Raw genomic sequence first — 57671 nt, 5'->3', positions numbered from 1 at the left:
CATCAGCACGATCGAACCGATCGCAATGAAGATATCCTCGCCGAAGAACAGGCCGATATTGTCGGTAGCGGCGGACATGCTGCGGATGCGGAAGCGAACCCTGTCGGGGAGGTTGCCCCCCGCCTGAACCTCGGCCGCACCCTCGGCCATGGGCGCAACCAGCGGCCGGACCATCTGCGGGTGGCCGCCCAGCGAGGTCAGACCCAGCGCCGAGGTAGCCTGACGCACGACAAGGTAGCTCAGCAACAGCCGACCGGCCGTGGCAGCCCTGACCTGCGCGATCAACGTCCGGGCCCGTTCCTGCAGGCCAGCCCGTTCCAGCAGACCGATCACCGGAAGGATCAGCCAGGTAATGTGGAAATAGCGGTTGTCGTTGAAGGCCTCGCCAAACGCCGCCAGGGTTGCCACGGCCGCCTGCACCAACTCCCGAACCTCGACGCCGGGTTCCAGGGCCGCGGTCACGCCGGTGACGATGGCGGCGACCAGTATGACCAGCAGCGGATTGATGCGGGCGACAAAGCCCACGACGACGACCGCAATTCCCAGAAGCACCAGCATCGGATTCTCCCCTTGTCGGGATGGTCGCGCCGAACGCCCGGTTCAGGAAGCCCCTTTAGCGCCGAAACCGCCGCCGCCGGGCGTTTCGATGACAAAGACGTCACCTGCCGCCATCGCGACCTCGGCCGTTGCCCCAAGGAATTCCACGGACCCATCGGTGCGCTCCACCTGGTTCACCCCGACCGCACCGTCTTCGCCGCCGGCTGCGCCGAAGGGAGCGGTACGCCGGTGATTGGACAGGATGGCGGCCGTCAGCGGTTCGAGAAACCGCACCCGCCTGACGGCCCCGTCACCGCCCCGGTTGGCCCCGTTGCCGCCCGAACCGCGGCGGATGGCAAAGCCCTCAAGCAGCACCGGGAAGCGGGTCTCCAGCACTTCCGGATCCGTCAGGCGGCTGTTGGTCATGTGGGTCTGCACAGCCGAGGCACCATCGAAGCCCGGCCCGGCGCCTGAGCCGCCGGCTATGGTTTCGTAATACTGGCGCGCGTCGTCGCCAAAGGTGAAATTGTTCATCGTGCCCTGGCTGGCCGCCAGAATGCCGAGGGCTCCGTAAAGGCAGTCGACCACCGCCTGACTCGTTTCGACATTCCCTGCCACCACGGCCGCTGGGTAGCGGGGGTTCAGCATCGACCCCTCCGGCACGATCATCCGGATTGGCTTCAGACACCCTTCGTTCAGCGGAATGGCGTCGTCGACAAGGGTCCGGAAGACATAGAGCGTCGCAGCTCGCGTGATGGACAGGGGCGCATTGAAATTGCTGGGACGCTGGCCGCTGGTCCCACGGAAGTCGACCACGGCGCTGCGGGCAACCGGATCGACGTCGATCCGCACCTGGATGACCGCGCCGTCGTCCATTTCAAGGGCGAAAGAACCCGGTTTCAGCGCGGCGATCGCCCGCCGGACGGCCTCCTCGGCATTGTCCTGAATATGGCCCATGTAGGCTGCGACGACCGGCCTCCCGAATTCGGAGACCATTCTGACCAGTTCGTCGGCCCCGCGCGCGCAGGAGGCAATCTGGGCCTTCAGGTCGGCCATGTTCTGCTCAACGTTCCGTGACGGATAGGCACCGGAGGCGAACAGGGTGCGGGTTGCGCTGTCGCGCAACTGACCGGCGTCTACCAGCAGGAAGTCGTCGATCAGGACGCCCTCTTCCTCGACGGACGTTGAAGATGGCGGCATGGATCCGGGCGTGATGCCTCCGACATCCGCATGGTGTCCGCGTGCCGCGACGAAGAAGGCGGGCCCTTCGTCTCCCTCAAGGAACACCGGCATGATGACGGTAATGTCCGGCAGATGGGTGCCGCCGTTGTATGGGGCGTTCAGCATATAGACGTCGCCCCGCTCCATGCCGCGCCCGTCTGCTCCCGAGCCGCGAGAAGCGATCACGGTGCGGATGCTTTCTCCCATTGACCCGAGATGCACGGGGATGTGCGGAGCGTTTGCGATCAGGGCTCCTGAGGCGTCGAAAATGGCGCAGGAGAAGTCCAGACGTTCCTTGATGTTGACCGAATAGGCTGTGGCCCGCAGTGCCTCACCCATCTGCTCGGCGCAGGCCGTGAAGCGGCTGTTGAAGATCTCCAGCATGATCGGATCGGCATCGGTGCCGATGGCGCTGCGCCGGGGCAGGGGAGTCGTCCGCTCAAGGATCAGGTTCAGGCCAGCGTCCGTTGTCGCCCGCCAACCGGGTTCGACCACCGTCGTGCCGGTGTCCTCAAGAATGATCGCAGGCCCGGAAACGGCCGCAGCAGGACCGAAATCGCTGCGGCGATAGACGGGGGTGTCGTGTTCCAATCCCGCCATCCAGACCGGCCCTCGACCAACGATGCCTGGAACCGTGCCGGCATCGATGCCGGCCGCCGAACCCTGAGCCGGCATCGAGGCTGCGACCGCTTCCGCCTCCAGCATTTCCACGACGAGCGCCTTGTCATCAGCAAAGAAGCCGAACCGCTGACGATGAAGGCTGCCGAATGCACGCCGCATCTGATCAGACGGACCAAACGGAATGGCGAGCGGAGCGTCGGAGCCAGCGAACTTGACCTCCGCGCGGATCAGGGTTCTGAGCGCTGCGTCCTGGAATCCTTGCGCCACCAGGTCGCCCCTTGCCCTGGCCTCCAGTGCGGCGGCCTGTTGTGCGAGGTCGGTGTCGCTGGAGGCATCCAGGGGTACCGCCACTGTCGCCTGACGGATGGCCCGCACCTCGGCCAATCCCATCCCATAGGCCGACAGCACCCCGGCGAAGGGGTGCAGCATGACTCGCGTCATGCCCAGTGCATCCGCGACCAGGCAGGCATGCTGCCCTCCGGCACCGCCGAAGCAGTTGAGCACGTACCGTGTGACGTCGTAGCCGCGCTGGATCGAGACGGATTTGATCGCTTCGGCCATATTCTGGACGGCGATCGTGACGAAGCCCTCGGCCAGCGTTTGCGGGTTCGTCGGGCGGCCTGTGGCGCGGGAAACCTCTTCGGCCATGGCTTCGAACGCGGCCGTCACAGCATCGGCGTCCAGTGGTCGATCGCCGTTCGGCCCGAAGACAGCAGGAAACTGGTCGGGGCGCAGCTTGCCCAGCAAGACATTGCAGTCCGTCACGGTCAGGGGGCCACCACGGCGGTAAGCGGCGGGCCCGGGCACTGCCCCCGCAGACTCCGGTCCGACCCGAAGACGTGAGCCGTCAAAGCGGCAGATCGAGCCGCCACCTGCCGCCACGGTATGGATGCCCAGCATCGGCGCCCGCAGCCTCACCCCTGCAACGACGGCGTCGGATGTCCGCTCATAGTCGCCCGCGAAATGCGAGACGTCGGTCGATGTACCGCCCATGTCGAAACCGATGACCCGGTCGAAGCCAGCGGCCCGTGCTGTCTCGGCCATCCCCACCACGCCACCCGCCGGGCCGGAAAGAATGGCGTCCTTGCCGCGGAAGGCTTCCGCCGCTGTCAGTCCGCCGCTCGACTGCATGAAAAGCAGCGGGGTCGAGGAGCCAAGGTCGGCTCCAACGTGGTCGACATAGGCTTTCAGGATCGGGGACAGGTAGGCGTCCGCGACCGTCGTGTCGCCGCGTCCGATCAGCTTGATGAGCGCCCCTACCTCGTGACCGATGGAGATCTGTTCAAAACCGACCTCCCGGGCGATGCCAGCCAGCCGCCGTTCATGATCAGGGAACCGCCACCCGTGCATCAGCACGATGGCCAGCGCCCGGAACCCGGCTTCCCGCGCCGCCGTCAGGTCGACCCTCACCTGCGCCTCGTTCAGCGGGCGATCCATGGCACCGTCGGCCCGGAGCCGCTCGTCGACCTCGATCACCCGGTCATACAGCTGGTCGTTCAGCAAGATATGACGCGCGAACAAGTCGGGCCGGCTTTGCCAGCCAATACGCAGCGCATCACCGAAACCGCGCGTGATTGCCAGCACGACGGGTTCACCCTTGCGCTCAAGAAGAGCATTGGTGGCCACAGTCGTGCCCATACGGATCTCGGCCAACAGACCGGCTGGCAGCGGCCCATGCCCAACCCGCAGGATGCGGCGTATGCCCTCAACAGCGGCATCGCGGTATTGTTCGGGATTGTCAGACAGCAGTTTTCGCGTCTGCAGCACACCGTCGGGCGCTCGCGCGACGATATCAGTGAAGGTCCCGCCCCGGTCGATCCAGAAGCGCCAGCCCTCTGGGGTTCCGGTTTGTGCTCTGCTCATGCCCGCTCCGACTCATCCGTACCGATGGCTTATCGCAAACTTCGCCGGCACTGTTCGGTTAGGCCTAGGACAGAGCGGCTGCCATGCAAACTGCCGACGCTTTTTCAATCAATGGCACCCAGTCGCAAGGCGTGGGCGATGAAGCACCGAAAGAGGAACTATTCCTCGGCCCGGCGGGCCGTGCTCCGAGATCGCTGTCAGGCCGGACGACAAACCTTCAAGACAGCTGCCATGTCTGGATTGCAGACATTGTGGAACATGCGTCTGAGACCGCGAAACGGGCTGGCAGCCTCTCTCCATTCGGCAGGTAAGAACCGACCTCTCGAGACATTTACGTGCTGAAGTCGTCAGTCCGCCTTCAGGGCAGCCAGCTCGTTTCCGCTCGGATCCCGAAAGTGAAAGCGTCGACCACCCGGAAAGGCGAAGATCGGTTGGGTGATGATCCCTCCCGCCTTGCCGACCGCTTCGAAGGTGGCCTCCAGATCATCGACAGCAATGACGACCAGGGGCGCGGAGGTGGCCTCGCTGGCGTCCGCCTGCAAGCCGAGATCCACGTTTCCTGTCATTGTGCATGAGTAGCTTGGACCGAAGTCGGCAAAGGCAAAGCCGAACGCATCGTCATAGAACGCCCGGGTTGTCGACAGGTTGGATGCCGGCAACTCAACGAAGCTGATACGAGACATCACTTGCCCTCCAGAGAGTTCTTGCGCGGCTTTCCAGTCTTCGGCTTCAGGCCGGCCGCACCCCGCGCGATCCATGATCGAAGGTTGTCCGGATCAGATAGGACCGCCTCAGGCAACAGCAGATAGCTCTTGCTGGGCGGATCCTGCGGTTCGTACCGAAGCGGCTTCACGTCCGGGACCGCGCTCAATGCTGTGTGATCCGCGCCCGTCATCTTGAGCGCAAGCCCGACATTCGACAGGGAAGCGAACGCCTTGCCGTCCGCATAGCCAAAGATGCCGCCGAACATCGGGCGGAACGCGAGTTCAAGGTCGGGCGGGCTCGCGGCCTCCATGATGGCCTGTAACGCCTTCGGATCGTGCTCCACGCCGCGCCTCATCCCTGTTCAATCGACCCTATGCATACACCCGCCCTCCTGCCAACATGGTGTCAGCATGACGCGCCGCGCCGACCGACTCCTTGCCCTGCTCGAACGGCTCAGGAGCCGTCCGGTCAGCACGGCCGCAAGCCTCGCTGCCTCGCTCGAAGTATCCATACGTACGGTGTACCGCGACATTGATGCCCTGGTCGCCACCGGGGTCCCGGTGCGCGGCGAAGCGGGCGTCGGCTATGTGCTGGAAGCCGGGTATCATCTGCCGCCACTGAATCTCACGGCCGAAGAAGCGGAAGCCCTTGCGCTCGGTGCGCGGGTGCTCGCCACCTGGAGCGACGGGGCCGTGGCCGGGCAGGCCTCTGCGGCGCTGGCGAAGATCCGCGCCGTCCTGCCTGCGTCGGGTCAGGCGGGGGTCGATCGGGATCTGTTCTGGGCACCACAATGGGTGGATCGCATCGCGCCCAGGGTCGACTTGCTTGAGCTGAAGCGGGCCGCGCAAGGTCGGCGCGTGCTGGAGATCGAATATGAGGCGCTGAGCGGGGCTCGCACCACCCGCACCGTGCGCCCGCTCTCGATCAATTTCTTCGGCCCGGTCTGGCTGTTGGCGGCCTGGTGCGAGCAGGCGGAAGATTTCCGGTGTTTCAGGCTCGATCGCATCCATTCCATGAGCGCAACCGGCAGCACGTTTCGTGATGAGGACGGCAAGCGACTTGCTGACTTCAAGCGGATCAAGAGTGAGACAGCGCTCAGCGGAGTTTGACACGATCGCGAATGACGCATCGGGTCGTGAACGGGGATGCAGGAGGGGGCGCAGTGGACAGGACCCAGTCACTTAAAAGTTGACGACGACCTTTTCCGCACAGGCCGCATCACCCCGACAGTGGCTGATCGACTGCAACGTTTGCTGACCGGAACTGTTTCACCCCCGCATCGCTTGAAGCCCGGATGAAGACAGCCATCGTCACCGGTTCCGCAGGCCTGATCGGCCGCGGCATTTGCCAGGCCCTCATTGCAAGCGGCTGGACCGTGGCCGCATTCGATCTGGAACCGAGTCCAGACGACAGTCGGTCGGTGATCTGCGATGTCGGCGATGAGGCTTCGGTCCAGGCCGCTTTCGAAGCGCTGGGGTGGGAGACCCTCGATCTTCTTGTCAACAATGCCGGTATCGCCGGGCCAGACAGAGGTCCGATGGCAGAACTGTCGCTCGCCGAGTGGCGCAAGGTAATCGACAGCCACCTGACCGGCACATTCCTGATGAGCCGCGCGTCCATTCCCCTGCTCAGCGAAGGTGGTGCCATTATCAATATGGTATCGACGCGGGCTTTCATGTCGGAGCCGAACACTGAGGCCTACTCAGCCGCCAAGGGTGCCCTGGTGGCGTTGACCCATTCGATGGCGATCAGCCTGGGGCCGAAGGTGAGGGTCAATGCGATTGCTCCAGGCTGGATCTCTGACGGAGAAGACCTTCGCCCGGTCGACCATGAGCAACACCCGGTTGGCCGCGTCGGCCGCGCTGACGATATCGCAAATGCTGTACTCTATCTGGCTGGAGCCGGGTTCATCACCGGCCAAGTGCTGACGTTGGATGGGGGTATGACCCGCAAGATGATCTACGCCGAATAGATTGGCTGGCCTCACGCCGCTTCTCTCTGCGATGGAACGAAGGCAGGGAGATGCGTTCGCTTATCGTGTGGCGGCAGGAACGGCAGTAGATACAGATTTGTCCCACCGATCACTGCCGTTTCCATGACCCCTGTCGATGCCCTGCCGCCTTCGCAGTTACCGATGTCGCGCCGCTCGATGGCGATCGCGGCATTCTCGACTGTCGTCGAATGGTACGATTTCACCCTGTATCTGTTTCTCGCAACCGTGCTCTCGCGCGTGTTCTACGGTGGCGGGGAAGGATCGCTGGTCGCGACCCTGGCCGGCTTTGCCGTCGCCTATCTGATGCGCCCGCTCGGCGCGGTCGTGTTCGGGCATTTCGGCGACCGGTTCGGACGGCGTCCGATGATGCTGATCTCGGTCGGGATGATGACCGCTGCCATGCTCGCGACCGCCCTGCTGCCGCCCCAGTCCGCGATCGGTCCCGCCGCAGGCTGGAGCCTTCTAGCCTTGCGTTGCATCATGGGGTTCGCGGTAGGCGGAGAATACACCGGTGTCGTCGCCTATCTGATGGAGGGCGCGCCGCCACGTCGTCGCGGGCTCGTGGCCTCGCTCGCCTCGGCGGCGAGCGAGGTCGGCGCGCTTCTCGCCGTCGCTGTTTCGGCTCTTACCGTTCATGCGCTGAGCCAGGCGGATATGGACGCGTGGGGCTGGCGGATCCCCTTCCTGTTCGGATCTGCCCTGGCCCTGGGAGTCTGGCTGGCGCGCTCGACGATGCAGGAGTCTCCGGACTTCGAGCGCCAGCGGGCCTTGGATACGATCCCCAGACAACCCCTGCGCTACGCTCTTGCTCACCATCGCACGGGCATCCTGCGCGGGTTCGCCATCTCGGCGCTCGGCTCCATCACCTATTACGTCGGCATCACCTACGTCCCCGCCTACCTCACCTCGGTCGGACGGATGGGTGAAGCCCTGGCGCTTTGGATGGCGACTGTCGCTGCCGTCGTCGTGATCGCGATCACGCCCCTCGTCGGGGCTCTGTCCGATCGGGTCGGGCGGCGGCCGGTGCTGGTAGGGCTTGCCTTGATGAGTGCAATACTGCCCGCGACCCTGTTTTCCGTGATGGCGAATGGGAGCCAGCTCCAGGCGTTGCTTGGCGCAGTGGCCCTGGCTGCTGTTGCCGCCGGCGTCAGCGCGGTTGGGGCAGTCTCGACCGCAGAACAGTTTCCCGGCGAAGGACGGCTGACCGGTCTGGCCCTGGGAGCCACGACCGCAACCGCATTTTTCGGGGGCCTGACACCCTATGTGGCGCAGATCGTGATCGAGCGAACGGGATGGGCCATGACGCCCGGGATCATGATCGCCATCGTCGGCCTTTGCGTCCTCCCTCTCCTGATATCGATGCCGGAGACGGCTCCAGCCAAATGCCCACTCCGAGAGCCGTACGCCGGTCGCGGCTGAAGACCGTCTGTGGATCGTTAGATCAAGCACGGGCGTCGATGTTGCCCAGCTAAACAGGGTCGGCGAGAGGCGCTCCGCTCTTCTGGAACCTGAAGGCGACCAATGTCGACACCGCAACGGATTGACGGTCGCCGCGGGGTGAACCCAGGCGGAGAGGGGCTTTTGAGCGGCATTGATAACCCTCACAGGGCCACCCTCTTGGGCTCAGCCCTTTACAGGAACGAGCCCTGACGTGGCGTCTCGGGAGCAGGGCCTGGCTGGCCATGGCGTCTCTGGATCTCCGTTAGGGCGCTGAATCGCAGGCTTTCGTCCCGATCCCTGACCAGGCTTTCCAGAGCTCTGTCGTCCAGCGCCGACCATGGCCTGCCGCGATCGGGTCCGGACGGCACGCGCGGCAACAGGCCCGGCTCCGAACTCCAGGCCAACAACTGGCTCATGGGTACGGCGTTCAGCATGTCTCGGAGGTGGTGGGCCGTTACATAGGCATCGGGCAATGCCCGATGGGCCGGCAGGCCGAGTTCATGCACCAGGCCTTCCGGCCGACGCTGATATCGCAGCATCTGGTTGGAGAAACGGGGGAGCTCCGGCCAGAGACGCATTGCGCACTTCCAGGTGCAGATCCATGCGGCTCCCCCTGTGAACCGTGGCGAGCAATAGCGCTGTTCGAAAGCTGCGCGATGGGCGGCCAGGGTCAGGACTTCATCGCCGGGTCGCAGGACCGACCCCGCAATGTTCCTCCAGTAGGGCGCATTGGCAACCCAGTCGTCCAGGATGTGGTGCACGGCCATGGTGTCTGCAGAGATCGGTCGGCCGGGATTGACGAAGAGGGCACCGCGTTGTTCGGCGATCTGCCACTGACCGTCCTCAGCCTGTTCGACATCCTGCCAGCCGATCTCGCAAACGTCCATCACGCCGGTTCCAGCCGTCTCGAGGTCGACGACACGGACACGCGATGGCGACTTCGAATCCTTTGTCACGACCTGGCCTTCGCACCCTTCTTGCCGAGAACGGATTGCGCCTTGGATGATTGCCCGGGGTTGGCCTTGCGCTTCCTGGCCGCCGTTGCATTGGCGCGCTTAGCGGCATGGATCCCATTGCCTTTCGTGTCCGACATCACCGATCCCTTCATGGACTTTCGGGAGCGCCCGCTCTTGCATGGGGTTCCCTGCATGCGTCCCGCCACCGCATCAGCAATCGCACGTGACCATCACATATGGCTCGCAGTCTGACACGTTCAGGCTCGACCTCGTCCTGCAAGGCCATGGCGCCAGACGTCGACGCTCGCGCGGTGCAGATTGGCATGGCGGTTCGCGAGGCGGTCGATGTCCTCATAGCCCCCGCCGATGACGCCCACGACCGGAGCGAACGGCAAGCAGGTCGCCAGCACGTAAGTATCCCGCGCGAGCAGTCCCTGATCGGTCAGGGCCAGTCGGCCCAGACTATCGGTCTCATGGGGATCGACACCCGCGTTGTAGAAGACGAGGTCCGGCCGAACGTGCTCCAGCAAGCCCGGAATTTGCGCTCGCAGCTCAGCCAGATAGGCTTCGTCACCGGTCCCGTCGGGAAGATCGATGTCCAGGTCGCTCGGACCCCGGCGGGTGGGGTAGTTCTTTGCCCCGTGCATGGAGAAGGTGAAGACCCTCGGCTCGTTCTCGAAGATGAACGCTGTGCCGTCGCCCTGGTGCACGTCGAGATCAATGACCAGAGCGCGTTGGATCTCGCCGGTGTCGATCATCAGCCGAGCGACCACGCCGACGTCGTTGAAGACGCAGAAGCCGGAACCGCCCTTTGGCCCGGCGTGGTGGCTGCCACCCGCGGTGTTGCAGGCGAGGCCATGACGCAAGGCCAGGCGCGCTGCGAGGAGAGTGCCGCCGACTTCTGCCTGTGAGCGGGTAACGATGTCCAGCGTGACCGGCAGGCCTATCACGCGTTCGACATGCGCTGGTACGGCGACATCCAGGACCTGTCGAACGTACATGGGGTCGTGGACAGCGGCGAGCATGTCAAAACTGGCGAGTTCGGGGATGTGTAGCCCCTCAGGACCAATCAGGCCCTCCTTTTCCAGCAGTTGCGCAAGCCGGGCGTACTTCTGCATCGGGAAGCGGTGACCCGGCGAAAGCGGGGCGCTGTAGGCCGGATGGTAGACAATCGGCGGAAGAGGAAAGGGGGTGGACATGATGACCGATCGGCTATGCGCTTCGCGGGCGATGTGCTGCACCCGCGCATAGGCCGCAACAATCACGCTGACTGTCGCAGGAGCGGGGCCGGGAAAGTGCCCTTTCGGTCCTGTGCGGGCGCGCTCCTTGCGGCCGGCGTCTGGGATTGGCTGGGCGCGGGGCTCTTCTCGACCGGCCAGCGTACCAATGACCGCGAAGATCAGAAGGGCCACCGTCGGGGTTTCCGCTAGAGGGGCCTATAGGCGACCGCGGTGTGTCGTCAGGATGAGTTTCGCAGTTTCCTATTCGGGACGCCCTCAAAGGCTCGGTTAAAAAACTTCAGTAAATCAACAGATTGTAGTCGTCTGTTGATCTTTCAGTACCATCAGCGGAGTTCGATCCACACGGGTGCATGATCGCTCGCACCGGGCTGACCGCGGACTTCACGATCGACGCCGGCATCCGTCAGACGCGTGGCTGCCGCGTCGTTCAGCAGCAGATGGTCGATCCTCAAGCCTGCATCCCGCTCCCACGCCTTTCTGAGATACGCCCAGAAGGTCCACTGCGGATCGTGGGGGTAGCGTTCTGCCAGGGCGTCGGTCCAGCCCTCGGCCAGCAGTTGGGCAAACGAAGCGCGCGGCTCCGGTTGGAGCAGGGCATTGGTTATCCAGGACCGGGGATCGTAGATGTCGGCATCGGTCGGCACGACGTTGAAATCTCCAGCCAGGACGACCGGAGCATCGAGTTTGAGCAGCCCCCTCGCGTGGGTCAACAGCCAGTCGAACCAGGCCAGTTTGTAGTCGAACTTCGGCCCGGGCCGGGGATTGCCGTTTGGCAGATAGAGACAGGCGATCAGCACACCCTCGACCGCCGCCTCGACATAGCGGCTCTGAGTATCTTTCGCGTCACCGGGAAGGCTTCGGCGCGTCACGACCGGCATGCCATGTCGCGACGCGATGGCAACGCCGTTCCACCTCGCTTCGCCGACCCAGACGCTGTGGTAACCGAGGTCACGCAGCGCGGTCTCCGGAAAGCTGCTGGTCGATGCCTTCAACTCCTGAAGGCAAATCACATCCGGACGCGTGTCTTCCAGCCAGACCTTCAGGTTCGACAGGCGGGTGTTGACGCCATTGATGTTGAAGGTCGCAATCCTCATTCCTTATTCCTCAGCACCCGCAAGGCCAGCGAACCAGTCGGCATAAATCGTGGTTCTCGCCATGTGCCTGTTCAGGTCCGGACTGCCGTCCTTCCACCAGACGGGACCCCGTTCTCCCAGAGCCACCTTGGCATCGTTTACCGCCTTGCGAGCCTGGCTCAAGGCTGCTGGATCACCTTCGCGCCGGGCCGAACCGACAAGGGCGCGAGCGCGCATCAGTTCCGACACCCGCTGGATCCGTTCGGCCTCGGGAAGTGCCGGATTGGATTTCCGCCACAAACGACCCCGCACGACAAAGTATCGGCCATCCGGTGTGTCAGGGTAGGTTGTGACGGTCACAGACCGTCTCCGGACCGGTCCAGCAAGGCCTTCCCAACGAAGGGCGCCAGCCGTTGGGCGATGACGCCGATCCCGGCAGCATTGGGATGGATACGGTCGCTCTGATTGAACCTTGGATCCAGCGCCACACCTTCCAGCAGAAAGGGGTAAAGGGCCACGCCGTGTCGTTGCGCCAAGGTCGGGAACACGGCATCGAAGGCTGGCGCATAGGTCGACAGCCACGCGGGTGCCCTCATCCCGCACAGCAAGACATCAATCCCGCGGGCCGCCAGCGCGCCGATGATCGCATGAAGATTCTGCGTGATCTGATGCGGTGGCAGGGCCTGCATCAGGTCGTTGGCACCCAGGGCGACGACGCAAAGGTCCGTGTCTGCAGGGACATCCCTGTGCAGTCGCGCCAGACCGCCACCCGTCGTGTCACCGTCAAGCCCTGCACCAATCACGCGAGCCGGGACCCCCAGATCGTCCAATGCGGTGCCTAACTGTGCTGGAAGAGCGTCTCTTTCTGAAAGGCCGTATCCAGCCGAAATGGAGTCGCCGAACAGGGTGACAACAGGGGCGGTGTTACGTCCGCCTGGGCTCACGCGTCTTCGCCGCCCATCTCCCTGAACACGTCTGTCACAACAGCGTCCAAGGCATCATCCTGCAGATCGACCGATACCTCGATCTGGCCATTCAGGGCCGCATCGGACCGCCCGGCTTCTGTTGCCGCAGCGTCGGGTTGATCCGAACCTGAAACCCGTTCACCGGCGGAGTTTGCACTGCCCTCGGGCGACACGAAGATGTCTGACCGTTCGAGGCCATGTTGCTGCACAAGGTGTTCAACGGCCAGTTCGGCATCCCGTCGGGTGGCAAAGGTGGTCTTGAGGGTCTTGCTCATCATTCTGTCCTTTGGGTGTACCGACCTAACGCGCACCTCTCGCTGCCGCTCCGACGTCCTTCGGGATATCGTTACGGATCGCGCGGAACCGGAAGGCCGGCGGTCGGGTTGGTTCAGGACAAGGAGTGACCCTGATGACTGATCCAACACCCACCTCACCAGACCATCCCACGCCGACGACCGTCCCCGACGATGCCGGGGCCGGTGTCAAGCGCCCGGATGAAGGGGGTACCCAGCAACCGGGCCAGGTCCGGACCCCGCCGGCCCCCGGGGGCGACGGTGCGGCCGGAGCGGGTGGGCCCGACGGTTTCGGGACCGGAACCTGATCAGGCTTTCGGCGAGACCAGAACGGCGACCCATGGGGTCGCCGTTCTTCGTTTCGGTGGCTATGGCAGGCTTCGTCAGCCGGGGGCGCTTAATCGGCCCTTCAGTTCGTCGATCCGTCTCGAGGCTTCAGCCTTGTCCAGACCAGGTTCAAAAGCATCAGGCAAATCCATCTCTTCCGACAGGGTTTTGAGATAGGATGCCTGGGCTCCGGTCATCGGATCGCCACCCGAAACCCAGTCGTCCGGGTCCTTCTCGGTGTTGCTTTTCGGATCGGGATCCAGTTTGGGATTCGTATCATCGGTCATCAGTGTTCTCCTGTGTTCCCGTAATGTTCCTGCCCGCTTCAGGTTCCGGTCTTCCACTCCCAAAGATTGATCTGCACATCGAGCCGCGACCATACTCCACGTCGATGGCTGAGCGGCACGAACCCTTCGGTCCATCGCGGTCTTGTCACCCAGAGTCGGACGCTCGAGCCTGAACGCCGAACGCTTTCCAGGAGGCTAGAATGACACGTCTACTCATCGTTGCTGCGGCCACCGTGACCCTGGCGAGTTGTGCGCCCGGCGGGATTTCGTCGCAGGATGGTACCGCGATCCCCGATACCGACCGGCAATGCTTCCTGTCCTCGACAATCACAAATTTTCGCTCTGAAGGCGACACGACGACCTACGTGCGGGCAGGTCGCAACGAAGTGTTCGAGCTGAACAGCGGATTTTGCCGAGGGCTGAGTTCAGCGCGTAGCCTGACACTAAGCGGCAATCAGGCTTGCACAGGCGAGACGGTCGACATTGCCATATCGGGGCCGTCCTTAACCAATGAAAACAACAGCATCTGCAGGGCCCAAGTCATTCGCCAGCTCACTCAGGATGACGTGGCCACTCTGCCAGCGCGTCTGCGTCCTTGAGCATCATGGCTTCGTCTTCGCCCGGCGCAAAAAGGCCGCCGACTTAGGGCATAGCCTGCCTAGAAGGGCGCGCTGGGCGGCTTGCGGGCTGCCTCGATCTCCGCGCCGGTTGGGGCGCGGAGCCGTACAAGTCTTTGGTCATCGAGGCTTACAAGCCCCAGCCGTTCGAACGCTGTCAGCCAGCCGGTCATGGGCCAAAAGCCCCAGAGACGATGGAACGTGCGGGCATTCGCCAGGATATCGTCGAAATGCTGAAGCGGGGGGTCAAGGACGCCGTGATGCTGATGAAACGCTCCGGCCCCACCCATGAAAAGCAAGGGCACACCAGCGTCACGGGCCCGGAAACCAAAGTCCGTGTCCTCGGCCCCGTAGCCGGTAAAACGCTCGTCGAATCCGCCCAGCGCCGCGAACGTCTTCCGCCGCAAGCCAAACGCCAGCGACCAGAAAAGTCCGGCGTTGGCCTCGGGTCGGAGCCCGGTCCTGGGAAAAGTGCGAACAGGATGCGGGCGACCGTTTCCCAGAAGGCCAGCCTCGGACCACCCGGGCCCGACATCGCCCGCCCCCAGATAGAGGACCTCGGCACAGATCAGAGCGTCTGACGCGCACAGGGCGACGTCCATCAGACAGGGCAGGGTGCGCATCGGGATGCAGTCGACATCCAGAAACAGCAGATGATCCCCACCGGCATGGGCAGCGGCCAGGTTGCGGGCCTGCGCCAGCGGCAGTCCATCGGTCTCCAGACGGACCACACGCGATGGAAAATCAGTTTCAGGGCCCTCGACCGGCCGGTCACTCATGTCGACGATGATCAGTTCATCCGGCGGCCTTGAGCTCCGCCTCAGCCCCTCGACCAGATTGGCCAGGTGGTCGTCGCGATTCTTGACCAGGGTCAGGACGCTGAGGCTCACGCCCGATCCCGGCCGCGCCAGAGGTCCAGCCGATAAGCCGACTCCCTGCGCGCCGAGACCGCCTCGACCTGATCGCCCAGAAGCGTGCGCAGTGCCTCCACCGCGCCATCCCCGGTTTGGGGATAGTCGGTCTCGCCGGTCCAGTGCACGAGCAGGATGTCTCCGCCCGGAGCCACAGCTTCGCCAATCCAGATCGCTGCCCGTTCCAGATCCGCATCGTCCCAGTAATAGGCGATCTCGGACAGGACGATCAGATCGATATCCACCAGGTCCGGCGTGTAACGCGGAAAGACCATGGGCTCGAACACGACCTGGGGCAGGTCCGCGCATTTCCGCTGGGCCCGATCCAGGGCCGTCACGCTGACATCGATGGCCAGAAGCGATGCACACAGGGGGGCGAGGCGTCGGGTCAGCGAGCCCCCGGCGCAACCGACCTCGAACGCGCGGGCATAGGTTCGACCGCCCAGTGCGGCGATAGTCGCATCAAATTTTTCGGCCTCGTAGGTCCGGCTTTCAAGTCCCCAGGGATCGGGATCGCCCTGGAACATGGCCTCGAAATAGGAGGGGGGCAGGCTGCTATCAGGGCGCATCGGATCCCTCCCACAGATAGAGAATGTCTCGTTCGGGCATGTCATGCCGCGACGGGTCGAGGCGGAACCCTGGTCCCAGAACATCCGTCAGCTGGCTCTGGTGCGCCTGCAGCGCCTGCATTCGAAGGTCGCTGGGAACCCCCTTCGTTCGCACAGCGCGGCGGGCTCCGGCGGGCGGCTGATCCGACCAGACCTGATATTCGAAAACCGCCAGCTGTGGCCCCGTCCACCCCACCACGGAGCGTGCGAGAAGGGCGGCCGCCGCATGGTCGCAGTGGGGCTCGTGGAGCGCTGTCACAGCCAAGGCTGTGACGCCATGTTCCACACAAAGATCCGCCAGGTGCATCGCGGTCGCCAGGGCGGCAACACTGCCTTGCGGATGGGGCAGGGCGTCGGGCCAGTCGAGGAAGACGATCTCGGGAGCCTCGCCGCCACACAGATGCTCCAGCGCGAGCCGGGCTTCCGCGCGACGGGTCTGGACCAGTCGTCGTCTCGATGCTTCATCCGGATGGGGATGTGAGCCGGCACCATCGGTCAGAAAAACTACGGCGGCGAGCCGGTCTGCGGCCGATGCGTCGGCGATCAGGGCGCCAGCGCCCAGGGTCTCGTCGTCCGGATGGGGTGCCAGCACCAGCCAGCGGGCCTCGGCCCAGTCGCTTTCAGAAAGGTCGATGACGTCTACCACAGCGCGTCGCCCTCGCCCCAGGCATCATGGTCCAGCCAGACGATGGCTGCCTGATCGCGCGCATAATCGGGGCCCGCCTGGCGGAGATAAAGGCTCAGGTCGCGCGTGATCTTGTCGATCCGCTGTCCGTCGAAAGCGCTGCGCGTGCCAATCAGTCTTGCCGACAGCTCCATAACGTCCAGCCCGGCGCGTTCGACCACGCCGCGCGTCAATCGAGCGAAGGCCGAGGCGTCCGGATCTTCGCTGGCCGCTCGCAGCGCCGCCTCGCGGACCCAGAGCCCTGCGGTACGGGCCGCCACCACCGCCTCTGCGAATTTCGCGCGCTGCAGGGGGTCGGCCCTGGCGGCGTCCGACAGGGCGGAACGGGTCTCCGCCAGCAATCCCTCGATCCCGCCCAGTTGCACGGCGGTAAAGCGCCAGGCCCCAGCGGTAAAGCGGGGTTCCCGATCGTAGTCACCCGGTTCGCCCAGGGTGTTCGCCATCGTGACGGAAATCCCCGAGACATCGTAGCGGCCACTGCCCGTGGCCCGCATGCCCCTGACCCGCCAGTCGGACAGGTCGGTGCGATCCGCGTGGTTTGCCGGGATGACCACGAGCCGTCGCGGGCCGTGCTGCGGACGGGCGGTCACGACCGCGAAGCCCAGTCCCCCCGCCCCGGTGGCAAAGGCCTTTTGTCCCTGAAGGTGCTCTGCTGGTCCTTCCTGCTCTATCGTCACTCCCGGCGCGGGTTCGGTCGCCCACACACCATAGAACAGGCCTTGGTCCAGTTGCTCGCCGAGAACCCTTTGCTGACCAGGCGTGCCGTACCAGTCGAACAGTTTCAGCGCATTGACATGACCCTCGAACAGCCGGCCCAGGCTCAGGTCTGCTCGCCCGACCCCGCGCAGGGCGTCGAGCATGTCCAGGTTCTCCTGGGCGACACTTGCAAAGGCCTGACCGCCCGAAGCCACCGGCGCATAGCGGCGATGGAGGCTGGACCGCGCGATCAGCGCCAGGCTGTCTGCCGGAAACCGGGGCACCGCATCGTAACGCTCGCCAAGGGATGCCAGCCGATCGTGCAAGGCCAGCACAGTTTCGCGAACGGAGGTCGCACCGGTGTCGTCGTGAGCAGTCTGGGCAATCATGAGATGACCTCATCCATCGGAGCTGTGGCAAGCAACGACCGATCGTGCGTTGCGGAATCCGCCAGGCCGATCAGGCGACGCGCCGCATTGCGAGGACCATCGGGATCGAACAGTCCCACGCGCTTCGACAGGGGCAGTTGCCGTGCCTGAGCCAGAAGGCCGGGCCACTGCGCCGGGGCCGGCCATGCTGGATGAACGACGGCGGCCCCGACGGCCTCGAGCCGCGCTGCGGTGGTGTACTGTTCATCAAAGGGTCGCGGTTCGGGCAGGCAGATAAAGGGCCGTCCGGCGGCCAACACCGCATTGACGAGGCCGTTGCCAGCGCCCCCGACCACCACAGACGCGGCCGCAATCTGTGCTGAGACATCCTCGCTCCAACCCAGCAAGGCGATGTTCGATGGCGCTTCTGGAATATCCGTCACCGGACCCGCGATCCGCCACCGGACGTCCGGATGGGCCCGCGCCGCTTCTGCGATCTTCACGCCGTCGCCAGCATCGCCGCCTTTGCCCACCACCACCAGCACGACATCACCCTGAACCGCACAGGTCGAGGGCTTGCCCGTCAGGCCGGGGACGTACAGGGTCTTGGAGCGGACCCAGGCCGGGGTTTCCGGCGCATCCAGCGCCTCGGCGAAAGGGCACAAAAGGGCGCAGGCGCCGCGAAAGGCATCGAGGTGAGCGGCGTCGTCACGCCGTCCGTTCAATCTCACATAGACAGTGGGCGTCGCCGAAAGTCGCGCCAGCATGGCGATCTCCACCGAGACGTCGACGACCATCAGGGCCGGCCGCGCGGTGGAGATCCAGCCTGTCACACGCGCGACCCGTTGGCGGACATTCTCGTGGTCGACCGGCGCATAGTGCAGGGCGTCTGGCCGGGAGTCCGACGCATCTTGACCATCGAAGGCCGTGACACCGTCTGGCCGATCGTCAGGCAAATCTACGACCTCGAGGCCCGCTGTCCGGCCCGCCAGTCCGGTGCCGAGCAAAACGAAGCGATCCGGAGCCTGACTGGCAATCTGGATGGCGCGCTGGCGGTGCCCGTCGCCGTGGTGATGCAAATAATAGCCGATGGGCCGGGTCATGCCGGCTCCATCGCCCGCGACAGAGCCATATTCCTGGCCATCGGCGGCAGACCTTTTTCGAGGATCGCCAACGACCCCGCGTCCGACCCTGCCTGTCGCTGGCTGCGTCGCCACGCCGAGCGTCGACGCCACTGATCGAACGAGGGGGCCATCAACGGCTCACCGGCCTTTAGCGTTCGGCTCATGTCCGCCATATGCGCTGCCATCCCGCCCTCAGCGCGGCCTTCCGTTCGGGCCGACACACGGGTCCAGACCGAGGGCGGATGCCGCAGCCGCGCCCCCAACGCCACTGCTGCAGCGACGAGGGCCCGGTCTTCCCCGCTCGGTACGGCCGGGACGCCACCCGCCGATCGCCAGGTCTCCACGCGCAGTGCCAGGCTGGCCCCGGTATGGTCGCCATGCCGGGGGGCCGGATCCCACGCCAAAGGATCAATCGCATCCTCGATCGCCCGGACGGTCGACCAGTAGTGATCCCAGAGCGCTCGTGCCTCGGCCATCCGGGGAGGCAGGCTATCCTGCTCGTCGATCTCCAGCCGTCCCCCGATCACCTCACCCCCATCCTGAAGGGCCGCGAGGTTGGCGCGGACCCATGATGGGGGCGGACGGCTGTCCGCATCGGTCGAGATCAGTACCGCGTCATTTCGCCCCCCCATGGCCTCGGCCCCCAGTGCCATTGCGTGACGTCGCGCAGAGCCGGCATGGGCCAGGGCCGGTGCAAAGGTTATCTCGTCGACCCGGATCAACAGCCGTTCACCCCACCGCAGACGTGCAGCCTCGATCACATCCACCGACCGATCGGTCGTGTTGTTCAGTCCGATTGCAATCGGAACATGGCCTTCCACGTCCTGTCCTGCCAGGGCCTCGAGAAGGATCGGCAGACGTTCCGCCTCGTTGCGGGCAGGAACGCAGACGCAATAGGGCGTGGACCCGGTCGCCTTGCCGACCCCTCCATCCGTCCCGACTGCGCGGATGCTGAGATCAGGCAAGCATTCTCACCTTGGGTTCACGGTCCCACTGCCGAGTGGCGGCAGGTGCCAGCCAGGCCTTGGTATCGGCGGAGACATCGATCACGCCCGCGTCGGGCTCGACCCCAGCCTTGTCCAGCAGGGGTTGCGCCTCTGGCGTGAAGCCGATGGCCTTCAGGTGTCCAAAGGCGTCCTTGGCGAAATCGACCGCCGCGCCCTCCTTCAACAGTTCGGCACATCCGGCTTCTGACAGGACGATGGCCACCGCGTCGAACATGACCGAAGGCGTTCCGGCCAACTGACCGTCGGCCTTGAGGCGTTTTCCGCCCTTCAGGGTCACGCCGCCGATCTTGGGCGCAACGATCTTGACCGTAGCGCCTTCGCCCTCGGCCGCGGCCTTGACCGCGTCGACGACCGTGCCGTCCGCCCCGTCGCTGACCAGGATACCGACCGCACGGCCCTGCAGGGTGTCGGGGTATTTGCCGATGATGCGCAGGGCGGGGCTGACGTCCATGTCGAACGGGGCGCTGGCGGGCTCGGACGCCTTGGGCAGATCGACGCCGAGGCCCTCGGCGACGCGTTTGGCAAGGGCGTCGTCGACGTTCTGGAGGTTGCCCAGCACGCGGTTGCGGACATGATCGAGTTCCACCTTGGACAGCTCGAACACGATGGCACTGGCAAGGTGAGCCTGTTCCGGTGCGGTCTGACTGCGGAAGAACAGGCGCGCCTGACTGTAGTGGTCGGCAAAGCTTTCCGCACGCAGACGGACCTTCGTCTCCTCCAGCGGCAGGGTGAAGCTGCGGAAGCCGCCCTTGGGGTCTTCCCGCGGGCCGCCGTCTTCTCCAGCCTCGGACAGGCTGTTGGGCTCATAGTTGGCGCGGCCCGTATGCACCTGTGTCTGCATCTGGCCGTCGCGCTGGAAGTTCTGGAACGGGCAGCCCTTGGCCTGATTGATCGGGAGCTGGTGGAAATTCACCGTGCCAAGGCGTGACAGCTGGGTATCCTGATACGAGAACAGCCGCCCCTGCAGCAGGGGATCTTCCGAGAAGTCGATACCCGGCACGATGTTGGTCGGCAGGAAGGCGACCTGTTCGGTCGCGGCGAAGTAATTGTCGGGGTTGCGGTCCAGGACCATGCGCCCGACGATGCGGATCGGGTGCTGTTCCTCGGGGATAAGCTTGGTTGCATCCAGAATATCGAATGGCAGGGCATCGGCCTGATCCTGGCTCAGCAACTGCACGCCAAAATCCCATTCCGGGAAGTCGCCGTTGTCGATGGCTTCATACAGGTCGCGGCGGTGGAAGTCGGGATCGGCCCCGGCGATCTTGACCGCTTCGTCCCAGCTGGTGGACTGAGTGCCCAGCTTCGGCCGCCAGTGGAATTTGACAAAGGTCGCCTCGCCCTCGGCGTTCAGCAGGCGGAAGGTGTTGACGCCGAAACCCTCGATCATCCGCAGCGATCGGGGGATGCCTCGATCCGACATCGCCCACATGATCATGTGGGTTGTCTCCGGCATCAGGCCGATGAAATCCCAGAAGGTGTCATGCGCGGATGCAGCCTGGGGATAGCCCTTGTCGGCCTCCATCTTCACCGAATGGATCAGGTCCGGAAACTTGATGGCGTCCTGGATGAAGAAGACAGGAATGTTGTTGCCGACCAGGTCCCAGTTGCCTTCCGAGGTGTACATCTTGACCGCGAACCCACGCACGTCGCGCGGCGTATCGACAGAGCCGGCCCCACCTGCAACCGTCGAAAAGCGGGTGAACAGCTCGGTCTTCTTGCCGACCTCGGTCAGGATCCTGGCCGTGGTGTAGTCGGCAAGGCTTTCGGTCAGCTCGAAATAGCCGTGGGCGGCTGAACCGCGCGCATGCACGATCCGCTCGGGAATGCGCTCATGGTCGAAATGCTGGATCTTCTCGCGCAGGACGAAGTCTTCCAGAAGCGTCGGTCCGCGCGAGCCGGCCTTCAGCGAGTTCTGGTTGTCACTGACCGCCACGCCGTGGTTGGTGGTCAGCCGCAGCTGAGCCGATGATGCCGTCTGATGGGTTTCCCCGCCATTGCCGACGATCCGGGGGTCAGGCGACGAGTTCGGGGTCTTGGCCATGAAACAGGCTCCTTGAAGGCGAGAAGGGGGAATCGGTTGAGGTCGGGCTGCGGGGGACAACCTTCAGCGCGGTGAAAGCGGCTTGACCCAGACAGCGGGCATAAAGGGCCTCATAGGCGTCGATCATGCCGTCCGCGTCGCAAGCGGCGACAGCACGCGCGCGACAGGCGGCGCGATCCAGCATCAGGGCCTGGCGGGTGGCTGCCGCCAGCGCGACCGCATCGTCGGGAGTCGCCAGTACACCGCAATCGGGCGTCAGAATTTCGGGGATCGCTCCCCGCGCAAAGGCCGCGACCGGCACGCCACAGGCCAAGGCTTCCGCCACGACCAGGCCATAGGGTTCTTCCCAGCAAGGTGTGCAGAGAAAGGCGGAGGCTCCGCCGATGACCGCGGCGAGTTCGGCATGGGGGAGATGACCCAGATACTGCGTTCCGGCCCCCATGCGCGGCGCGATTTCCTTGGCGAAATAAGCCTTATCGAGCACAGGCCCGGCGATCTTCAACGGCACCCCGACCAGCGCCGCGGCATCCATGGCGTAGTGGAGCCCCTTTTCCGGGACGATACGCCCGCACCAGACCAGATACCGATCCGGGTCTGCCTCCACGACGTATGCGAACCGGTCGAGATCGATTCCGTTTCGAACCACCTCGGTGACCGGCGTGATCGCGCTCCAGGCTCGCCGGATCGATTCCGATACGCCGACGAAGATGGACGTCAGGCCCCGGCACTCGCGGATCCCGCTCTCCAGCCAGCAGAAGGGTGGGGTATGCAGGGTCGTGACCATCGGCATCGGCAGGGCGTCGGCCATGGCTACAGGCAGATAGTTCAGCGAGTTGTTATGAATGATGTCGAAGTCGCTGCGCCGCAGCCGGTTCATCAGCCCCAGATAGGCATGGTGTTCCCGAAAGAAGCCAATGTCCGTCGCTTCATCCACCCCCACCCCCATCAAGGCGGTCTCGTCGCAGATGGCCTCCAGACCCAGATCGGGATCTGACCGGGTCGAGGCGAAGAGCATCACATCATGACCGCGCTGCCGCAGGCGCCGCGCGAGCATGTGGGTATGCATCTCCAGCCCCCCCGCGAACGGCTCGGCGATCGGATACTTCAGATGGGAAATGATGCCGATACGCAAATCTGGACCCAGCCAACGCAGTGAAAGAGGACAATGTCTCGAGAGAGAGCGAGGTCGGATCGCCTTGGTTCCGACCCCACTGCAGACGCTCAACGCTTGGTGGCGGCCTTGGGCTTGCCTGAGGTCGTGGACGCCGGCCTGGCCGGGGTCTTTTTGGTCTCGCCCTTGGCGCTGGTGGGCTGTTCTGCGCCGTCGCCGAGATCGGCATCGGGGTTGATCTCGCGCTCGGCCAGTTCGCTCATCCGCTCGTCGAGGGCCTTGGCTTCTTCGACCGTTTTGCCGAAACGTGCCGCGATGGTCAGGTCACCCAGCCGGTTGGCCCATGCACCGAGTGTTCCGAAACGGGTGATCTCATAGTGTTTGATGGCCTGATAGGCCGCGAGCACACCGGCGTTTATGGCTTCCTCCTCGGCGTCCTCCAGCACTTCCGAGGCTTCCTCCACCAGGCCGATCATGGCCTCGCATGGAATGCCGCGGGGGCGCTTGTCCAGCGCTTCGAACCCCGCTTCCAGGGTCTCGATCCGCGTGGCCACCCCCGCCTTCTCAGCCTCCAGAAGCGACTTCAGATCCGCATCCGTTACGGCCCGCGTCCACTTGGGCAGCTGCTTCAGAACCTGTTTTTCGGCGTGATAAACATCGCGGAGCATGTGGTCATAAAGATCGGCGAGGGATTTCATGGACTGGTCCTGATGGGTCCGGAACGCGGCCAGCCGGATTGCCCGACGCCGCTCCTGGCCCATCAAAGGCTCCCTCCCTGTGCTGCGTTCCTTATGCCGGATGGCCGACATAAGGAGGCTTCTCAAGCAATGTCCGGTCCCCACATGACGTCCCAACGCCGACGGATCGCACCCAGGCATTCGCAGGCGGATGCCTCGAGAGCAGGGCGATCCTTCACGCCGATCTGCCCGCGACTGTAGCGGATCAGCCCCTCGGTCTTGAACTTTCCGGCGATGGCGCTGACCGTCGAGCGATTGACGCCCAGCATATGGGCCATGAACTCCTGGGTCAGGTTGATCCGGTCCTTGCCGGCGTGGTCGCAGGCGGTCAGCAGCCAGCGACAGAATCGGTGCTCGATCTGATGCCACGCTCGACATCCGATCGCCTGCTGCGCCTGATTGGCCGCACCCTCGACATAGCGATCGACCATGATTCTGGCGTCGGGCCGTGTCTCGATAAGCAATCGGAAGGCTGCGGCATCGATCGTAAGGATTGTGCCGTCGACCTGGCAGATGGCGCGCGTGAAGGCACCCAGGCCGGTGAGCACCGCATGGGCGCCCAAAGCCCCCTCGCGTCCGACCATCCCGGCCTCCACGCAGTCGCCATCCTGAAGGACGGTGACCAGCGATATCGCTCCCGATGTGACGAAGTGAACCTGGCTGGCCACATCACCCGGCTGCGCAAACACCCGTCCCTGCGCCATCGTGTCTGGCCGCGCCCGGTCGACAACGGCTGTGAGGACGTCGGGCGGAAGGGAGGCCAGCATGCGGTTGGCGCTCACGGGAACATTGGAAATCATCGGTTCGTGTCCATCAAGCCGATCGATCCAGGGTCCTGACAGGGGCTGCGCCTCATGCTGCCTGTTCGCTGCCCCTGACCCGGTTCATCAGCAAGTCTTCGCAGGCTCTGCCTGAACGGCATAAGCAGCTTTTCGTTTCGTTGAATTGAGCGGGTGACCCGGGAAACGGAGACAGGAACCCTCAGCGCCGAAACCCTTCGGCTTGTCTGGCTTTTGCGATCGATGCCAAGGTTTCTGCAACCGCAAAGCTGCGCAACAGCACCGGGCTTCGGCAGAAGGGAGCCAGGTGCGAGGTTCGACGATCTTGAAGCCATCCGACCACCAGCAGAGCCGGCGTTCTCGGCTCTGATGAAGGGAACGTCACGCAGACGTCGGAAGACCCTCCCGGCTTTGAAAAGATCATTATGTTAAAGAGAGATGGCTGGCGATGCTGTCAGTCCACCGCAAACTCGTCTCCACTGCAAACGTCAAAAATCGCTTGTTGGGATCATGTTTCGTGAAGCTGATTTCTTGCGAGCCCCATCGCTTTCCCGCTGATGCGATCCCTCAGGCGGAGGGGCTGTACTTCCGTTTCAACCTGATTTTTGGGTTGGCTGGGAACTGATGGCCGCTCTAGGTTTGGGCCTGAGCTGCGAGACCATCCGCTCCTGAATGATCGAGTCGGCCCTTTGATCGCCCGGCGACTGAATAAGCGCCGGTGTGTGCATGCACCTCGCGGGCCGCTGGGCGAGATGGGACGCAACATCGGCGGCAAGCGCTTGCTCTTGAGGCGAGCCGTTCATCACAGTCCGAGGTCCTCGACGTGCTGGGCGAGCGCCGACGGAATGATCAGGCTGCACTGAACCTGCTGAGGCGGCTTCCGCATAAAATGGCCCTGTATCCCCGCGAGTACGACATCTGGCCTAGCGTCGTATTGCGCGGCGCTGGATCAGCTGGATTCAAGGCATCTGGTTCGAGGGGGATGGGTTTCGGAAATCAGCCGGATCGAGAACTTGCACCTGCCGATCACGTCCTCACCGCAACTGCATCAATGTTGACGCCCTGCGGGCGATGGCCGCTGCCTGAACAGCAGGGGGGAAGGGCGCTTAGGACTTGGCGAAGTCAACCTAACAGCCCCCTTTTCTGCTTTCTGCATGGCAACGGGGGGGCAAGGTTCGACTTTCAGAAGTCAAGCAGAGAGCGCTCGCTTTTGCCTCCTCTGAACCCGCGCATCGACAAAAGCACGACAAGGTGGTTGTCTTCCGTCATCGGGTTTTTTTCCAGTACGAAGGCGTTCACGATGATCATCGCGGCTTTCCTCACCGTGCTTTTTCCTGCCGTCCTGCTCATCGCGCCCGGCGATGAACTGACGGGCAATAGCCTGACCGCACTGAGATCTGACGGTGCTCAGGGTGTCGCTCATTTCGAGACGCCCACAGTTGTCAGCTTCACCGGGGCCTTTGAAGACAACCTCTTCACAGCGCGGGGTACCTATACGGTCAAGGATGGTCAGCTCTGTCTGGAGCTAGAGGAGTTTCCCAAGGATTGCTGGGAGTATCCGAAGGCGTTGGAGCCAGGCGTCGAGACAAACCTGAAGAATGTGGATGGCGCTTTGACGGCTCGGTTCACGCTCCATCGGGGTCTTTCGGTTCCCTTGCCGGAGCCCGATCGCTGATCATTACCTAACCGCTGTTATCTTTCTGGGGGGCAAGATGAGATCACCGGCAACTTGGTTGATCATGGCAAGCGCGATCACAATCGGCTGGCGACCTTTTCAGCGTTCCCTATCATGAGGGAGTAAGGCCAACAAAGCTATCCGCGCCCGCTCGGGGAGCGGACGGCTCTTCATGGGCTCTGGTACTCACCGCATCATCCATCCATCCGTGTCGCTGCCGCGATGCCACGGTGAGACGTCATCAGAAATGCCATCGTTGAGCATAGGCAAAGTGAGCATCTCATTGCCGGTAAGGGGCGGCAGCGAGACCTGTTCTACCGACGCAATGTCAAGCGGGTCGGCGTCCGGCAGGACCAGCGGAGCAAGCCCATCCTCGCCCGGCAGGACGAAGGAGTCCTCGACTAGCTTGAAGCCAACAACAATCTGGGCTGGGTCGTAGGTGACAGTGCCAGGAAGGACCTGAGCCTCTTGGGCCTTGGCAATGGTTTCATTCGCGAGCGTCTGAGTCTCGTTGCCTGTGGGCAGTACCTGCGGACCGAAGGCTTCATCCTTCGAGACACTTTCATCCTGCCCGGCCAGTCTGTCTGTAAACGTATCCAGCGTGCGGATCCCGCCGAGGAAGAACGGAGCCGTGAGCGCCACGTGCTCGGGACTTTCGGAAAAGTTTAGCAGCAGTTGCGCACGGCTCGTGCCTGAGTTCAGAGTATTGACCTGTGCGGCGATGCCCGGAGCATCGCCCTCGCGGTTCAGACAGAAGCGGTAAAGCTGTTCCACAAAGGCCTGGTTGGACAGGGCTCCATATCGATCCTGGAACTCTGCCGATGCTGCGAACCCTGCAGCAATCGTCAACAGCGAGGTTCCGGCATCCAGCGCCGCAACTTGTGCTGCCAGCCCAGGAGCGTCGGGCAGGCGATCGAACGTCGCATCATACAGACGTGCAATCTGCAGCGCCTCCTGATCCGGGATCCAGAGCCCGGCGTTCAGGATCGGTTGGGTGAGCGTGCGGTGCTCGGGGCTTTCCGAAAAGGCCACGACCAGCGCCGCCCGACTTGTACCCGTGTTCAGGGCGTTGACCTGGACAGCGATGCCCGGGGCGTCACCTTCGCGGTCAAGGCAAAAGCGGTAAAGTTGCTCGACAAACTGCTGGTTTGACACGGTCCCGTACCGACTCTGGAACTCGCCCGAAGCCACAAAGGCGTCTGCGAGGCCCTGCAGCGTCGTCGCGCCTGTCGCCAAAGCGCGAATCTGGACGTCCAGACCGGCCTGATCGGGTTGGCGATCCAATGTAGCATCGTACAGGCGCATGACCTGGGCAGCGATGCCGTCGACGTCGAAGCTGCGGACACCGTCTACAAATCTGGCTTCTTCGATCGAGACCAGGCGGTCACGGCCTGTTTCCGGGCCACCCGTTACCGTCGTGCTGGCGCCGCCCCGGACATCATACTGTCGGACGACCCCGCTGTAGACGACGGCGTCGAAACCTGCCCCGCCATCGATAACCTCGCCGCCTGCACGGCTTGTCAGGATGTCAGCAGCAGCGGTGCCTGTCTGGTTAGAGCGTGGAACGACAAAAACGGTCCCGTTCTCGACATCAAAAACGCCGTCCGAGAATTGAAGTGACTCGATCCCGGTGAGCACGTCGCGCCCTTCTGCGCCCGTGACGATGATCGCACCATCCTGATAGGCAATCGTCGCATCGCCGCGGGCGTAGTTGAAGATGGCGACATCGGTCCCCACCCCACCTGTCAAAGTATCATTCCCGAGAACTCCGATCAGGGTGTCATTTCCAGCCCCGCCATCGAGTTTGTCGTTGGAGTCGCCACCATTCAGGACTTCGGGATTCACGGTGCCGGTGATGATGCGACGAGGTTGTGCGGCAACCATGCCGTCGGCGCGGAAGTCGAACACACCGTCGGAGAACTGGATTTGCTCAATGGCCGTCAAAGTGTCGATGCCATCCGCCGAGACGATTGTGAACACGCCGTTCTGGACGGAAACCGATGCCGCGCTGCGCGCTATGCTGAAAACTGCAGTGTCATTGCCGGCTCCGCCATCGATCGTGTCGCTGCCAAGGCCACCGGTAATCCGGTCGTCCCCATCGCCACCACTGAGCCTGTCCACGCCCCCGCCGCCGTCGAGCACATCATTGCCAGCGCTGCCCGAAAGCATGTCGCCGCCTTCGCCCCCTGACAGCGCGTCTGAACCGTCGCCCCCGTCCAGAGTGTCCGCCCCCTCGCCCCCCGACAAGACGTCATCGCCAGCGCCGACTGCCAGACTATCGTCACCGGCATCTCCGTTGAGGATGTCGGCACCGCCGCCGCCTGACAAGGTGTCGCCCCCGAAACCGCCAGTTAGGGTGTTCGCGTTGTCATCCCCGACTATGATGTCGTTGTATCGCGTGCCGACGACCCGCTCGACGCCACTCACCGTAGCTGTCCGGCCCGCAAAAAGAGTCTGCCCCGTTGCGAGGTTGATTTGGACGCCAACTCCATCGGGCGATGTGAATGAGAACAGACGGTCGAAACTCAGGGTGTCGATACCGCCGCCGCCGATGCCATCGGTGAAAAAGATCGAGCCCACCTCCAAGAAGTCATCGCCTTCCCCGCCGTCCATTAGGCTTCCGCTCTCAAGACGATCATTCCCTCGGCCGCCATAGACAATGCCGAAGTCGGAGGATCGCAGGAGATCATCTCCGTCATCGCCGTTTATAACGCCGCGGCCCGTGATCGTGTCGTTTCCATCGCCGCCGTTGAGAGTCGCATCTCTGCTATACGCTTCGATAAAATCGTCGCCGCCACCGCCAGAGATATCCACCCTGATCGGGTTCGAAGCGTAGCCACTGCCTTCGACAACCAAGCGGTTGGCCCCATCGTCGCCCGTCAAGTTCACGGAAATAGCGACCGCAGGACACGCATAATCGATAGTGATGTTCTCGACCGAAGTCAGCGAAACAGCGCCCCAGCGCATGACGCCGCCCTCGTTGGAAATCGTAATCGCTCCGCCATCTTCAATGCACCAATCCTTCTAGATCGGTTGGCGATACGGGCCGTAGGCTACAGCGAGGTAATTCCCGGCCGTATCGATGACGTGAAATTGGGTCTGAAGAACACAGGTGATACGACCCGGCAGGGCGCTCGGATCGGAGTTCGCTGGCGGATCGCCGACTCCTGGAACATGCGTCTCGGCTACGTCGCCCAGACCCTTCATTCCGATGACACCCAATACGCGTTCAAGCCGCTCGGTGGCGATCGGCGCGCCTTGTCGCTCCAGGAACCCAGTGGCAACGATTTCGACGGACTGTCGGCGACCCTGTCCGGCGACCTAGGTTGGGCACATCTCAAGATAAACACGGCTGTCCAGAGCCATGGCTTGGATCGCCGCTACGACGCGACCGTGGCGACCGACCGCTTTGGCGGGGCTGGCCGCACAGCCTATGATGAGAGCGACAGCATCGAGGCCCTCGTCACGGAGGCAACCCTGTCATCACAAACGGGAGGACAGCTGAACTGGCTCGTCGGGCTGTTCGCCACAGAATACAGCCACGATCGCACGGGCGATGTGACCCAGCAGACGCCCGTGAGGTTGCTGTACGAAAACCGTCGTAGAGATCATGTCGACGAGACCGCGCTCTATGGGCAGGCCGCCTGGGCACTCACCGATCGGCTTAAGATAACTGCCGGCGCTCGGGTTTTTCGTCTCGGCGTGGAAACGCAGGCCGTAGCGCGTCAGGCCGGCATGATCATCGACACGCTCGATAGTACGCGGAGCGACAGCGGTATCGCACCGAAACTGGTGATCGAGTACGCCCTGCGGGACAACATCCTCGTCTATGTCCAGGGGAGTGAGGGGTACCGGGCCGGAGGTTTCAACACGGGCACCACGTCGGCGCAACCATATGGCGTTGCAGGTGGGTTGCAGCCCTACCGACAGTTCCGGTCAGACGAGCTGGTGAGCTACGAGGCCGGTACCCGCTTTCGAGTATGGGACGATCGTCTTGTCATGAGGCTGGCGCTGTTTGGCATCGACTGGCGGACGATTCAGTCCGATCGGATCGGGACCGACGGCCTGCCGTTCACGGGCAACATCGGCAACGCCAGGAACTTGGGCGTGGAAGGTGAACTGGCGTGGGTCGACGGACCGTGGCGCATCGACGCCAACCTGATGTTCGCCGAGCCGGAGCTGGACTCTCCTGATCCGGGCTTTCCTATCCCGGCCGACACGAGCTTATCCGGCGTGCCAAACCTGATCGCAAACGTCGCCGCCCGGCGGGCGCTGATCGTGGCGACCCTCCCGGCTTGGGTGAGCGGCTCTGTGGGTTACGTCGGGGCGTCCAACCTGATCTTTTCGGCCGACGGCCGCTATCCGATGGGCGACTACTGGACGTCCGACCTTGCCGCCGGGATTGATTTAGAGAACTGGTCAGTCAGCCTGAGGTTGGAAAATGTGAGCGGTTCCAGGGCCAATACCTTCGCCTATGGAAACCCGTTTCTGGTGGGCGTTGTCGACGTCACGACACCGCAGCGTCCCGCGTCGCTGATCATTGGGATCAGCCGGCGCTTCTAGATTGCCGCCCCCTGGTTCAGTGCCGGCGGAACACAGAGGCGACGATAAAACTACTCAGGCGGCTAGTGCACACCCCTTAGGTTGAGCCGCAGACATCACGACGGACGGCCTGGCATCATACGGTGCAGCTATGGATCAGCTTAATCTGAGGCATCTGCATCTGCCAGGCCGGCTCCGGGAGAACAATCGGATCGAGAACTCACACTTGCCGATCCAACGACGAGAGCGACAGCAGCAGCGGCTTAAATCCCGGGCCTCAGCCCAGAGATTCCTCACCACCCACGCAGCGATTGACAACATCTTCAACATCCAGCGCCATTTGATCAGCAGACCAACTCTTCGGCACTTTCGTGCAGAAGCCGATCAGGCGGGGAAGGGGCCTTATGACCGTAGCCATTAACCAGACGCCCCCGAAACGCGATCGACCCAATAGTCCTGACTGAGGTCAGCTCTCAACTACAAACGGCAAGCTAGAAGCGCCGCTTTCTGGCCCGATCCAAAAGTCGTGTTTTGACTCTTAGTCGACCTTGAGAATGTCAGCTGCCGGCTGGGCCAAGTTAGGCCGTTGCCTCGCAATGTTCGCTTCTCACGCGTTGCAACTAAACGGCATGCCGCAGATGCGCCTCGCAGCTGGGAGCTATGAAGAGACTTTCTAAGCCAAAGGCTCGCTTTATGCGGAGCGAAAAGGGCGTTGGCGCGCTCTTTGATACCACACCGTATCGCGGTGGCTAATAGACACGTCAATGAGCCGCAGCGGTCAAATCAGCCAAACCGTAAGCCCTTGAAGATAGTGAGAAAGTTCGCGGCTCAGCGCCGGGTCTAAGCGCAAGGCCCAAGAACACAATAATTTGTTCAATCAGCGCTCTTTCGACGCTGAAAACTCGTCAAGGCCTACTGGGTCAGGATCCTATCACCCCGCGACCTAGGTAACGCGACGCCCGCTGATCCCCGACTGGCTGATTTCCCTAACCGCTTTGCAAAGCTGCCAGAATGCCTTCAGACTCCCGCATAACCCTCGTATTCCTGCATTCCCTGGGCTCTAGCCGATGCGAGTGGGACGGTGTCATCGATCAAACAGATGCAGTGGTTGACGCCATTGCGATCGATCTTCCGGGGTTCGGTGACCGGGCATCTGAAGGTTATGCGGATGTCCGGGACGTACTCGATGATCTCTGCAAGCATCTCGCTGATCTCGATCTCTCCCGCTGGGTCATTGTGGGCCATAGCATGGGCGGCAAGTTCGCAACTTTGATCGCCGCCCGGGCGCGCGAAGGGGCCGCTGGACTGAGCGGGCTTGTCGGTGTCGTACTGGTAGCAGGATCCCCACCATCGCCCGAACCGATGGATGAGAACCGGCGTGCTGAGATGCTGAGGTGGTTTGATGATCCGGCTCAACTCACCGAAAAGGCGCAAAAGTTCATTGATGACAACACCAATGATGGTTTGCCCGAGGAGGCGCGGCGTCAGGCAATCGTGGATTTCGTCCGAACCTCGCCGGAGGCGTGGAAGGGATGGCTTGCGAAGGGATCGCGGGAAGACTGGTCGGCACAAGCTGGCGTGATCGCTCTTCCATGTTTGATCATCGCGGGGGAAGACGACGGAGACTTGCGAGAAGCAGCGCAACGCCTTAAGAACGCTCCCCATTTCCGAACTGTCGATTCAGCGGTGGTGCCGCGAGCGGCGCATATGATCCCCCAGGAGCAGCCGGATCATCTGGCGGAACTTATCTGCAAGTTTTGCCAAACGATCAGTGCGACAGCCCTGCCTGTACAATTCGTGCGGCTGATGGCTTCTGATCGCGTGTCTGACCGGACCCGCTGCGCGATGCTCGCGCGCCATTCTGGACCTGGCAGAACCGACGGCAGCGTTCTAAGCCAGGCTCAGTTAGGAGTGTTGGCGGCAGTCGTCGCGCGGATCCTGCCCGGAGCCAGTGAGCCCAGCGATCTGGCGCGACGTCTGGATGCCGGTCTTGCAACCGGACGCGGCGATGGGTGGCGCTTCGCCGACCTGCCTGCCGACGTTGAAGCCTGGGCTCTCGGCTTGGACACACTGGCGGCTGCTGAACCGAAATTCGCGAGGCTGCAGGGGGATGTGCAGGACGCTATCCTGCGCGCGATTTCAACGGGTGACTTCGACACCCAGAACGAACCAAGCCGGCTTTCAGCCAACGGCATGAGGCTTTGGTTTGAGGATGTGGCGTCTGAGGCTGCGCGCCTCTGGATGTCGTTGCCGGCCACTTGGGCACAGATCGGCTATGACGGGTTCGCCACCGGTGATCGGGGACCGTTGCAAGGCTACCAGGAAACGGCTGCGGACGTGCCAGAAGCGTGGCGGTTGCCGTTGGGGAGCGTGCGTTGAGCGCTGCCCACAGCCCGACTGGCGAAACTGACGTCGTCATCGTTGGGAGCGGTGCCGGAGGCGCTCCGATCGCTGCGAGGCTCGCGCAGGCCGGGCTGTCAGTGACAGTGTTGGAAGCTGGTCGCGTGTTTGATTCCGCTGAACATACACCGGACGAAACCACGGCCGACCTTTACTGGATGGAAGAGCGTCTGAGCGGTGGCCAAGATCCCATCGCCTTTGGTGCCAATAACTCCGGTCAGGGGGTGGGTGGATCGCTGCTGCACTGGGGTGCGTTTTGTCCGCGGCCGGATCCGCGTGATCTGGCGCTGGAATCTGAAACCGGGCTTGGTCGAGACTGGCCCTTCGGATGGGACGCGCTGGCATCCTACATCGAAGCCGTGGAGGCGGTGGTCGGGGTTTCGGGAGCAATGAACTACCCGTGGGGCGGGAGCCGCTTTGCCTATCCGCCAGTCATGCGCAACGCCCCCGCGCATGCCATGGAAAAAGGCGCGAAAGCGGTCGGACTGACCGTCTCCGACGCCCCGGCTGCCGTTCTGTCGCGCGATCGCCTGGCTGGGACCACACCGTTCCGGGGCCACTGCATCAACTGCGGTGCCTGTCACCAGGGGTGTCGAACAGGCGCCAAGGGCGGGGCCGACAACAGCTTTTTGCCAATGGCCGTAGCGAGCGGGGCCAGAATCATCGCGAACGCCCGCGTGATCGATGTGGAACGTGACGTCGGCGGGCGCATAAAGGCCGTCATTTATCGTCGCCATGAGCAGGATCATCGCCTGGATTGTCGCGCGCTATTCCTGTGTGCCGGCGGTGTCGAGACGCCACGTTTGCTGTTGAACTGGGGACTGGGCAACGCCAGCGGCGAGGTCGGACGCAACTTCATGACCCATGTCGCGACACAGGTCTGGGGCCAGTTCGACGCGGACATGTCGATGAACCGCGGCTATCCCTCGTCCCTGATCAGCGAGCAGATGGTTCGCCCTCGTGACGCCGACTTCGCGGGCGGTTATCTGATCCAGAGCCTGGGCGTGATGCCGGTCACTCTGGCCGGGGGTTTTGCGCGCGGCGCTGGATTGTGGGGCGCGCCGCTGGTCGAGAGGCTGCGGAACTACCGACGGCTCGCCGGGATCGGCATTAACGGAGAATGTCTGCCCCACGACGACAATCGTCTGACCCTGTCGGACGAAGTCGACGATCTCGGCCTGCGCAAGGCCCGGATCGACTTCAGCTACGGAGAGAACGAAAGGCGTCTCGACGCGCACGCGCGCAAGACGCTGACAGCGCTCTGGGCCGCCGCCGGCGCCCAGGACATCTTTGCCGTGGCCCGGTCCGCACACACGATCGGAGGCTGTCGAATGGGAGACAAATCGGACGGCGCGGTGGTGGACGCTGATGGGTGCAGTGTTGAGATCGACAATCTCTACCTGTGCGACAACTCCGTCTTTCCAAGCGCGCTTTCGGCCAACCCGGCCCTCACACTCATGGCCGTCGCACTACGGACGGCTGATCGCTTCCTTCACCGCACACGAACAGGAGATTTCTGATGGATCTTGGGATCAAGGGGCGTATCGCGCTCATTTCTGGTGCCGATTCCGGCATGGGCAAGGAGACGGCGCGAATTCTGCTTCAAGCAGGCGTGCGGGTCGCGCTGACCGACAAGCCGGACGGGACGTTGGATGAAGCCGTCCAGGAACTTGCAGAGCTGGGAGACTGCATTGGCGTGACCGGTGACGTCACCAAGCCGGATGATGTCTCTCGTGTCTGGACCGAGGTCCGTGATCGGCTCGGTAACCCGGACATCTATGTGAACGCTGCTGGCGTCACAGGCGCGACCGGGGACTTTCTCGAAGTAGAAGACGCTGGGTGGCTGGAGACGCTCGACATTAACCTGATGGGCGCGGTGCGGATGTGTCGCGAAGCCATCCCGGCGATGCGACATGCTGGCTGGGGCCGCATCGTGCTTTTTGCATCCGAGGACGCGGTTCAGCCCTATGTCGACGAGCTGGCCTATTGCGCTTCCAAAGCCGGGATCCTTAGCCTCGCGAAGGGGCTGTCCAAGGCCTATGGATGCGACAATGTGCTGGTGAATACGGTTTCGCCCGCCTTCATCGCCACGCCCATGACCGACGCCATGATGAAGAAGCGCGCAGAAGAACGAGGTGAAACCTTCGAGCAGGCGATCAAGAGTTTCCTGAAGGAGGAGCGTCCCGGCATGACCCTAGACCGCAGAGGCAAGCCTGAAGAGGTCGCCGCAGCTGTCGCCTTCCTGTGCTCCGAGCGCGCCAGCTTCATCAACGGCGCGGGCATACGGGTGGACTCAGGCTCAGTCGCCACCATCGCCGGCTAGTTGCACCAAAGAGCAACAGATCGACGGCGGGTTTCCCCGCCGCCGATTTTCTCTGTCAGGCGACACCCATGCCGCCGGTGACGCCGAAGACTTCGCCCGTGATGTAGCTGCCCTCCTGCGACGCCAGCAGAACATAGACCGGCGCGATCTCGACCGGCTGGCCTGGACGACCCAGCGGTACTTGTTCGCCAAACTTCATCACGGCTTCCTCAGGCTGACCGCCGGAGGACTGCAGCGGTGTCCAGAACGGACCCGGTGCTACGACATTGGCGCGTATGCCCTTCTCGATCAGCTGTTTCGACAGGGCCTTGGTATAGGCGACGATTCCGGCCTTTGTGGTGGCGTAGTCCAGCAGAATGGCCGACGGTTCATAGGCTTGGACAGAGGCCGTGGTGATGACCGAGGCACCGGCCGGAAGGTGCGGAACCGCGGCCTGCGCAATCCAGTGCATGGCGTAGAGATTGGTCTTCAACGTCTTGTCAAAGTCTTCGGACGTTACTTGGGAGATGTCCTCGCGGTACTGCTGACGCCCGGCATTGATGACCAGAATGTCCAGACCCCCGAGTTGCGATACGGCGTGTTCGACCATCTCCCGACACCAGGTCTCGTCGGTGATATCGCCGGGCAGGTCGATGGCCTTGCGACCCTCGGCTTCGATCAGGGCTATCACTTCGGCGGCGTCCTTTCGCTCGGAGGGCAGATAGGACAGGGCGACATCGGCACCTTCTCGCGCATAGGCGATCGCCGCCGCCCGGCCGATGCCGCTGTCGGCACCGGTAATGAGCGCCTTGCGCCCTTTCAGCTTGCCGGAGCCCCGGTAGCTGTCCTCGCCATGGTCTGGCTTGGGGTCCATTTCACGGGCTTCGCCGGGAACGGGCTGAGGCTGGCGAGGGAAAGGCGGTTGCGGATACTGTTTGCGGGGATCCTGAAGGGTCAGGCGATCAGTCATGCGAGGTCTCCGTCTCGGGGTTGGGGGAAGCAATCTTCGCCTGTCCGACGGTGCTCAGCGCCGTCAGGTGGGCGAGGTGGCTGAGGCCCTGAGGCATGTTCCCAAGATAGGCCCCGGTGTTCGGGTCGATCATCTCGGTGAGCATGCCCCATCGGCCACTCAGGGCGTCGCGCAAGCCGTCAATCCGATCTCGCGCTTTGTCGGGTTGGCCCAAGGTCGCCCAAGCCTCGGCGATCCAGAAGGAGCAGGCGATGAAACAGCCTTCCTCCGCCTGCATGCCGGTGTAGCGATAGTGGAAGACTCCGGCGCCGAGGTGTCGGTCGAGCGCCTCAAGCGTAGATCGCAGCCTGTCCTCGCCGTCGAACCGGAACCGGACGGCCAAGGCGACGGCGGCGTCCAGCTTGTCACTGCCTGGATACATGACAAAAGCCTGAAGACTTTCGGACCAGCAGTTTTCCTCGACCCAGTCGAAGATCCGGTCCCGCTCTCGATACCAGCGGTCCCGGCAGGTCGTGGGGAGTTGTCCAGCGTCCGCCAGCTCGACCGCCCGGGCCAAGGCCTGCCAGCAGCTGATCTTAGACATGGTATAGTGCTGCTCCTCCTCCAGTTCCCACATGCCGGCGTCCGGTTGACGCCAGGCGTCCGCGCATTGATCCGCCAGTTCGGAAAGCTGCTGCGCGCTGGCGCTGTCCAGGATGTTGCCGCAACCGACAAAACGCGAAGCGGTCTCGAATATGTCACCAAACACGCCGTGCTGGGCTTGCTTGGCGGCACGATTGCCTGTGACGACGGGGCGCGAGCCCCGATAGCCCGGCATGTCCCAGTGCCTCTCCGGCGGCACAAGCTCGCCGTCCAGACTGTAACAGACCATGGCACCATGACGCTTCAGCTGCATCAACAACCAGCTGAAGGCGGCCTTGGCCTCGGCCTGAGCGCCGGCCGCCAGGAAGGCCTCGATCGTATAGCCCGCGTCGCGTAACCAGGCGTAGCGGTAGTCCCAGTTCTTGTCGCCGCCGAGACGCTCGGGAAGGGAGGTGGTTGCGGCCGCCGCGATCGCACCGGACGGTGAATAGAGCAGCAGTTTCAAGGCCAGAGCGCTTCGGACGAAGTCGTCGCGATACAAGCCGGGACAGTTCAACCGCGCCGCCCAGTCCCGCCACTCCTGGTCGGAAACATCGATCCGGGCGTCGATCTCTTCGATAGCCGGCACGACCAGCGGCTCATCGCGCCCGGCGACGATGGCGACCGTGCGGCGATCACCTGCCATGACCGCGACCGTTCCCACGATTCCTTCGTCGGACCATTCGCACGCAATGCGGGGATCATGCACGAACAGACCGAGCACTCGCTCGACATGGAAGACGGTATGGTCGCCGATCTTCGAATGATAGGGGTTGGCGGTATCGCCCCGACGTCCAAGTCGCATTTCGAGCGAAAAGGTCACTTCTCCATCCAAGCCGTCGACGCGACGGGCCAACTCGCACCAAGGCAGGCGGCCCGCGGTGCCGCTATTCAGGCTTTCGGTTAATCGGGCGCGCCCGCCAGCTGTCGTGAACTCCGTTTCCAGCACATTGCTGTCTGGACGGTAGCGGCGTGTTGCGGTGAAAGGCACCGTTGGCGTGATTGAGAATCGACCGCCGTCAGGGTCAAGCAGGCGATCAAACAGCGGTGGTGCGTCGATCGCCGGCACACACCACCAGTCGATGCTTCCGTCCAACGCCGACAGGGCTACTGTCCGGCCCTCACCCAGAACGCCATAGTCTTCGAGAGCGGCATATCCATCTGGGCGCAACGCATTCGGAGTTCGCGCCTGCTTGGACGCGAAAGGTATCGCTGTCATCGTTTGGAAGGCCCGCTCGTAACTCCTAGCGCTTGCTCGAAGCGCCACGCGCTCGCCAAGATTATGCCGACCCTGGCACCCGTGATGGCGATGACCGGCATGTCGATCCTTCTGATACTCAACTTAGAGCGATGAACGGTCTGAGACCGGAGGAGAGGGCTGGACAACGGAACGGTTCGGGGAAGGTTGCGGACTCTTCGATTTGACAGCGCCGTTAGTGCGCAAAGCGAACTTGCAGGAGCGGTCAATCTCCGAAAGAGCAGAGCCGTTTCGCGGAATGGCGGTTAGGCGCAAAGCGGGGAGGGGAATTTCCGCTTTTGAGGTCGATCTCCGAGTGCGGTTTCGACCTATTCCGGACATTCAGATTAGGCGTTCAAAGGAGCGCACCACGACGGTGCTTACGAGGATGCTCGCATCCCCGTCACCATCATGTCGGCATAGGTTTGGCCGATCTCTCGGGCAGTTTGAGGTGAGGTTTCTGGACGATACCAGCGGTGCGTCCAGCCTACGACGCCTAGCATGCCATAAGCGACGACGCGCGACGGACCGACATTGCGAAGCGTCTCGTCGGCATAGCCCTCTTCGATAATGTCAATAAAAGCATTCTCGATGATGCGGTTTACCTGCCGCATATCCGAAGACCATTTCGACCGGTTTCCAGATACGCGGCTCAAGTTTTCGCGGATATAGATGAACAGAAGTGGATAGTGCTCGCCATAAGATTCCATGATCGCGACGATCAGGTTCCATAGCTTTTCAGGAGGCGGTAACTTGCTGGACGCAATTTCCGTCGCGATCTGAGAGTTACGCTCAGCAACGGCGCGAAGTACCTCGTCGAACAACTCTTCCTTAGAGGAGATATAATAATAGACAGAAGCGCGATCTATCCCAAGTTCAGCGGCGACTGCACTGATACTGGAACCCTGCAACCCGAGGCGGTCGAACACGCGCACAGCAGCTTCAGCAATCTCGCGGCGGCGGCGTTTATAGGCGTCAGAGCTTTCCTCCTTGGCCGCCGAACGGCGCTTGCCGATGCCACTTGTCTTATCGCTGGTCGGACTCATCGTCTCACTTGATAAGCGAGGGATCACCGAAAGACCAATCTTTGTATCCATCAGCCGCGGGGGCCGCCAGCAACAAACAGCACCTGACCTGACACGAACCCGGATCGAGTATCCGCAAAGAAGGCGACAGCGTTTGCGATGTCTTCAGGCAGGCCGGGCCGGCCCGCCGGAATGTCTCGCACGACGTCAGCGACCATGGTTTCGAAATCGACGCCCAGTCGTTCGGCGACGGCGACGGTCATGGGCGTGACGACGAAACCGGGGGCGACTACGTTGGCGGTGACGCCGTACCTGCCCATTTCGAGCGCGATGGTCTTGGTCAGGCCGATCAGTCCGGCCTTGGCTGCGGCATAGTTGGCCTGGCCGTGAGCGCCCAGGGCGGCGATACTTGCCAGGTTGACGATCCGGCCATGGCCCGCGGCTCGCATCGACGCCTGAACCGCGCGGCACATCAGAAAGGGGCCACGCAGGTTGACGTCCTGGACGATCTGCCAGTCGTCCAGCGTCATCTTCGCCAGGGTCTTCTCGCGCAGGACACCGGCATTGTTCACGAGGACGGCGGGCGAGCCGAGGGCGATTTCGCAGTCGCGGACGGCGACGTGGACCGAGGCTTCGTCGGCGACGTCAACGGCTATGGCCTCAGCCCGTCGGCCCAGGGCACGGACGGTGGCAACGGTGTCTGCACAGGCGGTGGCATTCAGGTCCATCACGGCGATGTCGCAGCCGTCGCGGGCCAGACGCTCGGCAATGGCCGCGCCTATGCCGCGGGCGGCACCCGTGACGATCGCTATGCGAGAGGGTTCGGTCATGACAGGCCTAGATGGTCAGCGGCGCGTTTTGACAGCAGGAATTTGCGGGGCCGACCCGACGGTGTCAGCGGCACGGCATCCGCCTCGATTGGCAGAACGTGGCGCGGAACCTTGAACCGGGCCAGCCTTGCCGAGCACCAGTCGACGAGGGCCTGAGGCTCAAACGCATGGCCAGGACGGGTAACGACAAACGCCACGCCGATCTCGCCCATCCGGTCGTCGGGCACCGGCGCGACATGAGCCTGGAGCACGGCAGGGTGGACCATCAGTACGTCCTCGATCTCGGATGGCGTGACCTGCTCGCCGCCGCAGCGATAAGATTCCTTCACCCGTCCAACCAGGGTCAGATAGCCGTCGGCGTCGATGCGACCGAGGTCGCCGGTATGCAGCCAGCCCTCGGCGTCAAAGGCCTCCGCGGTAGCCTCGGGCTTGTCATAGTAGCCCTGGGTGACACCCGGTCCTCGGGCCATCAGCTCGCCAACTTGGCCAGGGGACAGGACTGCGCCGTTGGACGGATCTATGACACGGTAATCGACCAACCTGTTCCCGATCTCCGGGTCGCCCGCCGGGCCGACGTCGCGCAGGCGACCGTTGGTGGTCAGCAGCCGTTCGGTCGGGTCGTCCGGGCGGGTCACAGTGGTCGAGGCCGTGCATTCGCTCATGCCATAGCCAGTGGTGATCTCGATGCCTTCGAAGGTGTGAAGGATGCGGTCCCAAAGGCCCGGCGGCGTGCGACCGCCCGACGACAGAATGCCCTTCAGCGAGCCTGTGTCGACCGTAAAGCCCTCTAGCGCATCGAGCACTGCCAGCGTCATGGTGGGGATCAGCAGCAGGTCAGTGACGCGGTGCCGTTCGACAGTCTTCAGCGTCTCGCGCGGATCGAATTTGAGGTGCGGCACGACGGCCCCTCCGACAAACAGAGCTGCCAGCAGGCCCTCGACATAGCCATAGACGTGGTTCATCGGCAGGCTGAACTGGATGCGTCGCCCGTCCTCGAACGCCCTGGCATAGGCACTGCCGAAGGCGGCTCGCAGCAGCATGTCGTGGCTTAGCATCACTCCCTTGGGAGAGCCCGTGGTGCCGGAGGTGTAGATGATGTCGGCGGCGCTCTGGGGATCGACGACGGGCAGGGGTACTGGTTCGGTCTTAAGGTCGTCGAACGGTGTGGCACCGTCTCTGCCCTGACCTTCGGCCTGAAAGACCACGACGGAGCGCAGGTGCGGCAGGGCTTCGCCGCCGCCTTCCGTCGCCCAGGACGGGGAGAGCTCGTCCAGCATCGTCAGGTAGTCGAGGTCGCGGAACCGGTCCATCGTGACCAGCATCACGGCACGCGATTGGCGCAGCACATAGGCCAGCTCTTCGCGGCGGTTCAGGATATTGACGGGCACCGCGACCGCACCAACTGCCGAGATCGCGTATTTAAGAGCGGCGAAGGCTGGATAGTTGGCCATGACCAAGGCGACATGCTCGCCTCGCTTCACACCCGCCGCGATCAGCCCGGCAGCGACGCGACGCGACCAGTCCGCCATATGGTCATAGGTCCAAATCTGGGCGTCGAAGATCAAATAGGGGCGGTCTGGGAACGCCTTAGCTGCCGTCTCCAGCATGCCAAACAGGGTGCGCGGTGACCATGGCGAAAACCGCGCACCGAGGTCGGACTGGCGTTCTGCGACGGTTCGCGACTGGCGACTGGTCATCGACTTACCGTTCGCCTGCGTCAGGGATTCAATGCTTCGTGGTGCAGCCGATACTCGCGCCGTCCCCAGCCAAAGGAAATCGCAGCCAGAAGCGTGGAGACCGAAAGCGTGATGCCAAGCGACAGACCCAAGGCGCTCTCGGAGCGAAAGACAAAGTCGTTCAGCAAACCCGGCAGCAATGGCCCCATGGTCAGGCCACCAAGGTTGGCGATGAACAAAATCAGGGCAAGCGCCTGACCGCGCACCTGATTTGGCAGGACCATCTGCGAAGCTGCATAGCAACTGCCTGCTGGCATGGCCAACAGGAAGACACCGCATGCAAAAACACCCACCGTCGCCAAAGCAGACGTGCCCTGTGTGTGCATCAGCGCGGCAAAAACGAGCGCCCCTGCAACGGAGCTGAATGCCGCTACACGCAATGCCGCATCACGCCGACCTGAGACCAGGCCGCGGTCACTGAGCCGCCCGCCACTCAACATTCCAAGACTACCGCCGATCAGGACGACAAATCCCATGACCAGACCGGTTTGCTGCGACGACCAGTCGAATGATCGCTGCAGCACGGCTGGAGACCACAGCATGAAGCCGTAAAGGGCCACGGCCTGGAACATCAGTCCAAGCGCGATGGAAGCGACGGGAATCCAGCGCTTGCCGATGACTGCCAGGGTCTCTGAAATGCTCAGTCGCACCGCAACCCCGTCAGACGACAGGATAGCCCTCTTTCTTGCGGGCTCCTTGAGCGTCATCACCCAAAGCGCAACCAGCAGGCCCGGTAGGCCGACCACCAGGAACGTCGCCCTCCATGAGGCAATTTCGCCAAATATCGGCAGGGTGAGTGTGGGCGTTTGGGTTACAAGCTCTACGACAAGTCCGCCAAGCAGCAGTGCGAGACCGGATCCGAGATAGATTCCGATGCCATATGTGCTCATTGCTGAACCCAGCTTCTCGTTCGGGAAACTGTCTGAAATCATGGACACCGCAGCGGGAGCCAAAGTGGCTTCCCCGACCCCGACGCCCATCCTTGCCAGGAAAAGTCCCGGATACCCTCTGGCCACTGCACAGGCTGCTGTCATCAGACTCCAGAAGAAGACGCCCGCGACGATGATGTTGCGACGGTTGAACCGGTCCACCAGCCGTCCGGCAGGCAGACTCACCAGAGTGTAGAACAGTGAGAACGCGAGACCGCCCAGCAGTCCGACCTGGGTGTCAGTGGCATTGAACTCGGCCTTGATCGGCCCGACCAGCAGACTGAGGATCTGCCGATCGATGAATGAGAGGGTGTAGCACACCGTCAGCACCCCGACCGTATACCAGGCATAGCCCGTCTTCGGCTTGGCGAGATTCCCGGATGCGTCGGGTGCTGCTACCTGATCCGTCATCAGAACGTCTTGGTAAACTGAAGCGCGACCTCGCGACCACGCGAGACGACCCCTCGCTGTTCGCCGATGGCACCGGGCACGCTGGCCCCGCCCGTCCGGTCGGCAGCATACTGGAGGTAATACTCATCGGTAAGGTTGCGCCCCACCAGTTGGACGACCCAGCTTTCGTCCGGCGCCGTCAGGCTTAGCCCTGCGTTCAGACGCCAGAAGCTGTCCTGCAGACTGGATGGCGCCATGGCTTCAGAAGCAAAATATTCCCCGCTGTAGAAGGCGTCGCCGTTGATTGCGAGATTGAAGCCGTTGGACATCGGGATGTCGTAGGTGAAGCCTGCGTTGCCTGCCCACTCCGGAGAGCGAGCGGGCGCACGCCCGCCGAAGTCCTGCTGCAGTGTGAGCGCTGTTGCATTGACGAACGAGCAGTTGACTGGTGCAACGGCCGTGGCGCGGACGGTCCCGGTGGGGAAGGCGTAGCTGTAGCACTGGCCAACGAAGTCTTTGAACTGGGCGTCGATGTAAGCAATCGCACCACGCAGGCTGAGCTGGTCTGTGGCACTCCAGGTGCCATCGATTTCGATACCGCGTTGTTCGACGCTGCCGGCATTATTGATGGTGTAGGCCACTCGTGACGGATCGTAGGTGTTAACCTGCAAGTCATCGAAGTTGTAGGCGAAAATAGCACCGTTCAAACGGACGCGCCCGTCGGCGAAGACGCCCTTGGCTCCCAGCTCGAAGCCTTCGGCGGTCTCTGGCTCGAAGTCCACGTCCCCGATCCGCGTGCCAGTCTGAAGCGGGCTCGTCAGCCCGAAGCCCCCGGACTTGTAGCCGGTCTTGTAAGCCAGAAACACGGTCTTGTTGCTGTCGGGGCGCCAGGTGAGCGTCACTTCAGGCGAAACGTTCTCGTCTTCAAACGACCCTGCGAGCGTGCCTGCCGTTGCCGAGCCCGGGTAGACAGTGGCCTGGGTTGCGAAGGTGCCGATACCGTACAGATTTCGCTTGTTGAAATCCTTGGCCTCCCTGGTCCAGCGCAGACCGCCGGACAGCTCGAGCGTGTCCGTGATGTCCCAGAGTATTTGTCCAAAGAACGAATAGGTCGAGCCATCCTGGCGCGCCAGATCCTCATAGGTGACATACCGGTTGGCGGCCAGATTGTAGCTGGAGTCCCGCAGCTTGGTGTCGTTGTTGGTGTAAAGCTCCGTCGTCTGGAAGTACGCACCCAGCATAAAGTTGATCGGGCGGTCGAAATCGGACGCCAGACGGAATTCCTGGCTGATTTCCTCATTTGTTTGGCGGTTAAAAAAGGCGAGCTGGGAATAGGTCGTCTGATCAAGGCCTGACAGGAATTGATAATCCGTCCTGTTGAAGCCGGTGGTCGATTCCAGTGTCAGGTCGCCGAACCGCCAGGTCAGATCGAGGATGGCTGTGAAGATATCCAGTTCGTCGTAGGGGGCACCATTGCCGCGATAGCCCCGCATTGTTCTGGCGATTGCATCCGGCAGGTCGCCGATGGTCGTATTGCGATCCGCGACACAGTCACCGAACGGATCTGCGACGCCATAGACCCTCGGATTGGGGCCCGTGCACGCGCCGATATTCTGGGTGCCAACACCAGGCCCGCTGCCTTCGCCAGAGCTCGCAAACAACTTAAGTCGAGCGTCGAAATTGGGCGAGATGTCTGCCGTAAGCGTCAGGCGACCAAGGATTTCCTCGTCGCCGGGTCGGCTGTCGGAGGCACCGGGCAGCTGTGACGCCCCAATCGGCGCGCCAGACGCTGCAGTATAGAAGGGGTTTGCGATGGGCTGGGCAGTGTTGCGGAGCCAGCCGTCCAGATTGCGATACTTCAGTGCCAATCTTACGCCGAAAACGTCGGAGAGAGGGCCGGACACGACACCCTCAACCGAAGCTTCGTCACCAACGAACTCGTATCCGGCGCGAAGCTGAGCATAAAAGTCCGCAGTTGGATCAGCGGACTTGATGGAGATGACGCCAGCAGGGCTGTTCTTGCCGAAGAACAGCGCCTGAGGTCCCTTCATGACCTCAACTTGTTGCAGATCGAAGAACCCAGCTTGAGTGATACGTCCATCCGAAGTCTGAACCCCGTCGATGGCGACAGAAACAGCCTGTTCGAAGCCGGTCTGGTTGGCTGGTGAACTAATCCCCCGAATGCCGATCGAGCCGCCGCCATTGGATTTGTAGGCCCCGATCACAACGGTCGGTGTGAGTTCGCCGATGCTGGCAAGGCTCACAGCCAGGTTTCGGTCCAACGCTTCGGTGGTCAGGACATTTACGACAACAGGAACACTAACAAGCGTCTCGGAGCGCCGTCTTGCTGTGACGACAATGTCATCCACGACGCTGTCTGGCTCCACAGTTTGGCCGACGGCCGCGGGCGCCGTCTGTGCCTGTATGGGCGTGGCGGTGAGGGCGAAAAGCAGGGCGGTCGCGCCGCCTGCCATCAGGATTGCTTTGGTCGATGTCATGGCGCTTCCCTGGCGTTTCCAAGTCCCGTCGCCCTCGGTTCATCTTCAGCAAACCTTCGCGACAACGCCAGAAAGGACCGAACGCAGTTTCCTGTCAATGGGGGTGTTGACAATAATCAACATAGGCGTTGATTATCGGTTGTCGGAAGGTCATGGCCTGATCCCGGCGCAAAAACTGAAGGCCGAGAGGGCGCAAGGCGTGCGTCTCGACGAGGCTATGGGAAACGAAACATGGATGGCTCAGAGCCAGACGCGCCAGTTGATCTTGCGATCACGCGCGACACACCCGTTGGATATCGACTTCAAAGCCTGAAGAAAAAGGCTGCGATTCAGTTGATGGGTTCAAGACTGTGGGGCCGGTTTAATCCGAACCACTGGGACCCGGTCTATGCTGCCTCGACAGGCCTAAAAGCGCCTATCCAGACCGGCGAAATGTCATCGGCATATCTCGCGGAGATGTGCGTCAATCACTTTGGCGCGGCCTTTTTCCAGAACGCCCGGGTCGTCTGCAAATACGTCGCCTCCACCCACGCCGACGAGATCATCACGACCCACGGGGTCGTTCGAGAGAAGATCCCCAAGGGTGACGGCTATCGTTTCATTGTCGACATATGGGCCGAGAACGATGCCGCCGAGAAGAAAACGGTCGGCTGGGTCGAAGTCGATGTTGGCGTTTGAGGTCGGGAGTAGAAAGATGATTCAGCCACTACCTGCGGCAGACGCGCTCAAACCCATGAGCCCACTCCAGGTTCGACAGACCCGTGAGTTTATCGACAACCTGGCTTCCGAGGCCAAGCCCTACTGGGACATGGTGGAGATCGGTGACCAGCTCTCAAGAGACCTGCTCCTAAGCGCCGAGCTTGTGATCCTGTACGCCGACGGGGTCGAGGATTTCAATCCTTGGTACGAAGGGTGGCGCATGAACAGCTGGAGCATCGACGGCGAGTCACCGTTTGGTGGAGCGATTGTGCCGCCGCTGCTGGTGTCTCACTTTGTGTTGTCTGTGCAGTTTGACGCGACACGTCCGTTTTCAATCGGATCGATCCATACCTTCCACGATTCCGAAATCCTCGCACCCATCCCGGTCGGGGCGACCGTGCGAATTACGACCACGGCGGTCGACAAGTTTGAAAAACGCGAGCGCCGTTATGTTCGCCACGGCGTCACGGTGACAGACGTCGAATCCGGGATCCTATATTTCAAGGAAACCCGAGACATCCTTTCGCTCTAGGCACAGTACGCATGTCTGCACAGCCGGTTGTTGCCCACAGTCTCAGCGTCGAAGGCGGGGGTGCCTCTCTGGCCGGGACGCGCTGTATCAGCTGTCGAACTGTCTACTTTCCGCAAGTCATTGCGTGTCGCAATCCGGTTTGCGAAGCCAAGGCTGTCGAGCCCTTTGGCATCAAGGGGTCTGGTACGCTCCATAGCTTCACCATTCAGCGATACCGTCCACCGCCGCTGTTCGAGATGGATCCTTGGCAGCCCTACGCCCTGGGGCTTGTCGATATGGATCATGGTGTTCGCGTTATGGGGATGATCGATGATGTCGCCCTGGATCGGATCGAGATCGGCATGGTGTTGGATCTGGCGACGAGGGGCATCCGAGAGGTCGACGACGGACCGGTGATCACACATGTCTTTGTCCCGGTAGCGGGAGCAGGGACTTGAGACCGGTATATGTCCTGGGGGTCGGGGCCCATCCATGGGGTAAATGGCCCGATACACCGCAAGTCGGTCTCGCCATCCATGCCGTAAATGCGGCGCTTGGAGAGGCTTCGCTCGACTGGCGCGATCTCCAGGGATTGGTGGCAGCCAGTTCGCGTTTTGAGGGCGGGATGGGCTGGGGCCTTCATGCCAACGAGTTGGCCCAGGCGATTTCCGAACACGGCATGGCCTGTGTCAACGTCGGTGGTGCGTGCGCGGCGGGCGCGGTCGCCTTTCACACCGCCCATATGATGATCGCCAGCGGCCAGTATGACACGGTCGCTGCCATGGGCGCCGAACGCATGCCGCGGGGCTTCATTTCCCGGCCGCCGGGATCGGCAGACGACGCGACCGATCATGACTTCCTGCGCTGGAAAATGATGGGCGCCACGAACCCTGCCTATTGGGCAATGGAGGCTCAGCGCAGGATCTACGAGCACGGCACGACGGCAGAGACGCTTGCTGCTGCTTCCGTGCTCATGCGGCGTCACGGCGCGATGAACCCCAATGCGCGGTTCCGGACGCCTTCGACTGTTGAAGAAGTTCTGGCCTCGCCCATGGTCAGCGATCCGCTTCATCTGCTCGAAATTTGCGCCGTCAGTGATGGGGCGGCAGCCGTTGTTCTGGGATCCGAAGAACAGGCCCGCCGTGCGGGTGGGCCGATGATCCAGGTGGCCTCCAGCGTCATTGCGACCGGTCAGTTTGGCGATCCGGCAGCACGAATTCCCACCGTTGGCTCAACGCCGCGCCTGGGTGTGCCTCATACGAGTGAAGTGGTTTCGGCAGTGCACCGCGCCTGGTCGCTTGCTGGCATCGGTGCTGAAGATGTCGATCTGATCGAAATCGCGGACAACACGGCCTGGCATATACTCGCCTGGCCCGAACTGTTTGGATTCTTTGAACCGGGTGAAGGAGATCACATGCTGGCGACCGGTCAGCTTACTCTGGGTGGCCGTCTGCCGATCAATCCCAGTGGAGGCTTCCTTTCCTTTGGTGAGGCGACGACGGCCCAGGCGCTGATGCAGGTGTGCGAACTTGCCTGGCAGTTGAAGGGGCAGGCGGGAGGCCGGCAGGTCGAGGGAGCGCGGGTCGCCATGTCTGCCGTGCTGGGTCTTGGAGCCAATGGTGGCTCCATCGTGCTCAAGCGATGACTGAAGCCGTTGGGGTCGAGGTCCGGGATCGCGTTGCCATCCTGACCCTCTCTCGGGAACACGCCGGGAATGCCATCGACCAGGAGATGGCCGACGGCCTGCTTGAGGCCGCACAGACCTGTGAGACTGATGAGCGAGTGCGCGCGGTCCTGTTGACCGGGCAGGGGCGTTCGTTCTGTGTCGGTGGTGACGTCAAGGCATTCGCGGCAGCCGGCTCAGGTGCACCCGAACTCGTGCGCAAACTGACTGGTTCGCTCCACGCTGCGATGGCGCTTCTTGCGCGAATGGACAAGCCGCTTGTGACAGCGGTCAACGGAGCAGCGGCGGGAGCGGGTTTCGGCCTCGCCATTCTAGGCGACGTGGCGTTAGCGGCAAGGTCGGCAAAGTTCGCCATGGCCTATGGTGCCATCGGATTGACGCCGGACGCCGGCGCAACCTGGCTTCTCCCGCGCCTCGTGGGGTTTCGCATGGCGCAGGAACTGGCGCTGACGGGCACACGTATCGACGCAACTGAAGCCGAGCGCATAGGCCTGATCACGCGGGCGGTGGATGATGAGAGCTTGCTAGTCGAGGCCCGCAGTCTGGCCACCAAGCTCGCTCACAGCCCCAGACGCGCTTTTGCGCACACCCGGGCGCTGCTACACCAGTCTTCGTCCAACGACTTCGAGACACAACTCGCCCTTGAAGCCGCTGGCATCGCCTACGCCATCGGTCAGCCCGAAGGGCAGGAAGGGATTTCGGCCTTCGTCGCCCGTCGTCCGCCTGACTTCACGCAAGTCTGAAGGCGTCAGGCGAGAGCTGCAGCCAGGCCTTCGGCGAGCCGGGCTACCGCCTCTGCGCTGCGGCGGCTTCCCTGAGGCAGGCCTGCAAAACCATGGATCATGTCCGGATAGTGATGGTGAGCGACCTTCACCCCTGACGCCTTTGCCCGCCCAACGAATGCCGTTCCTTCGTCCCTCAATGGGTCAAAGCCGGCGGTAACGACCGTGGTCGGCGGAAGACTTGAAAGGTCGTCACGCGTCAGATCCGGCATCTTGTCTGCGGAAAAGTTGCTCCACGCCCAGAGCATGAAGGCTCGCGTCAGCATGTAATCCTGTCCCAAAGTCAGCTGCGACGGGCTGCTGCAGGCCGGATCCAGGGCGGGGTAAAGGAGGCCTAGCCCCCTGACGGTCGAGCCTCGAGGCGATGTCAACGCCGTAGCCAGCGCAAGCCAGGCACCGGCACTGTCTCCTGCCAGCGCAACAGGCAGGCCTGGAAATTGATCCAGGGCCCAGGCCAGGGCGGCCGTCCCATCATTGATTGCCGCCGGATGGGGATGCTCGGGTGCCAGTCGGTAGTCGACAGCGACCAGCGTCATTCCGCACTCCAGGGCCAGCCGACGACAGAGACTGTCATGGGTGTCGAGATTGCCGAACACGAATGCCCCGCCGTGCAGAAATACGATGATCGCCTTTTCAGGGCCGGGCACAGGTCGATAGAGCCGCAAGGTCAGGGTGCCGGAGGGGCCTTCAATCGCTATGTCCTCTATACCCGCAATATCAGGTTTGCCGGCACGGGCCAGATAGCCGTTGGCTCCATCCCGAAAAGCCGCAAGGTCCGCTGGGACTGTCAGTGCGACACGAGGGTCCTGCAGCCAGAGAGATAGTTCAGGATCGACTGGTGCCTCAGGAAGCGACACGCAACGCCTCTTCGCCACGAAGTTCAAAACCGTCGTAGCCGTTCGCTGCTGCCTTTTCGAGAATGCGGCGATAGCCCCGAACGCCTCCGGAGTAGGGCATGAATACGCGTGGTTTTCCCGGCATTTCCGCTCCGATGTAATAGGACGGCGTCGTCATATAGAGGGTCTCGTTGGCGCGGGCATTCACATGATCAACCCAGTCCGCCTGCGCTTGCGCGGTAGCCTCGATCTCAATGATGTCCGCCTGCCGTGCCGATTCGAACAGGGCTGCGAGCCAGTCGATCTGTTCCTCGCTGGAAAGGATCACATTGCTCAGCAGGGAAGGGCTACCCGGTCCACCGATGAAGAACAGGTTGGGAAATCCGTGGACCCCGATGCCAAGGTAGCTGGCAGGGCCGCCGGCCCAGGCCGACTTCAGCGTTTGGTTATCCCGTCCCACGATATCAATCTTGAGGATGGAGCCGGTGAAGACGTCGAACCCGGTGGCGTAGATCACGACATCGAACGGCAGATCTTCTTTGGTCGTCCGAATGCCATTTGCGGTGAAAGACTCGATCGGCGTTTCGCTGATGTCGACCAGCGAAACATTGGGACGGTTGAAGGCTGCGAAATAGCCGCCGTCGACCGATGGCCGTCGCGTGCCGAAGGCGAAGCCCTTCGGCACAAGCTTCTTACGAAGGGCAGGGGAGTCGATTTGTTCGCCGATCTTCCTCTGCACAAAGGCCGAGGCAATGTCGTTGGCCGCCTGGTTGAGAAGAATGTCCTTAAAGGTCAGGGCGAAGCCAAATCCCAGACGATTCCACGCCTTTTCGAAAGCTTCCTCGCGTTCTGCCGGGTCGACCTCAGCGGCCGATCGGGGATCAGGAGCAAAACCGAGCCCGCTGGGCGAATTTCGTGCGGCCTCGCGTCGAGCCCGGTAGCCTGCCTTCACAGCTGCATCCTCTTCGTCGGATACGGGGGCATTGGCAGCCGGAATGGAATAGTTGGCCGTTCTCTGGAAGACGGTCAGATGTTCGGCCTCTGCCGCAATGATCGGGGTCATCTGCACGCCTGACGACCCTGTGCCGATGATGGCAACGCGCTTGCCTTTCAGATCGACCGGCTCGCGCGGCCAGCGGGCACTGTAGAGAATCTGTCCTCTGAACGTTCCCTGCTCCGGATAGGTGGTCGCCTTGGGGGTCGATAACTGACCAACCGCCATGACAAACCGCGACGCTGACCAGACCTGGCCGTCTTCGGCTTCTATTATCCAGCGCCCGGTGCCGGCCTGGAGCTCTGCGCGACGCACTCGCGTGTTCAGGCTGATGTCGCGGCGCAGATCGAAGCGGTCAGCGACATGATTGATGTAGCGCAGTATTTCAGGCTGTTTGGCGTAGCGCTCGCTCCAGCGCCAATCCTGTTCAAGCGCTTCCGAAAAACGGTACGAATAGTCGAAGCTCTCCACATCGCAGCGTGCGCCTGGATAACGGTTGAAATTCCATACGCCGCCGATCTCGTCCGATGCTTCAAGCACCCGGACACTGAACCCCTGCGCCCGGAACGTGTGAAGGGCTCGCAGACCGGCAAGTCCGGCACCGATCACGACGATGTCGATCTCAACGATTTCACTCATCATGCTCTCCTCGCTGTAACGAGTGCCATGATGATATGGGTTCGTCAACGATAGTGTTGATAGAGCGATAAGCAGCCGCTAGGGTCGCCTCATTAGGCCCGCAGACTTTCGGGCCTCGGCCCCAAGTTTGAGCTGCACATGCGCGAGATTCACCACTTCATCGACGGCGCGTCCTTCACCGGCACTTCGGGCCGGTTCGGCGATGTCATGAACCCCAACACCGGCGAGGTGCAGGCGCGCGTTCAGCTGGCGACCGAAGCCGAGATGGATCGTGCCGTCCAGGCCGCCCAGACCGCCTTCGAAGGCTGGTCCTCGACCAATCCCCAGCGCCGGGCGCGGGTGATGTTCGAGTTCAAGCGGCTGGTCGAGGCCAATATGGATGGTCTGGCGGAAATGCTGTCGGCCGAACACGGCAAGGTGATCGCGGATTCCAAGGGCGACATTCAGCGCGGGCTGGAAGTGATCGAGTTCGCCTGCGGCATCCCGCATGTGCTGAAGGGCGAGTACACCCACGGTGCCGGCCCCGGGATCGACGTCTATTCGATGCGTCAGCCGCTCGGCGTCGTCGCGGGTATTACCCCGTTCAACTTCCCGGCCATGATCCCGATGTGGATGTTCGGCGTCGCCATCGCGGTGGGCAACACCTTCATCCTGAAACCGTCGGAGCGCGACCCGTCGGTGCCGGTCCGCCTGGCCGAGCTGATGATGGAGGCGGGGGCTCCGGCGGGCGTCCTGAACGTCGTCCATGGCGACAAGGTCGCGGTCGACTCCATCCTGACCCATCCCCTGGTCCATGCCATCAGCTTCGTCGGTTCGTCCGACATCGCCCACTATGTCTACCAGACCGGTGCCGCCAACCATAAGCGGGTCCAGGCCATGGGCGGGGCCAAGAACCACGGCATCGTCCTGCCCGACGCCGACATGGACCAGGTGATCAAGGACCTGTCGGGCGCGGCCTATGGCTCGGCGGGCGAACGCTGCATGGCCCTGCCGGTCGTCGTTCCCGTCGGCAAGAAAACCGCCGACGAACTGCGCGAGCGGATGGTGGCGGAGATCCCGACCATGCGGGTCGGCATCTCGACCGACGCCGGAGCCCACTACGGCCCGGTCGTCACGGCCCAGCACAAGGCCCGGGTCGAGGCCTGGATCGAGACGGGGGTTCAGGAGGGGGCCGAGCTGGTCGTCGACGGCCGCGGCTTCAACCTTCAGGGCCACGAGAAGGGCTATTTCATCGGCCCATCGCTGTTCGACCACGTCACGCCCGACATGAGCGCCTATCAGGAAGAGATCTTCGGACCCGTGCTGCAGATCGTCCGTGCCGCCAGCTTTGAGGAGGCGTTGAGCCTGCCCTCGAAGCACCAGTACGGCAACGGCGTCGCCATCTTCACCCAGAACGGCCGTGCGGCACGCGACTTTGCCGCCCGGGTCAATGTCGGCATGGTCGGGATCAACGTCCCGATCCCGGTGCCGGTCGCCTATCACACCTTCGGCGGCTGGAAGCGCTCGGCCTTCGGCGACACCAACCAGCACGGCATGGAGGGTGTGAAATTCTGGACCAAGGTCAAGACCATCACCGCCCGCTGGCCGGACAGCGACCTGGAACACGCGGACTCATCGTTCGTCATCCCAACGATGGGGTGAGGCCTTCCCGTCCGGCCAACTAACGGCACCGTTTCAGGGAATGGCGCTTGGGCGCAAAGCGGGCAGGGAATGTCTGTTTTTGGGGTCGTTCTCAGATTCCGCTTTCGACCCAAAGCGGACTTTAGCGACCTCCGGTTTGGCCCTTAAGCCAAATTTCTGGTTTCGAGAGGGCGTTAGAGGCCGGTTCTGCAGTAGCCGGAGTTGAGATAGACTAAGGAAAACCGATCCTCTGCTCAGAAAGTTGGGCAACCTGAGCTCGCCTGGAGGGACGCCGTGTTTGCTCAAAGCACGCATTGATCCCACCTATTTTTGAAACAGTGCAAACACAGGACCGCTTAAGGCCACGCTTGTATCGGCAGATTGCGACACCTAGCGTTGAACTCAGTTTTTTCAGAGGTTCAGCCCATGTCAGTAATCATCGGAACCGACGGCGATGACACAATAGTGGGGACCGATCAGGCGGACGTAATCACAGGCCTTGCCGGAAACGACACGATCAACGCCCGGGGCGGCAATGACGTGATTGATGCGGGCACCGGTGCCAATACGATCACAGCCGGCGACGGCGACGACACCGTGATCTTGCGGGGTTTCGGGGATCGGGTTGACGGGGGCGCGGGCAGCGACCTGTTGGATGGCTCCAACCTGACCGGAGGCGGCGATTTCCGCGCCTTCTATAGTTATATCTGGCAAGCCAATACGACGGGTGGCGTCGACGTTTTGTACAGCATTGCCCGTGCCCCCTTCCCACCTCAGATCACGACGAACAGCACCTCGATCGGTTTCGAGCGCTTCATAGGATCGACCACCCTCGCAAATGCCTTCGAGTTCCAAGGTCTGGTTCAGGACATTGAGGCCACCGGTGGAAATGGGTCCGACACCTTCATCGGCGGACAAGGGGCCGACATTTTCCGGGGCGGTGGCGGGAATGATCGCGCGACGATCGGTTCAGCCGACCGCCTCTTCGGGGATGCGGGCAACGACACCTTTTCGCTCGTCACGGGCACAACCCTAGCTGTCGGCACAACGATCGCCGGAGGAAGTGGCCTGGACACGCTTGCTCTCGCGATCTCGGGCACAGTCTCGACAGTGGATCTGTCCACCGGAGCCTTCGGTGAGATGCGGTTCTCCGAGATCGAAAACATCAGCCTAACCCAGGATGCGACCTATGCAGGCAGTGTGCAGACCGTCACCGTCAACGGCGATGCCGGCGCAAACACACTGACGCTTACAGGCGCTCCGCTGATCAATGTCCGATTCTTCGGCGGAGTGGGCAATGACAGCCTGACGGTGACGGGAACCGGTCACTTTCTGAGCGGAGGTGAGGGTGACGATGTCCTGACGGGCGCAGGCATTTTGGAGGGTGATGCAGGAAACGACACAATCTCCATAACCGGCGGTGTCGCGCGAGGCGGCATCGGTGACGATCTCCTGGTCGTCTCAAATGGCGCGCAGGGCTATGGCGGTGACGGCAATGATCGGTTTTCGGGGGTCAATCAGGTAAGTCCTGCAGCCCTGTGGGATGGGGGAGCCGGGGATGACGTGTTCACCGTCAATATTGATGGTGGCTTATCTGGCGCTATCCGGATCCTCGAAGTGGTGGGGGGATCTGGTTTCGATACGATCGACGCATCCCAAACCTTCCTGAACCTCACAGCGCAGATGCTGACAGGCCAATCCTTCTCCCTGACGGGTTCCGGCCAGGGGAGCGGTCAGGCTTTCTCGATCATCGGGCGCGCTGACGGGATTGAACGTATCCTGGGAAGCGCGAGAGCTGATGATCTGAGGCTCGATGGACTGACTACGTCGATCGAGATCAGGGCGGGTGGTGGCGATGACATTGTCATCGGCGGTCTGTCAGCCGATCTCCTGTCAGGTGGAGCGGATAATGACCTGCTGGAAGGCCGCGATGGCAATGACCGCCTGCTCGGTGATGGAGGCAACGATATCTTGAGAGGCGGAACCGGCGACGATCGGCTGGATGGCGGCGACGGAAACGACACGATTGATGGGGGTCTGGGGCAGGATATCGCCGTGTTCGGTTTCAGCGCCGATGCTGCGACCTTCAGCTATGAAAACGGCTCTATCGTCGTGACCCATGTCAGTGGCCGAGACGTGTTGACGGGGATTGAGACGTTGGAGTTCACGGATGCCGTGCTCACGGTCGGATCGGACGGGCGTGTCGTCCTGCAACCCCTGACAGACTTGGTCGGGACGGCTGGAAATGATCGCCTGGCGGGCGGTGCTGGTCGCGACTTCCTCATCGGCTTGGCCGGCAACGACATATTGATCGGCGGAGGCAATTTTGATCGTCTCGACGGCGGCGACGGGGTCGATGTCGCACTTTATTCCGGCGTCCGTCGCCAGTACGGGGCGACGCAGTCCATTATGGCTGGGGGTCCCGAGGGCGGCACCGACACCCTGATCTCGATCGAAGAGCTTCGGTTTGTCGATGGGGCGCTGACATTTGACGTCAATAGTGTCGCGGCCCAGGTCATGCGCTTGTATGACACGACCCTAGATCGCCAGCCTGATCAACCAGGATTGGACGTCCAGATCCGTGCCTTGGCAAGCGGAGCGACCACGCTGCAGGGTTTGGCCAATGCGTTCGTCGCGTCCGACGAATTCCAAAACCGGTACGGCACTCTCTCAAACCAGCAGTTCGTCGAACAACTGTATCGCTTCTCGCTGGACCGTGAAGGCGATGCTCCGGGTATCGCTGCTCAGGTCAATGCCCTGAATACCGGGACCAGCCGGGCGGCCTTGGTCGTGGCGTTCTCCGAAAGCCCTGAGCACCGCACCCTGACACAACCGGTCCTGAATGCCGGCCTCTGGGTCGCGGACGAAAAGGCCCTGCAGATCGCGCGGCTGTACGATGCAACCCTCGACCGGCTTCCCGACGCTGCCGGACTGGCAGGCCAGCTGGCAGCCCTGAACGGCGGCACATCCCTGCTGCAACTGGCCGCGAATTTCGTTGGCTCGGCCGAGTTCCAGGACCGCTACGGCGCACTCTCTAACCAGCAGTTTGTCGAGCAGCTCTATCGCTTCTGTCTTGACCGGGAGGGTGATGCCCCAGGTATCGCCGCACAGGTCAATGCCCTGAACAGCGGCACCAGCCGGGCCCAGCTCGTTCTGGCCTTCTCGGAAAGTGCCGAGCACATCGCCCTGACTGCCCCCCTCTACTCGGGCGGTATCCGCACCAGCGATGTGGCCTTCAACGCGGCACTGGTTGAGGACGAGAGCAATAAGCCGATCGACGGACATCCCCAGGTGATGATCCAGGCCGACGATGCCTTACCGGTCACAAAAGCCGAAGAGGCTCAGGTCCTTGCTAGCACTGCCGGCTATGATCCCGGCCAGATCGTTGTCGGCTTCAAGCTGGTGGAAGACGCCTTCGTGTTGCCGGCTCAGGACGATCTGACGCCGCTGGTCTTGCCTGAACCCGGTCTGCTCGACACCACCGCGCCGGAACAGGTCTCGCTGCCGTTCCTCACAGGTGACCGGATGCTGACACTGTCCAATCCCGAGGATGTCACACTCGATAACGCCAACCCTTGGCATCTCGGGACCGACACTGACGGCTGGATGATGCAGTAGATGTAGGGTCAGCCGTTTGTTGGGCTTACCGGTTGTTAATGAGGCGACAGCACGTCCGGTTTCCACCCATTGCGGCGGTTGGGAAGGTCCGGTTCCAGGCAGGCGGGCAAGGTCGGCCTAATGCGCAAGGGGACTAGCTGGTTGCGGAGTAGCAGCGCCTGACGAAAACTAATTTCTTGAGGCGCTAGAAAGTCTGATCAGCAACTTTCGACAATAATATATATGTAGACAAGCTAGTTACAAAGGCGCTCATGGGCTTGAGCGCAACGCTCCGAAGTACCCAAAAAAATGGCGACCGAGCTTCTGCGCGTGGTTTACCGAAGTCGGTCAACGCTGCACTCCGACAACGTTGAAGAGCTCGATAAGATCTTCAAAAAAGCTCACGCTAACAATCGGCGTGACAAACTCACAGGCTGCCTGGCGCATCCCGATGGCTACTTTGTCCAAGTGATTGAGGGCGAGAAGTACAAAGTTCAGGCTCTTATGGGGCGATTGGCTCTCGATAATCGCCATGCGGAGATAGCAACAATTGGTCAATGGCTAACCCCTTCGAGGCTTTTCAGTGGATGGGCTATGGCCAGGCCAGACCTGACGCCGCTTTCTCTGCAATCTCTCCGGATGATCAAAGAAGTTGGCTGTGGCTCTCAGATCACTGCCATCATGCTGACGCTGGTCGAAAAAAGCGTCGGCTTTTACTCCCTTGTGTGATCGTGCGTCTCGTCAGGTACGCGCATTCACATGGTCCGCTATCGGGATGCTGCCTCTCCCCGTCGCCAACCAGCGAAGTCTCTAGTCGTCGACCAAAGCCCTCCTGGCCCTCGGGTGGTCAGATCGGCAAATGCCCGCGCGCCGCACTTATTCCCCCGCCTCGCCGCAGTCTTTCCGTGTGGCAAATACCTCAGTCGCCAAGAGCGGGGGGAAAGCCGC

At 62.5% G+C, this 57671-nt stretch carries 51 protein-coding genes (1 of these 51 cut by a window edge); 19 read left to right on the top strand and 32 right to left on the bottom strand.

Annotated features, from left to right (window positions below):
- From GGR13_RS16055 to GGR13_RS16040, 4 genes are all read right to left on the bottom strand, one after another.
- A protein-coding gene (locus GGR13_RS16055) for a DUF969 domain-containing protein (RefSeq protein WP_183214601.1) crosses the window boundary here: on the bottom strand, positions 1 to 558 show its 5' portion. Its footprint begins 168 nt before the window's first position; 558 of the gene's 726 nt are visible here — the first part of the coding sequence; it begins with the start codon at positions 556 to 558; the stop codon falls past the left edge of the window.
- A 42-nt stretch (positions 559 to 600) separates the two neighbouring features.
- Entirely contained in the window at positions 601 to 4242 is a 3642-nt protein-coding gene (locus GGR13_RS16050; RefSeq protein WP_183214600.1) for a hydantoinase B/oxoprolinase family protein, read from the bottom strand.
- 347 nt (positions 4243 to 4589) lie between these two features.
- On the bottom strand, positions 4590 to 4925 hold the full coding sequence (locus GGR13_RS16045) for a VOC family protein (RefSeq protein WP_183214599.1): 336 nt from the start codon (positions 4923 to 4925) through the stop codon (positions 4590 to 4592).
- A complete protein-coding gene (locus GGR13_RS16040; RefSeq protein WP_183214598.1) occupies positions 4925 to 5302 on the bottom strand; it encodes a TfoX/Sxy family protein in 378 nt (125 codons plus the stop codon). Before GGR13_RS16040 ends, GGR13_RS16045 begins: the two co-directional genes overlap by 1 nt.
- A 55-nt stretch (positions 5303 to 5357) precedes the next feature.
- On the opposite strand from GGR13_RS16040, the gene GGR13_RS16035 reads away from it, so the two are divergent.
- The 3 genes from GGR13_RS16035 (at position 5358) to GGR13_RS16025 (ending at position 8359) form a co-directional block, all read left to right on the top strand.
- Positions 5358 to 6056, top strand: a complete 699-nt coding sequence (locus tag GGR13_RS16035; protein ID WP_183214597.1) for a helix-turn-helix transcriptional regulator — start codon at positions 5358 to 5360, stop codon at positions 6054 to 6056.
- A gap of 185 nt (positions 6057 to 6241) precedes the next feature.
- Positions 6242 to 6919 (top strand): SDR family oxidoreductase, encoded by a 678-nt coding sequence (locus GGR13_RS16030; protein WP_183214596.1) that lies wholly within the window; start codon positions 6242 to 6244, stop codon positions 6917 to 6919.
- Between the two features lie 123 nt (positions 6920 to 7042).
- Positions 7043 to 8359 (top strand): MFS transporter, encoded by a 1317-nt coding sequence (locus tag GGR13_RS16025; RefSeq protein ID WP_221230768.1) that lies wholly within the window; start codon positions 7043 to 7045, stop codon positions 8357 to 8359.
- Positions 8360 to 8571: 212 nt separating this feature from the next.
- Here the strand turns inward: GGR13_RS16025 and GGR13_RS16020 are convergent, their stop codons facing one another.
- The 6 genes from GGR13_RS16020 to GGR13_RS15995 all read right to left on the bottom strand — a co-directional run bounded on the left by GGR13_RS16020 (position 8572) and on the right by GGR13_RS15995 (position 12890).
- Entirely contained in the window at positions 8572 to 9336 is a 765-nt protein-coding gene (locus tag GGR13_RS16020) for a DNA polymerase III subunit epsilon (RefSeq protein WP_183214595.1), read from the bottom strand.
- 257 nt (positions 9337 to 9593) lie between these two features.
- Positions 9594 to 10748, bottom strand: coding sequence for a histone deacetylase family protein (locus tag GGR13_RS16015; RefSeq protein ID WP_343060459.1), 1155 nt, complete (start codon positions 10746 to 10748; stop codon positions 9594 to 9596).
- Positions 10749 to 10900: 152 nt separating this feature from the next.
- Positions 10901 to 11671, bottom strand: a complete 771-nt coding sequence (locus GGR13_RS16010) for an exodeoxyribonuclease III (protein ID WP_183214594.1) — start codon at positions 11669 to 11671, stop codon at positions 10901 to 10903.
- A gap of 3 nt (positions 11672 to 11674) precedes the next feature.
- Positions 11675 to 12010 (bottom strand): hypothetical protein, encoded by a 336-nt coding sequence (locus tag GGR13_RS16005; protein ID WP_183214593.1) that lies wholly within the window; start codon positions 12008 to 12010, stop codon positions 11675 to 11677.
- Entirely contained in the window at positions 12007 to 12594 is a 588-nt protein-coding gene (locus GGR13_RS16000; RefSeq protein WP_183214592.1) for a GDSL-type esterase/lipase family protein, read from the bottom strand. The genes GGR13_RS16005 and GGR13_RS16000 overlap by 4 nt, the downstream gene beginning before the upstream one ends.
- Positions 12591 to 12890, bottom strand: coding sequence for a hypothetical protein (locus GGR13_RS15995; protein ID WP_183214591.1), 300 nt, complete (start codon positions 12888 to 12890; stop codon positions 12591 to 12593). Before GGR13_RS15995 ends, GGR13_RS16000 begins: the two co-directional genes overlap by 4 nt.
- 134 nt (positions 12891 to 13024) lie before the next feature.
- Here GGR13_RS15995 and GGR13_RS15990 point away from each other — a divergent pair, with 134 nt between their 5' ends.
- Entirely contained in the window at positions 13025 to 13216 is a 192-nt protein-coding gene (locus GGR13_RS15990; RefSeq protein WP_183214590.1) for a hypothetical protein, read from the top strand.
- A 75-nt stretch (positions 13217 to 13291) separates the two neighbouring features.
- Here GGR13_RS15990 and GGR13_RS15985 read toward each other — a convergent pair whose 3' ends face one another.
- Positions 13292 to 13522 (bottom strand): DUF3072 domain-containing protein, encoded by a 231-nt coding sequence (locus GGR13_RS15985; RefSeq protein ID WP_183214589.1) that lies wholly within the window; start codon positions 13520 to 13522, stop codon positions 13292 to 13294.
- 200 nt (positions 13523 to 13722) lie between these two features.
- Here GGR13_RS15985 and GGR13_RS15980 point away from each other — a divergent pair, with 200 nt between their 5' ends.
- On the top strand, positions 13723 to 14121 hold the full coding sequence (locus GGR13_RS15980) for a DUF6491 family protein (protein ID WP_183214588.1): 399 nt from the start codon (positions 13723 to 13725) through the stop codon (positions 14119 to 14121).
- A gap of 59 nt (positions 14122 to 14180) precedes the next feature.
- On the opposite strand, the gene GGR13_RS15975 is transcribed toward GGR13_RS15980, so the two are convergent.
- The 11 genes from GGR13_RS15975 to GGR13_RS16825 form a co-directional block, all read right to left on the bottom strand.
- The gene (locus GGR13_RS15975) at positions 14181 to 15029 is read right to left on the bottom strand and encodes a glycosyltransferase (RefSeq protein WP_183214587.1); all 849 of its coding nucleotides are present in this window, start codon (positions 15027 to 15029) and stop codon (positions 14181 to 14183) included.
- Positions 15026 to 15619, bottom strand: a complete 594-nt coding sequence (locus GGR13_RS15970) for an SAM-dependent methyltransferase (RefSeq protein ID WP_183214586.1) — start codon at positions 15617 to 15619, stop codon at positions 15026 to 15028. The genes GGR13_RS15975 and GGR13_RS15970 overlap by 4 nt, the downstream gene beginning before the upstream one ends.
- The gene (locus tag GGR13_RS15965) at positions 15609 to 16304 is read right to left on the bottom strand and encodes a PIG-L family deacetylase (RefSeq protein ID WP_221230767.1); all 696 of its coding nucleotides are present in this window, start codon (positions 16302 to 16304) and stop codon (positions 15609 to 15611) included. Before GGR13_RS15965 ends, GGR13_RS15970 begins: the two co-directional genes overlap by 11 nt.
- Entirely contained in the window at positions 16298 to 17428 is a 1131-nt protein-coding gene (locus tag GGR13_RS15960) for an acyl-CoA dehydrogenase family protein (RefSeq protein ID WP_183214585.1), read from the bottom strand. The genes GGR13_RS15965 and GGR13_RS15960 overlap by 7 nt, the downstream gene beginning before the upstream one ends.
- Positions 17425 to 18510, bottom strand: coding sequence for a glycosyltransferase (locus GGR13_RS15955; protein ID WP_183214584.1), 1086 nt, complete (start codon positions 18508 to 18510; stop codon positions 17425 to 17427). Before GGR13_RS15955 ends, GGR13_RS15960 begins: the two co-directional genes overlap by 4 nt.
- Positions 18507 to 19496 carry a glycosyltransferase gene (locus tag GGR13_RS15950; protein ID WP_221230766.1) on the bottom strand — a complete coding sequence of 330 codons (990 nt, stop codon included), beginning with the start codon at positions 19494 to 19496 and terminating at the stop codon, positions 18507 to 18509. The genes GGR13_RS15955 and GGR13_RS15950 overlap by 4 nt, the downstream gene beginning before the upstream one ends.
- Positions 19489 to 21579, bottom strand: a complete 2091-nt coding sequence (locus tag GGR13_RS15945; protein ID WP_183214583.1) for a catalase — start codon at positions 21577 to 21579, stop codon at positions 19489 to 19491. Before GGR13_RS15945 ends, GGR13_RS15950 begins: the two co-directional genes overlap by 8 nt.
- The gene (locus tag GGR13_RS15940; protein WP_183214582.1) at positions 21551 to 22711 is read right to left on the bottom strand and encodes a glycosyltransferase; all 1161 of its coding nucleotides are present in this window, start codon (positions 22709 to 22711) and stop codon (positions 21551 to 21553) included. The genes GGR13_RS15945 and GGR13_RS15940 overlap by 29 nt, the downstream gene beginning before the upstream one ends.
- A gap of 89 nt (positions 22712 to 22800) precedes the next feature.
- Positions 22801 to 23388, bottom strand: a complete 588-nt coding sequence (locus tag GGR13_RS15935; protein ID WP_183214581.1) for a YciE/YciF ferroxidase family protein — start codon at positions 23386 to 23388, stop codon at positions 22801 to 22803.
- Positions 23389 to 23510: 122 nt separating this feature from the next.
- Positions 23511 to 24227, bottom strand: coding sequence for a Crp/Fnr family transcriptional regulator (locus GGR13_RS15930; RefSeq protein WP_183214580.1), 717 nt, complete (start codon positions 24225 to 24227; stop codon positions 23511 to 23513).
- Between the two features lie 1161 nt (positions 24228 to 25388).
- Positions 25389 to 25514 carry a hypothetical protein gene (locus GGR13_RS16825; protein WP_281380624.1) on the bottom strand — a complete coding sequence of 42 codons (126 nt, stop codon included), beginning with the start codon at positions 25512 to 25514 and terminating at the stop codon, positions 25389 to 25391.
- Between GGR13_RS16825 and GGR13_RS15925 the strand changes: the two genes are divergently transcribed.
- Positions 25507 to 25881 carry a hypothetical protein gene (locus tag GGR13_RS15925; RefSeq protein WP_183214579.1) on the top strand — a complete coding sequence of 125 codons (375 nt, stop codon included), beginning with the start codon at positions 25507 to 25509 and terminating at the stop codon, positions 25879 to 25881. The two genes, GGR13_RS16825 and GGR13_RS15925, sit on opposite strands and share 8 nt — an antisense overlap.
- A 186-nt stretch (positions 25882 to 26067) precedes the next feature.
- On the opposite strand, the gene GGR13_RS15920 is transcribed toward GGR13_RS15925, so the two are convergent.
- Positions 26068 to 28848 (bottom strand): DUF4214 domain-containing protein, encoded by a 2781-nt coding sequence (locus tag GGR13_RS15920; RefSeq protein WP_183214578.1) that lies wholly within the window; start codon positions 28846 to 28848, stop codon positions 26068 to 26070.
- A gap of 120 nt (positions 28849 to 28968) precedes the next feature.
- Here GGR13_RS15920 and GGR13_RS15915 point away from each other — a divergent pair, with 120 nt between their 5' ends.
- The 5 genes from GGR13_RS15915 to GGR13_RS15895 all read left to right on the top strand — a co-directional run bounded on the left by GGR13_RS15915 (position 28969) and on the right by GGR13_RS15895 (position 35146).
- Positions 28969 to 30444, top strand: coding sequence for a TonB-dependent receptor domain-containing protein (locus tag GGR13_RS15915; RefSeq protein ID WP_183214577.1), 1476 nt, complete (start codon positions 28969 to 28971; stop codon positions 30442 to 30444).
- Between the two features lie 130 nt (positions 30445 to 30574).
- A complete protein-coding gene (locus tag GGR13_RS15910) occupies positions 30575 to 30844 on the top strand; it encodes a DDE-type integrase/transposase/recombinase (RefSeq protein ID WP_183214576.1) in 270 nt (89 codons plus the stop codon).
- 590 nt (positions 30845 to 31434) lie between these two features.
- On the top strand, positions 31435 to 32802 hold the full coding sequence (locus tag GGR13_RS15905) for an alpha/beta hydrolase (protein WP_183214575.1): 1368 nt from the start codon (positions 31435 to 31437) through the stop codon (positions 32800 to 32802).
- Positions 32772 to 34343: a GMC family oxidoreductase gene (locus GGR13_RS15900; RefSeq protein WP_343060456.1), complete on the top strand. Its 1572-nt coding sequence runs from the start codon at positions 32772 to 32774 to the stop codon at positions 34341 to 34343. The genes GGR13_RS15905 and GGR13_RS15900 overlap by 31 nt, the downstream gene beginning before the upstream one ends.
- Positions 34343 to 35146: an SDR family NAD(P)-dependent oxidoreductase gene (locus GGR13_RS15895; protein ID WP_183214573.1), complete on the top strand. Its 804-nt coding sequence runs from the start codon at positions 34343 to 34345 to the stop codon at positions 35144 to 35146. Before GGR13_RS15900 ends, GGR13_RS15895 begins: the two co-directional genes overlap by 1 nt.
- Positions 35147 to 35201: 55 nt before the next feature.
- Here GGR13_RS15895 and GGR13_RS15890 read toward each other — a convergent pair whose 3' ends face one another.
- From GGR13_RS15890 to GGR13_RS15860, 7 genes are all read right to left on the bottom strand, one after another.
- A complete protein-coding gene (locus GGR13_RS15890) occupies positions 35202 to 36095 on the bottom strand; it encodes an SDR family oxidoreductase (protein ID WP_183214572.1) in 894 nt (297 codons plus the stop codon).
- Positions 36088 to 37887 (bottom strand): glycoside hydrolase family 15 protein, encoded by a 1800-nt coding sequence (locus GGR13_RS15885; protein ID WP_221230765.1) that lies wholly within the window; start codon positions 37885 to 37887, stop codon positions 36088 to 36090. The genes GGR13_RS15890 and GGR13_RS15885 overlap by 8 nt, the downstream gene beginning before the upstream one ends.
- 446 nt (positions 37888 to 38333) lie before the next feature.
- Positions 38334 to 39050 carry a TetR/AcrR family transcriptional regulator gene (locus tag GGR13_RS15880; RefSeq protein ID WP_246347924.1) on the bottom strand — a complete coding sequence of 239 codons (717 nt, stop codon included), beginning with the start codon at positions 39048 to 39050 and terminating at the stop codon, positions 38334 to 38336.
- Positions 39050 to 39808 carry an SDR family oxidoreductase gene (locus GGR13_RS15875; protein ID WP_183214570.1) on the bottom strand — a complete coding sequence of 253 codons (759 nt, stop codon included), beginning with the start codon at positions 39806 to 39808 and terminating at the stop codon, positions 39050 to 39052. Before GGR13_RS15875 ends, GGR13_RS15880 begins: the two co-directional genes overlap by 1 nt.
- A complete protein-coding gene (locus GGR13_RS15870) occupies positions 39805 to 41505 on the bottom strand; it encodes a class I adenylate-forming enzyme family protein (protein ID WP_183214569.1) in 1701 nt (566 codons plus the stop codon). Before GGR13_RS15870 ends, GGR13_RS15875 begins: the two co-directional genes overlap by 4 nt.
- 20 nt (positions 41506 to 41525) lie before the next feature.
- Positions 41526 to 42884, bottom strand: coding sequence for a spinster family MFS transporter (locus GGR13_RS15865; RefSeq protein WP_183214568.1), 1359 nt, complete (start codon positions 42882 to 42884; stop codon positions 41526 to 41528).
- Positions 42884 to 45361, bottom strand: a complete 2478-nt coding sequence (locus GGR13_RS15860) for a TonB-dependent receptor (RefSeq protein ID WP_183214567.1) — start codon at positions 45359 to 45361, stop codon at positions 42884 to 42886. Before GGR13_RS15860 ends, GGR13_RS15865 begins: the two co-directional genes overlap by 1 nt.
- Before the next feature lie 231 nt (positions 45362 to 45592).
- Between GGR13_RS15860 and GGR13_RS15855 the strand changes: the two genes are divergently transcribed.
- From GGR13_RS15855 to GGR13_RS15835, 5 genes are read left to right on the top strand one after another with little or no spacing between them, the layout of a single operon-like run.
- Positions 45593 to 46039 carry a MaoC family dehydratase gene (locus GGR13_RS15855; protein WP_183214566.1) on the top strand — a complete coding sequence of 149 codons (447 nt, stop codon included), beginning with the start codon at positions 45593 to 45595 and terminating at the stop codon, positions 46037 to 46039.
- 16 nt (positions 46040 to 46055) lie between these two features.
- A complete protein-coding gene (locus GGR13_RS15850; RefSeq protein ID WP_183214565.1) occupies positions 46056 to 46592 on the top strand; it encodes a MaoC family dehydratase in 537 nt (178 codons plus the stop codon).
- 11 nt (positions 46593 to 46603) lie between these two features.
- On the top strand, positions 46604 to 47029 hold the full coding sequence (locus GGR13_RS15845) for a Zn-ribbon domain-containing OB-fold protein (protein ID WP_183214564.1): 426 nt from the start codon (positions 46604 to 46606) through the stop codon (positions 47027 to 47029).
- Positions 47026 to 48216, top strand: coding sequence for a lipid-transfer protein (locus GGR13_RS15840; RefSeq protein WP_183214563.1), 1191 nt, complete (start codon positions 47026 to 47028; stop codon positions 48214 to 48216). The genes GGR13_RS15845 and GGR13_RS15840 overlap by 4 nt, the downstream gene beginning before the upstream one ends.
- Entirely contained in the window at positions 48213 to 48998 is a 786-nt protein-coding gene (locus tag GGR13_RS15835) for an enoyl-CoA hydratase/isomerase family protein (protein ID WP_183214562.1), read from the top strand. The genes GGR13_RS15840 and GGR13_RS15835 overlap by 4 nt, the downstream gene beginning before the upstream one ends.
- A 5-nt stretch (positions 48999 to 49003) precedes the next feature.
- Here GGR13_RS15835 and GGR13_RS15830 read toward each other — a convergent pair whose 3' ends face one another.
- Together GGR13_RS15830 and GGR13_RS15825 are read right to left on the bottom strand one after the other, a co-directional pair.
- On the bottom strand, positions 49004 to 49894 hold the full coding sequence (locus GGR13_RS15830; RefSeq protein WP_183214561.1) for an alpha/beta hydrolase fold domain-containing protein: 891 nt from the start codon (positions 49892 to 49894) through the stop codon (positions 49004 to 49006).
- A complete protein-coding gene (locus tag GGR13_RS15825) occupies positions 49881 to 51506 on the bottom strand; it encodes a flavin-containing monooxygenase (protein ID WP_183214560.1) in 1626 nt (541 codons plus the stop codon). The genes GGR13_RS15830 and GGR13_RS15825 overlap by 14 nt, the downstream gene beginning before the upstream one ends.
- Positions 51507 to 51644: 138 nt before the next feature.
- Here GGR13_RS15825 and GGR13_RS15820 point away from each other — a divergent pair, with 138 nt between their 5' ends.
- From GGR13_RS15820 to GGR13_RS15810, 3 genes are all read left to right on the top strand, one after another.
- Positions 51645 to 53147 carry a CoA-acylating methylmalonate-semialdehyde dehydrogenase gene (locus GGR13_RS15820; RefSeq protein ID WP_183214559.1) on the top strand — a complete coding sequence of 501 codons (1503 nt, stop codon included), beginning with the start codon at positions 51645 to 51647 and terminating at the stop codon, positions 53145 to 53147.
- Positions 53148 to 53552: 405 nt separating this feature from the next.
- Complete coding sequence (locus GGR13_RS15815) at positions 53553 to 56744, top strand: DUF4214 domain-containing protein (RefSeq protein ID WP_183214558.1); 3192 nt, start codon at positions 53553 to 53555, stop codon at positions 56742 to 56744.
- A 288-nt stretch (positions 56745 to 57032) separates the two neighbouring features.
- Complete coding sequence (locus tag GGR13_RS15810; protein ID WP_183214557.1) at positions 57033 to 57452, top strand: BLUF domain-containing protein; 420 nt, start codon at positions 57033 to 57035, stop codon at positions 57450 to 57452.
- Positions 57453 to 57671: the final 219 nt, after the last annotated feature.

It is taken from the genome of Brevundimonas variabilis (assembly GCF_014199945.1).
GTDB lineage: Bacteria > Pseudomonadota > Alphaproteobacteria > Caulobacterales > Caulobacteraceae > Brevundimonas > Brevundimonas variabilis.
This window is presented reverse-complemented; position numbering and strand designations above follow the sequence as displayed.

Coding starts and splice junctions, on each gene's coding strand:
- GGR13_RS16050 (WP_183214600.1), bottom strand. CDS start 4,242: ATGAGCAGAGCACAAACCGGAACCCCAGAGGGCTGGCGCTTCTGGATC.
- GGR13_RS16045 (WP_183214599.1), bottom strand. CDS start 4,925: ATGTCTCGTATCAGCTTCGTTGAGTTGCCGGCATCCAACCTGTCGACA.
- GGR13_RS16040 (WP_183214598.1), bottom strand. CDS start 5,302: ATGAGGCGCGGCGTGGAGCACGATCCGAAGGCGTTACAGGCCATCATG.
- GGR13_RS16035 (WP_183214597.1), top strand. CDS start 5,358: ATGACGCGCCGCGCCGACCGACTCCTTGCCCTGCTCGAACGGCTCAGG.
- GGR13_RS16030 (WP_183214596.1), top strand. CDS start 6,242: ATGAAGACAGCCATCGTCACCGGTTCCGCAGGCCTGATCGGCCGCGGC.
- GGR13_RS16025 (WP_221230768.1), top strand. CDS start 7,043: ATGACCCCTGTCGATGCCCTGCCGCCTTCGCAGTTACCGATGTCGCGC.
- GGR13_RS16010 (WP_183214594.1), bottom strand. CDS start 11,671: ATGAGGATTGCGACCTTCAACATCAATGGCGTCAACACCCGCCTGTCG.
- GGR13_RS15995 (WP_183214591.1), bottom strand. CDS start 12,890: ATGAGCAAGACCCTCAAGACCACCTTTGCCACCCGACGGGATGCCGAA.
- GGR13_RS15990 (WP_183214590.1), top strand. CDS start 13,025: ATGACTGATCCAACACCCACCTCACCAGACCATCCCACGCCGACGACC.
- GGR13_RS15985 (WP_183214589.1), bottom strand. CDS start 13,522: ATGACCGATGATACGAATCCCAAACTGGATCCCGATCCGAAAAGCAAC.
- GGR13_RS15980 (WP_183214588.1), top strand. CDS start 13,723: ATGACACGTCTACTCATCGTTGCTGCGGCCACCGTGACCCTGGCGAGT.
- GGR13_RS15970 (WP_183214586.1), bottom strand. CDS start 15,619: ATGCGCCCTGATAGCAGCCTGCCCCCCTCCTATTTCGAGGCCATGTTC.
- GGR13_RS15960 (WP_183214585.1), bottom strand. CDS start 17,428: ATGATTGCCCAGACTGCTCACGACGACACCGGTGCGACCTCCGTTCGC.
- GGR13_RS15955 (WP_183214584.1), bottom strand. CDS start 18,510: ATGACCCGGCCCATCGGCTATTATTTGCATCACCACGGCGACGGGCAC.
- GGR13_RS15945 (WP_183214583.1), bottom strand. CDS start 21,579: ATGGCCAAGACCCCGAACTCGTCGCCTGACCCCCGGATCGTCGGCAAT.
- GGR13_RS15935 (WP_183214581.1), bottom strand. CDS start 23,388: ATGAAATCCCTCGCCGATCTTTATGACCACATGCTCCGCGATGTTTAT.
- GGR13_RS15930 (WP_183214580.1), bottom strand. CDS start 24,227: ATGATTTCCAATGTTCCCGTGAGCGCCAACCGCATGCTGGCCTCCCTT.
- GGR13_RS15925 (WP_183214579.1), top strand. CDS start 25,507: ATGATCATCGCGGCTTTCCTCACCGTGCTTTTTCCTGCCGTCCTGCTC.
- GGR13_RS16825 (WP_281380624.1), bottom strand. CDS start 25,514: ATGATCATCGTGAACGCCTTCGTACTGGAAAAAAACCCGATGACGGAA.
- GGR13_RS15920 (WP_183214578.1), bottom strand. CDS start 28,848: ATGCGCTGGGGCGCTGTTTCGCTGACTTCGGTCGAGAACATCACTATC.
- GGR13_RS15910 (WP_183214576.1), top strand. CDS start 30,575: ATGGATCAGCTTAATCTGAGGCATCTGCATCTGCCAGGCCGGCTCCGG.
- GGR13_RS15905 (WP_183214575.1), top strand. CDS start 31,435: ATGCCTTCAGACTCCCGCATAACCCTCGTATTCCTGCATTCCCTGGGC.
- GGR13_RS15895 (WP_183214573.1), top strand. CDS start 34,343: ATGGATCTTGGGATCAAGGGGCGTATCGCGCTCATTTCTGGTGCCGAT.
- GGR13_RS15890 (WP_183214572.1), bottom strand. CDS start 36,095: ATGACTGATCGCCTGACCCTTCAGGATCCCCGCAAACAGTATCCGCAA.
- GGR13_RS15880 (WP_246347924.1), bottom strand. CDS start 39,050: ATGGATACAAAGATTGGTCTTTCGGTGATCCCTCGCTTATCAAGTGAG.
- GGR13_RS15875 (WP_183214570.1), bottom strand. CDS start 39,808: ATGACCGAACCCTCTCGCATAGCGATCGTCACGGGTGCCGCCCGCGGC.
- GGR13_RS15870 (WP_183214569.1), bottom strand. CDS start 41,505: ATGACCAGTCGCCAGTCGCGAACCGTCGCAGAACGCCAGTCCGACCTC.
- GGR13_RS15865 (WP_183214568.1), bottom strand. CDS start 42,884: ATGACGGATCAGGTAGCAGCACCCGACGCATCCGGGAATCTCGCCAAG.
- GGR13_RS15860 (WP_183214567.1), bottom strand. CDS start 45,361: ATGACATCGACCAAAGCAATCCTGATGGCAGGCGGCGCGACCGCCCTG.
- GGR13_RS15855 (WP_183214566.1), top strand. CDS start 45,593: ATGGATGGCTCAGAGCCAGACGCGCCAGTTGATCTTGCGATCACGCGC.
- GGR13_RS15850 (WP_183214565.1), top strand. CDS start 46,056: ATGATTCAGCCACTACCTGCGGCAGACGCGCTCAAACCCATGAGCCCA.
- GGR13_RS15845 (WP_183214564.1), top strand. CDS start 46,604: ATGTCTGCACAGCCGGTTGTTGCCCACAGTCTCAGCGTCGAAGGCGGG.
- GGR13_RS15835 (WP_183214562.1), top strand. CDS start 48,213: ATGACTGAAGCCGTTGGGGTCGAGGTCCGGGATCGCGTTGCCATCCTG.
- GGR13_RS15825 (WP_183214560.1), bottom strand. CDS start 51,506: ATGAGTGAAATCGTTGAGATCGACATCGTCGTGATCGGTGCCGGACTT.
- GGR13_RS15820 (WP_183214559.1), top strand. CDS start 51,645: ATGCGCGAGATTCACCACTTCATCGACGGCGCGTCCTTCACCGGCACT.
- GGR13_RS15815 (WP_183214558.1), top strand. CDS start 53,553: ATGTCAGTAATCATCGGAACCGACGGCGATGACACAATAGTGGGGACC.
- GGR13_RS15810 (WP_183214557.1), top strand. CDS start 57,033: ATGGCGACCGAGCTTCTGCGCGTGGTTTACCGAAGTCGGTCAACGCTG.